The organism is Pelotomaculum terephthalicicum JT (genome assembly GCF_022410535.1).
GTDB lineage: Bacteria > Bacillota > Desulfotomaculia > Desulfotomaculales > Pelotomaculaceae > Pelotomaculum_D > Pelotomaculum_D terephthalicicum.
The window spans coordinates 1-55,933 of the sequence record NZ_JAKNBL010000019.1 but is presented as its reverse complement, the minus strand read 5'-3'; the positions used below and the strand labels follow the sequence as shown (position 1 = coordinate 55,933).

General features: G+C 46.6%; 65 protein-coding genes, 1 tRNA gene and 9 pseudogenes (1 of these 75 cut by a window edge). 50 read left to right on the top strand and 25 right to left on the bottom strand.

Annotated elements, in window-relative coordinates; translation table 11 throughout:
- Nucleotides 1-361: the 5' portion of a hypothetical protein gene (locus L9W92_RS11770; protein WP_240083948.1), read on the bottom strand. 8 nt of this gene lie to the left of the window's left edge; 361 of the gene's 369 nt are visible here — the first part of the coding sequence; its start codon is at nt 359-361; the stop codon falls past the left edge of the window.
- Nucleotides 362-699: 338 nt separating this feature from the next.
- Between L9W92_RS11770 and murI the strand changes: the two genes are divergently transcribed.
- The 9 genes from murI to L9W92_RS11725 all read left to right on the top strand — a co-directional run bounded on the left by murI (nt 700) and on the right by L9W92_RS11725 (nt 6,934).
- On the top strand, nt 700-1,500 hold the full coding sequence (murI, locus tag L9W92_RS11765; RefSeq protein ID WP_240083947.1) for a glutamate racemase: 801 nt from the start codon (nt 700-702) through the stop codon (nt 1,498-1,500).
- A gap of 28 nt (nt 1,501-1,528) precedes the next feature.
- Entirely contained in the window at nt 1,529-2,506 is a 978-nt protein-coding gene (locus L9W92_RS11760) for a 2-hydroxyacyl-CoA dehydratase family protein (RefSeq protein WP_240083946.1), read from the top strand.
- Nucleotides 2,507-2,510: 4 nt separating this feature from the next.
- Nucleotides 2,511-3,287, top strand: coding sequence for an acyl-CoA dehydratase activase (locus tag L9W92_RS11755; RefSeq protein ID WP_240083945.1), 777 nt, complete (start codon nt 2,511-2,513; stop codon nt 3,285-3,287).
- Between the two features lie 20 nt (nt 3,288-3,307).
- On the top strand, nt 3,308-4,102 hold the full coding sequence (locus L9W92_RS11750) for an MBL fold metallo-hydrolase (RefSeq protein ID WP_312038093.1): 795 nt from the start codon (nt 3,308-3,310) through the stop codon (nt 4,100-4,102).
- Between the two features lie 2 nt (nt 4,103-4,104).
- Complete coding sequence (gene rph, locus L9W92_RS11745; RefSeq protein WP_240083944.1) at nt 4,105-4,872, top strand: ribonuclease PH; 768 nt, start codon at nt 4,105-4,107, stop codon at nt 4,870-4,872.
- On the top strand, nt 4,847-5,458 hold the full coding sequence (locus L9W92_RS11740; RefSeq protein ID WP_240083943.1) for an XTP/dITP diphosphatase: 612 nt from the start codon (nt 4,847-4,849) through the stop codon (nt 5,456-5,458). Before rph ends, L9W92_RS11740 begins: the two co-directional genes overlap by 26 nt.
- Nucleotides 5,459-5,470: 12 nt before the next feature.
- The gene (locus L9W92_RS11735; RefSeq protein ID WP_240083951.1) at nt 5,471-5,944 is read left to right on the top strand and encodes a metallophosphoesterase; all 474 of its coding nucleotides are present in this window, start codon (nt 5,471-5,473) and stop codon (nt 5,942-5,944) included.
- Nucleotides 5,945-6,048: 104 nt separating this feature from the next.
- A tRNA-Gly gene (locus L9W92_RS11730) sits at nt 6,049-6,122 on the top strand.
- A 425-nt stretch (nt 6,123-6,547) separates the two neighbouring features.
- On the top strand, nt 6,548-6,934 hold the full coding sequence (locus L9W92_RS11725) for a hypothetical protein (protein ID WP_240083942.1): 387 nt from the start codon (nt 6,548-6,550) through the stop codon (nt 6,932-6,934).
- A gap of 44 nt (nt 6,935-6,978) precedes the next feature.
- Here the strand turns inward: L9W92_RS11725 and L9W92_RS11720 are convergent, their stop codons facing one another.
- Nucleotides 6,979-7,416, bottom strand: a complete 438-nt coding sequence (locus L9W92_RS11720) for an acyl-CoA thioesterase (RefSeq protein ID WP_240083941.1) — start codon at nt 7,414-7,416, stop codon at nt 6,979-6,981.
- Nucleotides 7,417-7,557: 141 nt separating this feature from the next.
- Here L9W92_RS11720 and L9W92_RS11715 point away from each other — a divergent pair, with 141 nt between their 5' ends.
- Nucleotides 7,558-7,725 carry an S-layer homology domain-containing protein gene (locus tag L9W92_RS11715; RefSeq protein WP_240083940.1) on the top strand — a complete coding sequence of 56 codons (168 nt, stop codon included), beginning with the start codon at nt 7,558-7,560 and terminating at the stop codon, nt 7,723-7,725.
- On the opposite strand, the gene L9W92_RS19345 is transcribed toward L9W92_RS11715, so the two are convergent.
- Nucleotides 7,702-7,824, bottom strand: coding sequence for a CC/Se motif containing family (locus tag L9W92_RS19345; protein ID WP_376741806.1), 123 nt, complete (start codon nt 7,822-7,824; stop codon nt 7,702-7,704). The genes L9W92_RS11715 and L9W92_RS19345 overlap by 24 nt on opposite strands.
- Here L9W92_RS19345 and L9W92_RS11710 point away from each other — a divergent pair.
- Nucleotides 7,796-8,008, top strand: coding sequence for a hypothetical protein (locus L9W92_RS11710; protein WP_240083939.1), 213 nt, complete (start codon nt 7,796-7,798; stop codon nt 8,006-8,008). The genes L9W92_RS19345 and L9W92_RS11710 overlap by 29 nt on opposite strands.
- A 134-nt stretch (nt 8,009-8,142) precedes the next feature.
- Complete coding sequence (locus L9W92_RS11705) at nt 8,143-8,721, top strand: acetylglutamate kinase (RefSeq protein WP_240083938.1); 579 nt, start codon at nt 8,143-8,145, stop codon at nt 8,719-8,721.
- Here the strand turns inward: L9W92_RS11705 and L9W92_RS11700 are convergent.
- The 5 genes from L9W92_RS11700 to L9W92_RS11680 form a co-directional block, all read right to left on the bottom strand.
- Complete coding sequence (locus tag L9W92_RS11700) at nt 8,718-8,957, bottom strand: thioredoxin family protein (protein WP_240083937.1); 240 nt, start codon at nt 8,955-8,957, stop codon at nt 8,718-8,720. The two genes, L9W92_RS11705 and L9W92_RS11700, sit on opposite strands and share 4 nt — an antisense overlap.
- A 33-nt stretch (nt 8,958-8,990) precedes the next feature.
- Entirely contained in the window at nt 8,991-9,995 is a 1,005-nt protein-coding gene (locus L9W92_RS11695) for a permease (RefSeq protein WP_240083936.1), read from the bottom strand.
- Nucleotides 9,996-10,013: 18 nt separating this feature from the next.
- Complete coding sequence (locus tag L9W92_RS11690) at nt 10,014-10,478, bottom strand: ArsR/SmtB family transcription factor (RefSeq protein ID WP_240083935.1); 465 nt, start codon at nt 10,476-10,478, stop codon at nt 10,014-10,016.
- A gap of 92 nt (nt 10,479-10,570) precedes the next feature.
- On the bottom strand, nt 10,571-11,266 hold the full coding sequence (locus L9W92_RS11685; RefSeq protein WP_240083934.1) for a response regulator transcription factor: 696 nt from the start codon (nt 11,264-11,266) through the stop codon (nt 10,571-10,573).
- Between the two features lie 37 nt (nt 11,267-11,303).
- Nucleotides 11,304-12,770: a sensor histidine kinase gene (locus L9W92_RS11680; protein ID WP_240083933.1), complete on the bottom strand. Its 1,467-nt coding sequence runs from the start codon at nt 12,768-12,770 to the stop codon at nt 11,304-11,306.
- Nucleotides 12,771-13,016: 246 nt separating this feature from the next.
- Between L9W92_RS11680 and L9W92_RS11675 the strand changes: the two genes are divergently transcribed.
- The 10 genes and pseudogenes from L9W92_RS11675 to L9W92_RS11630 all read left to right on the top strand — a co-directional run bounded on the left by L9W92_RS11675 (nt 13,017) and on the right by L9W92_RS11630 (nt 24,893).
- Nucleotides 13,017-14,147 carry an efflux RND transporter periplasmic adaptor subunit gene (locus tag L9W92_RS11675; protein WP_240083932.1) on the top strand — a complete coding sequence of 377 codons (1,131 nt, stop codon included), beginning with the start codon at nt 13,017-13,019 and terminating at the stop codon, nt 14,145-14,147.
- A complete protein-coding gene (locus tag L9W92_RS11670; RefSeq protein WP_240083931.1) occupies nt 14,144-17,299 on the top strand; it encodes an efflux RND transporter permease subunit in 3,156 nt (1,051 codons plus the stop codon). The genes L9W92_RS11675 and L9W92_RS11670 overlap by 4 nt, the downstream gene beginning before the upstream one ends.
- A 53-nt stretch (nt 17,300-17,352) precedes the next feature.
- A complete protein-coding gene (locus tag L9W92_RS11665) occupies nt 17,353-18,714 on the top strand; it encodes an MATE family efflux transporter (protein WP_240083930.1) in 1,362 nt (453 codons plus the stop codon).
- A gap of 173 nt (nt 18,715-18,887) precedes the next feature.
- A complete protein-coding gene (locus L9W92_RS11660; protein WP_240083929.1) occupies nt 18,888-19,439 on the top strand; it encodes a Fis family transcriptional regulator in 552 nt (183 codons plus the stop codon).
- 906 nt (nt 19,440-20,345) lie between these two features.
- Nucleotides 20,346-20,516, top strand: coding sequence for a hypothetical protein (locus tag L9W92_RS11655; RefSeq protein WP_240083928.1), 171 nt, complete (start codon nt 20,346-20,348; stop codon nt 20,514-20,516).
- A gap of 160 nt (nt 20,517-20,676) precedes the next feature.
- On the top strand, nt 20,677-21,477 hold the full coding sequence (locus tag L9W92_RS11650) for an ABC transporter permease subunit (RefSeq protein ID WP_240083927.1): 801 nt from the start codon (nt 20,677-20,679) through the stop codon (nt 21,475-21,477).
- 14 nt (nt 21,478-21,491) lie between these two features.
- Nucleotides 21,492-22,289, top strand: a complete 798-nt coding sequence (locus L9W92_RS11645; RefSeq protein WP_240083926.1) for an ABC transporter permease subunit — start codon at nt 21,492-21,494, stop codon at nt 22,287-22,289.
- A gap of 459 nt (nt 22,290-22,748) precedes the next feature.
- Entirely contained in the window at nt 22,749-23,336 is a 588-nt protein-coding gene (locus L9W92_RS11640; RefSeq protein ID WP_240083925.1) for a TetR/AcrR family transcriptional regulator, read from the top strand.
- A gap of 24 nt (nt 23,337-23,360) precedes the next feature.
- Nucleotides 23,361-23,970 (top strand): annotated as a pseudogene (locus L9W92_RS11635) (PEP-utilizing enzyme); the annotation flags it as partial.
- On the top strand, nt 23,967-24,893 hold the full coding sequence (locus L9W92_RS11630) for an MFS transporter (protein WP_240083924.1): 927 nt from the start codon (nt 23,967-23,969) through the stop codon (nt 24,891-24,893). The pseudogene L9W92_RS11635 and the gene L9W92_RS11630, both read left to right, overlap by 4 nt.
- Here the strand turns inward: L9W92_RS11630 and L9W92_RS11625 are convergent.
- The 3 genes from L9W92_RS11625 to L9W92_RS11615 all read right to left on the bottom strand — a co-directional run bounded on the left by L9W92_RS11625 (nt 24,836) and on the right by L9W92_RS11615 (nt 29,628).
- The gene (locus tag L9W92_RS11625) at nt 24,836-27,964 is read right to left on the bottom strand and encodes an efflux RND transporter permease subunit (protein WP_240083923.1); all 3,129 of its coding nucleotides are present in this window, start codon (nt 27,962-27,964) and stop codon (nt 24,836-24,838) included. The genes L9W92_RS11630 and L9W92_RS11625 overlap by 58 nt on opposite strands.
- Nucleotides 27,961-29,097: an efflux RND transporter periplasmic adaptor subunit gene (locus L9W92_RS11620; protein WP_240083922.1), complete on the bottom strand. Its 1,137-nt coding sequence runs from the start codon at nt 29,095-29,097 to the stop codon at nt 27,961-27,963. Before L9W92_RS11620 ends, L9W92_RS11625 begins: the two co-directional genes overlap by 4 nt.
- A 90-nt stretch (nt 29,098-29,187) precedes the next feature.
- Nucleotides 29,188-29,628 carry a MarR family winged helix-turn-helix transcriptional regulator gene (locus L9W92_RS11615; protein WP_240083921.1) on the bottom strand — a complete coding sequence of 147 codons (441 nt, stop codon included), beginning with the start codon at nt 29,626-29,628 and terminating at the stop codon, nt 29,188-29,190.
- Between the two features lie 321 nt (nt 29,629-29,949).
- On the opposite strand from L9W92_RS11615, the gene L9W92_RS11610 reads away from it, so the two are divergent.
- From L9W92_RS11610 to L9W92_RS18900, 5 genes and pseudogenes are all read left to right on the top strand, one after another.
- Nucleotides 29,950-30,693, top strand: a complete 744-nt coding sequence (locus L9W92_RS11610; protein ID WP_240083920.1) for a class I SAM-dependent methyltransferase — start codon at nt 29,950-29,952, stop codon at nt 30,691-30,693.
- Between the two features lie 118 nt (nt 30,694-30,811).
- Entirely contained in the window at nt 30,812-31,144 is a 333-nt protein-coding gene (locus L9W92_RS11605; RefSeq protein WP_240083919.1) for a nucleotidyltransferase domain-containing protein, read from the top strand.
- Entirely contained in the window at nt 31,068-32,342 is a 1,275-nt protein-coding gene (locus L9W92_RS11600; protein ID WP_312038095.1) for a PEP/pyruvate-binding domain-containing protein, read from the top strand. Before L9W92_RS11605 ends, L9W92_RS11600 begins: the two co-directional genes overlap by 77 nt.
- A complete protein-coding gene (locus L9W92_RS11595; protein WP_240083918.1) occupies nt 32,288-33,235 on the top strand; it encodes a PEP-utilizing enzyme in 948 nt (315 codons plus the stop codon). The genes L9W92_RS11600 and L9W92_RS11595 overlap by 55 nt, the downstream gene beginning before the upstream one ends.
- Nucleotides 33,236-33,482: 247 nt before the next feature.
- Nucleotides 33,483-33,658, top strand: a pseudogene (locus L9W92_RS18900) (SPASM domain-containing protein); the annotation flags it as partial.
- Here the strand turns inward: L9W92_RS18900 and L9W92_RS11590 are convergent.
- Together L9W92_RS11590 and L9W92_RS11585 are read right to left on the bottom strand one after the other, a co-directional pair.
- The gene (locus L9W92_RS11590; protein WP_240083917.1) at nt 33,619-35,313 is read right to left on the bottom strand and encodes a M56 family metallopeptidase; all 1,695 of its coding nucleotides are present in this window, start codon (nt 35,311-35,313) and stop codon (nt 33,619-33,621) included. The pseudogene L9W92_RS18900 and the gene L9W92_RS11590 sit on opposite strands and share 40 nt — an antisense overlap.
- Before the next feature lie 4 nt (nt 35,314-35,317).
- Nucleotides 35,318-35,677, bottom strand: coding sequence for a BlaI/MecI/CopY family transcriptional regulator (locus tag L9W92_RS11585; protein ID WP_240083916.1), 360 nt, complete (start codon nt 35,675-35,677; stop codon nt 35,318-35,320).
- Between the two features lie 204 nt (nt 35,678-35,881).
- On the opposite strand from L9W92_RS11585, the gene L9W92_RS11580 reads away from it, so the two are divergent.
- The 4 genes from L9W92_RS11580 to L9W92_RS11565 all read left to right on the top strand — a co-directional run bounded on the left by L9W92_RS11580 (nt 35,882) and on the right by L9W92_RS11565 (nt 38,633).
- Entirely contained in the window at nt 35,882-36,436 is a 555-nt protein-coding gene (locus tag L9W92_RS11580) for a hypothetical protein (protein WP_240083915.1), read from the top strand.
- The gene (locus tag L9W92_RS11575) at nt 36,436-36,633 is read left to right on the top strand and encodes a helix-turn-helix transcriptional regulator (RefSeq protein ID WP_240083914.1); all 198 of its coding nucleotides are present in this window, start codon (nt 36,436-36,438) and stop codon (nt 36,631-36,633) included. The genes L9W92_RS11580 and L9W92_RS11575 overlap by 1 nt, the downstream gene beginning before the upstream one ends.
- Before the next feature lie 178 nt (nt 36,634-36,811).
- Complete coding sequence (locus L9W92_RS11570) at nt 36,812-37,171, top strand: BlaI/MecI/CopY family transcriptional regulator (RefSeq protein WP_240083913.1); 360 nt, start codon at nt 36,812-36,814, stop codon at nt 37,169-37,171.
- Between the two features lie 10 nt (nt 37,172-37,181).
- Nucleotides 37,182-38,633 carry a M56 family metallopeptidase gene (locus L9W92_RS11565; protein WP_240083912.1) on the top strand — a complete coding sequence of 484 codons (1,452 nt, stop codon included), beginning with the start codon at nt 37,182-37,184 and terminating at the stop codon, nt 38,631-38,633.
- A gap of 584 nt (nt 38,634-39,217) precedes the next feature.
- Here the strand turns inward: L9W92_RS11565 and L9W92_RS11560 are convergent.
- Nucleotides 39,218-39,646 carry a hypothetical protein gene (locus tag L9W92_RS11560; RefSeq protein WP_240083911.1) on the bottom strand — a complete coding sequence of 143 codons (429 nt, stop codon included), beginning with the start codon at nt 39,644-39,646 and terminating at the stop codon, nt 39,218-39,220.
- Between the two features lie 104 nt (nt 39,647-39,750).
- On the opposite strand from L9W92_RS11560, the pseudogene L9W92_RS11555 reads away from it, so the two are divergent.
- The 5 genes and pseudogenes from L9W92_RS11555 to L9W92_RS11540 all read left to right on the top strand — a co-directional run.
- Nucleotides 39,751-39,888, top strand: a pseudogene (locus L9W92_RS11555) (acetyltransferase); the annotation flags it as partial.
- A gap of 184 nt (nt 39,889-40,072) precedes the next feature.
- Nucleotides 40,073-40,198: a hypothetical protein gene (locus tag L9W92_RS18895; protein WP_282442342.1), complete on the top strand. Its 126-nt coding sequence runs from the start codon at nt 40,073-40,075 to the stop codon at nt 40,196-40,198.
- 22 nt (nt 40,199-40,220) lie between these two features.
- A complete protein-coding gene (locus tag L9W92_RS11550; protein WP_240083910.1) occupies nt 40,221-40,493 on the top strand; it encodes a helix-turn-helix domain-containing protein in 273 nt (90 codons plus the stop codon).
- Nucleotides 40,494-40,495: 2 nt separating this feature from the next.
- Nucleotides 40,496-40,768 carry a hypothetical protein gene (locus L9W92_RS11545; RefSeq protein ID WP_240083909.1) on the top strand — a complete coding sequence of 91 codons (273 nt, stop codon included), beginning with the start codon at nt 40,496-40,498 and terminating at the stop codon, nt 40,766-40,768.
- Entirely contained in the window at nt 40,752-41,567 is an 816-nt protein-coding gene (locus L9W92_RS11540; RefSeq protein ID WP_240083908.1) for a helix-turn-helix domain-containing protein, read from the top strand. Before L9W92_RS11545 ends, L9W92_RS11540 begins: the two co-directional genes overlap by 17 nt.
- Here L9W92_RS11540 and L9W92_RS19340 read toward each other — a convergent pair.
- The 3 genes from L9W92_RS19340 to L9W92_RS11530 form a co-directional block, all read right to left on the bottom strand.
- Nucleotides 41,493-41,750, bottom strand: a complete 258-nt coding sequence (locus L9W92_RS19340; protein WP_376741805.1) for an ATP-binding cassette domain-containing protein — start codon at nt 41,748-41,750, stop codon at nt 41,493-41,495. The two genes, L9W92_RS11540 and L9W92_RS19340, sit on opposite strands and share 75 nt — an antisense overlap.
- Before the next feature lie 19 nt (nt 41,751-41,769).
- Complete coding sequence (locus L9W92_RS11535) at nt 41,770-42,894, bottom strand: helix-turn-helix domain-containing protein (protein WP_240083907.1); 1,125 nt, start codon at nt 42,892-42,894, stop codon at nt 41,770-41,772.
- Nucleotides 42,895-43,462: 568 nt separating this feature from the next.
- The gene (locus tag L9W92_RS11530; RefSeq protein WP_240083906.1) at nt 43,463-44,356 is read right to left on the bottom strand and encodes a TetR/AcrR family transcriptional regulator; all 894 of its coding nucleotides are present in this window, start codon (nt 44,354-44,356) and stop codon (nt 43,463-43,465) included.
- Nucleotides 44,357-44,596: 240 nt separating this feature from the next.
- Between L9W92_RS11530 and L9W92_RS11525 the strand changes: the two are divergent.
- Both L9W92_RS11525 and L9W92_RS11520 read left to right on the top strand, forming a co-directional pair.
- A pseudogene (locus L9W92_RS11525) lies at nt 44,597-44,910 on the top strand (hypothetical protein); the annotation flags it as partial.
- A gap of 322 nt (nt 44,911-45,232) precedes the next feature.
- Nucleotides 45,233-46,480, top strand: coding sequence for an ATP-binding protein (locus L9W92_RS11520; RefSeq protein ID WP_240083905.1), 1,248 nt, complete (start codon nt 45,233-45,235; stop codon nt 46,478-46,480).
- 395 nt (nt 46,481-46,875) lie between these two features.
- On the opposite strand, the gene L9W92_RS11515 is transcribed toward L9W92_RS11520, so the two are convergent.
- The 7 genes and pseudogenes from L9W92_RS11515 to L9W92_RS11485 all read right to left on the bottom strand — a co-directional run bounded on the left by L9W92_RS11515 (nt 46,876) and on the right by L9W92_RS11485 (nt 50,893).
- Entirely contained in the window at nt 46,876-47,679 is an 804-nt protein-coding gene (locus L9W92_RS11515; RefSeq protein WP_240083904.1) for a Rossmann-like domain-containing protein, read from the bottom strand.
- Nucleotides 47,654-47,908, bottom strand: a pseudogene (locus L9W92_RS11510) (NifB/NifX family molybdenum-iron cluster-binding protein); the annotation flags it as partial. The gene L9W92_RS11515 and the pseudogene L9W92_RS11510, both read right to left, overlap by 26 nt.
- Nucleotides 47,896-48,009, bottom strand: a pseudogene (locus L9W92_RS11505) (P-loop NTPase); the annotation flags it as partial. The pseudogenes L9W92_RS11510 and L9W92_RS11505, both read right to left, overlap by 13 nt.
- A gap of 73 nt (nt 48,010-48,082) precedes the next feature.
- On the bottom strand, nt 48,083-49,264 hold the full coding sequence (metK, locus tag L9W92_RS11500; RefSeq protein WP_240083903.1) for a methionine adenosyltransferase: 1,182 nt from the start codon (nt 49,262-49,264) through the stop codon (nt 48,083-48,085).
- A gap of 64 nt (nt 49,265-49,328) precedes the next feature.
- Entirely contained in the window at nt 49,329-49,787 is a 459-nt protein-coding gene (locus L9W92_RS11495; RefSeq protein ID WP_240083902.1) for an MOSC domain-containing protein, read from the bottom strand.
- Between the two features lie 6 nt (nt 49,788-49,793).
- Nucleotides 49,794-50,102 (bottom strand): CGGC domain-containing protein, encoded by a 309-nt coding sequence (locus L9W92_RS11490; protein ID WP_286726268.1) that lies wholly within the window; start codon nt 50,100-50,102, stop codon nt 49,794-49,796.
- Nucleotides 50,103-50,122: 20 nt separating this feature from the next.
- Nucleotides 50,123-50,893 (bottom strand): DUF364 domain-containing protein, encoded by a 771-nt coding sequence (locus L9W92_RS11485; RefSeq protein WP_240083900.1) that lies wholly within the window; start codon nt 50,891-50,893, stop codon nt 50,123-50,125.
- Nucleotides 50,894-51,064: 171 nt separating this feature from the next.
- Here L9W92_RS11485 and L9W92_RS11480 point away from each other — a divergent pair, with 171 nt between their 5' ends.
- The 12 genes and pseudogenes from L9W92_RS11480 (at nt 51,065) to L9W92_RS11430 (ending at nt 55,431) form a co-directional block, all read left to right on the top strand.
- Complete coding sequence (locus tag L9W92_RS11480) at nt 51,065-51,481, top strand: metal ABC transporter substrate-binding protein (RefSeq protein ID WP_312038094.1); 417 nt, start codon at nt 51,065-51,067, stop codon at nt 51,479-51,481.
- Nucleotides 51,478-51,690, top strand: a complete 213-nt coding sequence (locus L9W92_RS11475) for a hypothetical protein (protein WP_282442341.1) — start codon at nt 51,478-51,480, stop codon at nt 51,688-51,690. Before L9W92_RS11480 ends, L9W92_RS11475 begins: the two co-directional genes overlap by 4 nt.
- Nucleotides 51,691-51,829: 139 nt before the next feature.
- Complete coding sequence (locus tag L9W92_RS11470) at nt 51,830-52,048, top strand: 4Fe-4S binding protein (RefSeq protein ID WP_240083899.1); 219 nt, start codon at nt 51,830-51,832, stop codon at nt 52,046-52,048.
- 241 nt (nt 52,049-52,289) lie between these two features.
- Entirely contained in the window at nt 52,290-52,700 is a 411-nt protein-coding gene (locus tag L9W92_RS11465; protein ID WP_240083898.1) for a metal-dependent transcriptional regulator, read from the top strand.
- A gap of 32 nt (nt 52,701-52,732) precedes the next feature.
- Nucleotides 52,733-52,861: pseudogene (locus tag L9W92_RS19335) on the top strand (DUF5320 domain-containing protein); the annotation flags it as partial.
- Nucleotides 52,860-53,000, top strand: coding sequence for a hypothetical protein (locus tag L9W92_RS11460; RefSeq protein WP_240083897.1), 141 nt, complete (start codon nt 52,860-52,862; stop codon nt 52,998-53,000). The pseudogene L9W92_RS19335 and the gene L9W92_RS11460, both read left to right, overlap by 2 nt.
- Nucleotides 53,001-53,015: 15 nt before the next feature.
- Nucleotides 53,016-53,339 carry a DUF5320 domain-containing protein gene (locus L9W92_RS11455; protein WP_240083896.1) on the top strand — a complete coding sequence of 108 codons (324 nt, stop codon included), beginning with the start codon at nt 53,016-53,018 and terminating at the stop codon, nt 53,337-53,339.
- An 80-nt stretch (nt 53,340-53,419) separates the two neighbouring features.
- A pseudogene (locus L9W92_RS11450) lies at nt 53,420-53,575 on the top strand (peptide deformylase); the annotation flags it as partial.
- 14 nt (nt 53,576-53,589) lie between these two features.
- Nucleotides 53,590-53,931, top strand: a complete 342-nt coding sequence (locus tag L9W92_RS11445) for a hypothetical protein (protein ID WP_240083895.1) — start codon at nt 53,590-53,592, stop codon at nt 53,929-53,931.
- Nucleotides 53,932-53,953: 22 nt separating this feature from the next.
- Nucleotides 53,954-54,385, top strand: a complete 432-nt coding sequence (locus tag L9W92_RS11440; RefSeq protein WP_240083894.1) for a Fur family transcriptional regulator — start codon at nt 53,954-53,956, stop codon at nt 54,383-54,385.
- Nucleotides 54,386-54,572: 187 nt separating this feature from the next.
- Nucleotides 54,573-54,880: pseudogene (locus tag L9W92_RS11435) on the top strand (CGGC domain-containing protein).
- A gap of 74 nt (nt 54,881-54,954) precedes the next feature.
- Nucleotides 54,955-55,431 (top strand): DUF134 domain-containing protein, encoded by a 477-nt coding sequence (locus L9W92_RS11430; protein ID WP_240083893.1) that lies wholly within the window; start codon nt 54,955-54,957, stop codon nt 55,429-55,431.
- Between the two features lie 254 nt (nt 55,432-55,685).
- Here the strand turns inward: L9W92_RS11430 and L9W92_RS11425 are convergent.
- A partial coding sequence (locus L9W92_RS11425) for a transposase (protein WP_240083892.1) occupies nt 55,686-55,933 on the bottom strand: 248 nt, incomplete at its 5' end.

Sequence of the window (55,933 nt, the reverse complement as noted above, 5' to 3'; positions counted from 1 at the left end):
TATTCATGTTGCTTGCTCTTTTGTGATCAATATCATTAAAAGTAAATATCAGCCGAACGGGTTTCGTCAGATTACCGGCCGTCTTGCCAGAACTGTTGACTATTTTTATGTCCACTGCTTTTGTCACAAAATATTCTTCTGTGGGAAGTATTTTTTTGCTATCTGTTGCTTCTACTTTAACTTCGTAAGTTTTATCACTGGCTTTAGGTGGCGCCTCGAAGCGAAAACCAAGTTCTTCATTTGATAAAGTTGCCGGTAACTGCCCTATAGTAGTAGTTGAGACAGCCCAGCATGTTCCGCCCGTAAATAAAAATGCTGATAATATTAAAACCAATAAAACCATCTTCATACGTTTCATCATTTTTCTCCCCCTCCTGGAATTTAACAAACTGGCTACTCGACAATAATGATTTACCAATGGATAATTATGCAAATAAAGTGATTAAATCCTTTAAAACATATGACACCCCCTTTAGTTTAAAAAGTATTACCTTCGAACCAGCCCGAGGCTTGTCTACGCAAACCAAGCAAAATCTCTTTTTGACATTGTAACTTATAAAGCATTCATTGCTATTTTTTTTGGATAAAAAAGAGGAACCCTCGCCAGCCTAGTGAATAGTAATAAGGAGTTGTCATATTTAAGGAAACTCCTCTTAAACTTAATAGAAGGGCCGTACTGTTAAGTGAGGAGGGAAAATATTGAATAATGGCGGAGCTATCGGTCTGTTTGATTCGGGAATCGGCGGCCTGACGGTCTTCAGGGAAGTTAACAGAATTCTCCCTAATGAATCAGTCGTTTACTATGGCGATACGGCGCACGTGCCGTATGGTTCACGCAGCTTTGAGGAATTAATATATTTTGCCGGCAGGATTGTGGCCTATTTAGTGGAACAAAAGATCAAGTATGTCATTTTTGCCTGCAATACCAGTTCGGCCTTGTCTTTGCCTGTTTTAAAAAAGATTTACTCTCTGCCGATGATGGGTCTGGTCCAACCCGGCGCCGCTGAAGCGCTGCGGCTTACCCGTAACCGGAAGGCCGGTGTCATTGCCACTGAGGTCACAATCAAGACCAGAGCTTATGAAAAAGCCCTAAAAGCGCTTGACGGTAATGTTGAGGTCGTCAGCCTGGCTGCGCCGCTTCTTGTCCCCCTGGTTGAGACAGGGGACCCTAATACGCAACCAGCCGCCGCTGTGGTGCGGGAGAGCTTGGCTCCATTGCGCGGCGCCGGCATCGACACCCTGATTCTCGGTTGTACGCACTACCCTTTTTTGAAGGGATTAATTGCCTCCGAGATGGGACCGGAGGTGCGGCTGGTAGACCCGGCCGGAGCGACTGTGCGGTCGGCGGCAAAGGAAATGGCCGGCTTGGGGCTGCTGGCCGCGGGCGGCGCCGTTCCGGCGCACCGTTTTGTTGTAAGCGGCGATCCGGAAGCCTTTCGCGAGAAGGCGCGGCTTTTTATGGGAAGTGACATCGGGCCGGTTGCCCGCGTAGCATTGTGAAAGCGTGAGAGGAGGATGATTATAAGCCGTGCCTAAAGTTGGCCTGACCACAACAGTGCCGGTGGAAGTAATCATTGCCGCCGGATGGGTGCCGGTGGACCTGAATAATCTTTTTATCACCGGAGAGAATCCCCAGGCGCTGGTGGAGGAAGCCGAACTGGCCGGGTACCCCCGGAATCTATGCGCCTGGATTAAGGGAATTTACAGCACGGTGTTGAAGCAGCGGGATATTCAGACAGTGATCGCGGTGACCCAGGGTGACTGCAGCAACACGCACGCCCTGATGGAAACGCTGGAGTTGGCCGGGGTGGAAATTGTGCCCTTTGCCTTCCCGTACGACCGTGACGCCGACCTCTTGCGGCTGCAGATTGAGAAGATGATGTTTTACTTCGACGTGTCCTGGCGGCAGGTGGAGGAAGCCAAAGAAAAACTGGACCGGGTGCGGGGCAGGGTATGGGAGCTGGACCGGCTGACCTGGCAGGAAAGCCGTATCAGCGGGTGGGAAAACCATCTTTACCAGGTCAGCTGCAGTGATTTTAACGGTGATCCGGATAAATTCGCTGCGGATGCGGACATGTTATTGGAAGAAGCCCGTTCCCGGCTCCCGGCGGAAAAGGTGCTGCGGCTGGGGTATATCGGGGTGCCGCCGATTGTCGGCGACTTGTACCAGTATCTTGAGGAGCGCGGGGCGCGGGTGGTTTTTAACGAAACCCAGCGGCAGTTTACCATGCCCTGCGCGGCAGACGGCCTGGTCGAGCAATACCGGCAGTACACTTACCCGTACGGTATCTTTTTCCGCCTGGCGGACATCCGGCGGGAAGCCGCCCGGCGCAAGCTGGACGGGATTATCCACTATGCCCAGAGCTTTTGTTTCCGGCAGATAGAGGACCTGATTATCAGGCAGAAGCTTGACCTGCCGCTGCTGACCCTGGAGGGCGACAAGCCCAACCGCCTGGACGCGCGCACCCGGATGCGCCTGGATGTTTTTTTAGATATGCTGAGGTGATTGCATGTATATCGGCCTGGACCTGGGCAGCCGCAACGTGAAGATAGCCTTGATGGAAAAAGGCCGGACTGTCCGCTTGCTGGAGTTTGACACGGTTAATTTTTACCGGGAATACGGGCGAAAAACCGGCGGCAGGCTCATGGTTGATTTTGCCGCGCTCGGACTTGACGCAGCCGGCGCGGTGATTACCGCGACAGGGTACGGCCGCCAGGCTGTAAATGTGCGTGACGCCCGGATCATCCCGGAAATAAAAGCGCATGTCCACGGCGCCGTTCACTTGACCGGGCTGACCGGCTTCACCCTGCTCGATCTGGGCGGACAGGACAGCAAAGTAGCCCTGGTGCGCCGGGGGCGGTTGGCGGACTTTTTGACCAATGACAAGTGCGCCGCCAGCACGGGGAGGTACCTGGAAAACATGGCCGCGGTTTTGAATATCGGCCTGGAAGAGCTCGGCCTTCATTACCGGGACCCGGTGGAATTGACCTCCACCTGCGCCATTTTTGGCGAAAGCGAGCTTATTGACAAAATCGTTGAGGGGCATCCCGTTTCCGCTCTGGCTGCCGGGGTAAATTACAGTATATTCAAGCGAATTCACCCCATGCTGGCCAAATTGGCCAGCGACATTGTCGTATTTACCGGCGGGGTGGCCCGCAGCGGCGCGCTGGCGGAGATTATCAGGCGGGAGACCGGAGCGCGGGTGGTTGTGCCGGAACAACCGGAATACGCCGGCGCCATCGGGTGCTGCGTATCCGCTGAAGAGCAGCGCGCTGTTCTTCAGTAAAAATTGCGGGGAGGAATGAAATGATGCGGATAACCGTTCTGGGCTGCTGGGGGCCGTATCCCCGGGCCGGCGGCGCCTGCTCGGGCTACCTGGTCAGCGGCGGCGGGGTAAACGTGATGCTGGAAGCGGGCAGCGGGACTTTAAGCAGGTTGATGGGTCACATTGATTTTCGCGCGCTGGACGCCGTTGTCGTGACGCACCTGCACCACGACCATTACCTGGACCTTTTTCAGCTGCGCCACGCGGTGGAAGGGGCCAGGCGGGCCGGCAGCCGCGACAAGCCGTTAAAGCTTTACATCCCGTCCAGGCCGGATGGTGAATTCAGCTTGCTTAACAGTTATAAGGAGGCTTTTGCGGTAAAAGCGATAGATTCGTTAGCCGAGGAAGAGATAACCGGCGGTTTTGCAGGGCGGAGGCTGGAGATCGGCGGCCTGGCAGTCCGCTTTATACCAGCGAGACACCTCCTGCCGGGCTATTCCGTATCATTTGAGAGGTCAGGCAAGTTTGTTTTTTCCAGCGACACCGCCCGCACCGACGGGCTAATCGCGCTGGCCGCCGGTGCGGACCTGTTCCTTTGCGAGGCGAGCGGCCTGGACAGCGACGCCGGCCATATGGAGGGAGCGCACCTGACCGCCCGCCAGGCTGGTGAAGTAGGGCGGGCGGCCGGCGTTAAGCGGCTGCTGCTCACCCATTTCTGGCCGGAGTACGACCTGGCGGAATTGAGCGCCCAGGCCGCGGCGGGGTTCGGGGGGCCGGTGACGGCGGTGCGGGAAGACGAGACATATACATGCATACCAATAGCAAACGAGGGATAAACATGGTCAGAGTTGACGGCAGGAAGCCCGGGCAATTAAGGCCGGTGCGGATAACGAAGAATTATATCAAGCACGCCGAGGGTTCGGTTTTGATCGAAGCAGGTGATACCAGGGTCATTTGCACGGCTACCGTAGAGGAGAGAGTGCCGCCTTTTTTAAAAGGAGTAGGGAAGGGCTGGGTTACGGCCGAATACGGCATGCTGCCGCGCGCCACCGGAATGAGGAATTCCAGGGAGGCGGCCAGGGGTAAAATCGGCGGCCGGACTCATGAAATCCAGCGTCTGATCGGCCGTTCCCTGCGCTCGGTGATTGATCTTTCTGCGCTTGGTGAGCGAACAGTGCTGCTGGACTGCGACGTCATCCAGGCGGACGGCGGCACGCGAACAGCTTCAATCACCGGAGCTTTCGTGGCGCTGGCGGAAGCTTTGAGCAAATTGAAAGCGGAGGGGCTAATCCGTCGCGTACCCTTGACCGACTATATCGCCGCCATAAGTGTCGGCAGGCTGGGCGGCGAGATCTTGCTCGACCTTTGCTACGAGGAAGACTCTGCGGCGGAGGTGGACATGAACATTGTCATGACCGGCGCCGGACGTTTCGTGGAAGTGCAGGGCACCGGGGAGGAAGCCACCTTTACCAGGCAGGAGATGAACGATATGATTGAGTTGGCGGCGCAGGGGATTCAGCAGTTGGTCGCCTTTCAAAAAGAAGCGCTGGGTGCATATGGTAGCGGGGAGGAAGATGGGAATGAAACTGGTCCTGGCGACGAATAACAAGGGCAAGGTCAGGGAAATGTCCGAAATGCTGGCGTCTTGCGGCATCGAGGTGTTATCCCTGGCCGATTTTCCCCAGGTTGGGGATATTGAGGAGGACGGCGATACATTTCAAGCAAACGCTGTGAAAAAAGCCGCAATAACAGCCGAACTGACCGGGCTGACAGCCCTGGCCGACGATTCCGGCCTGGAGGTGGATTACCTTGGCGGAGCCCCGGGAGTCTATTCGGCCCGCTTCGCCGGGGAGGAGAAGAGCGACCGGGCCAACAATGAAAAGCTGCTGAGACTTTTAGCCGGGCTGCCGCCGGACAAGCGCGCCGCGCGGTTCCAATGTGTTATGGCCATTGCCCGGCCCGGCGGTTTCGTCCATACCGTGCAGGGGACCTGCGAGGGAGTGATCGCCGGTGAGCCGCGGGGCGATATGGGTTTCGGCTACGATCCATTGTTCTACCTGCCTGATTACGATAAAACTTTCGCCGAACTTGACCTGTCTGTTAAAAACAAAATCAGCCACCGCGGCAAGGCCCTGGCCCAGGTCCTGGAATACTTGTCCGAGTTGAGCAAGAAAGAGATTGACAGGGGGTGATGACTGTTGCGGGTGGCAGTATTCAGCGACAGCCACGGACGGCTGACATTTGCCTTCCAGGCTCTCCGGAGCGCCGGGCCGGTTGATTTAATATTGCACGCCGGCGATCACTGTAGCGACGGCTTGAAGTTAGGCGCTGAAACCGGTATAGCGGTAAAGGCGGTTAGAGGAAATTGCGACTATGGCCTTGACGGGTTGGCGGAGGAAATTGTCGAGTTGTCCGGCCGGCGAATCCTGCTCACGCACGGCCATCTCGCCGGGGTCAAGCAGCCGTCGTCGCGCGGGAACTTATTGGCGGCGGCCCGGGAAAACGGGGTGGAGGCAGTGGTCTTCGGACACACTCACGTTGCTGTTGCCGAGCACGAGGGGGGCGTGCTGCTTTTTAACCCCGGCAGCATTGCCAGGCCGCTGGATCAGGAGCGTCCCAGCTACGGGATTCTGGAAATCACCGGGGAAGGCATCATTCCTTATATCTGCCGTATTTAGCCTACACGCACCCGGTGATATTTTCAGCCCACCAAAATAATTTTGACTCCGGGTAAATTATTGGTTATAATATTAATTGCATTATCAAAATATGATTTCCACAAGCGGGTGTAGCTCAATGGTAGAGCATCGGCCTTCCAAGCCGAGTACGTGGGTTCGATTCCCATCACCCGCTCCATTCTTTTTGAGCAGGGCGTTTTGGGTGTATGTGACTGGAAGCATAAGTTTGCCATTTGGCAGACTTATGCTTCTTGATAATTTACGGGGTGGGTGCCAAACTTAAGTACGAAGGCTCGCGGCAAGCTTATGCTTCCTTTTTGGAATGATGATAAGAACTATAAGAGATTAAATTAATGGTTTTAATTTTTTATTACTCCCGTTATTAAAGGATTATTTCTTTGTTTGGCGTAGTTATATTTTGGGAGAGCGATTTCAATGATGAATATGACAAAGGGGTCCACTGTCAAGAGTTATCTAACAGGGTCTCTAAATCCGGCACTTGATGCCGATTTTATCCGCATGCGGCTCTTTGGAAATATGTCAAGTACTGCGATATCGGGGGATATCTAAAGAAAAACTTAACTATTAGAGAGGATAATAAACATGTGCCGGGAATACGAAGTTTCATCCTTACTAATATGTACCAAGATAAAGGACGATAGGGGGAGAACACTGAATCTGGCGAAACCATTTCCAAAACTAGTTGGATATGTATTAAAAGATTTGGATTTAAATGAAACTATAGCAATGGGAAAGCTAAAAACGGTGGAATTATTGGAGGAAGGGAAAATAAAAATTAAAAATGTCGGGATAGCATCCCTGCATATCATTGACAAAGGCAGCGGTAAGCAAATGAAGTTTTTGTCAGATAGGAGTGGCATACCAATTAAGAGCGATGCTCGGATTACGGTAAACGATAATGAAGGAAATATATTGGATGACTATAAGGATATAATAATGGAGGAAGTCAATGGTTATATTCGAGGTTAAAACAAACGTGCTAGTCCCGGGTTGCTACTGCTTTATCGCACTGTTTAAAGAGGTTCCGGGGGAACTATATTCCCGCTGCTGATCTTTTCCAGTTTTTTTCTGGGCTCATCAGTAATTGTTAGTTTAGTCTCTTTAACAAAATCATAGTAAACGAGAATATCTTGCGCCTCAGCGGCCATTTGATTGCGCTCATTGTAAATAGCGTGCTTGATAACAAAACTTGTATTTTTAATCTCCGATACCTTGGAATAGACATAAATTTTGCCCGGATAAAATAGTGGACGGTAATACTGACAGGTAATCGAAGCCAGCACCGGGCCTTCTTTTTCTTTTGCCTGAGATTGCATCAAACCGATTATATGTAAAAGTTCGACCCTTGCTTCCTGGATATAGTATATGAACGACACATTATTCACATGTCCACGAAAATCAACTTCAAACCAATCGATCCGACGCTCTAGTTTATGGGCATAGCCATTCACAAAAATACCTCCCGCATGGAACAATTGCATCCGTTTAACAAACACGTCCACTCATACCAATAATGACTTATAATCATATTATATATTTGCAGTGAACTAGTATCAAACAAAATCCTTAAAAAAACTAACAAATCATTGTTAATGGGGCATCTCCGACTGGGCCAAGCGGCTGTCGCCACGGCAGTCAAGAACGGGATCATGAAGGGATACGACGACAACACCTTCCGGCCCCAGGGCAACACCACCATATTCGGTGATGATCTTTTTATCAATTTGGGCTGTTGTTTAGCTCAACTCATTAACCACTAGCTTTTTCCATATCCAAAAACCACTTAGGGAAATATTGATCCCTTCCGGTGCGGCAACAACTCCTTTAAAAATGAAAATCTTAATCCCGCCGGCGGTCACTTTGTTAAAACTCCGGGGTTCGGGCGGTGAGCCTGCGAGCACGGCAAGCTCACTGGAGCAGCTGGCTCAACTTCCTGTCGTTCTAATAATTATTGTGATCGTATCAGTCTTTTGGAGAATATATTTTCTGGCATCAGGAGTAATCTCGACCTTGATCATTTTTTCGCCCCCGGTCTTAATATAGTACTTGAATTTACAAGCGGCATAGTGGCTGGCTTAAGACGCCTATGGGTGTTGGCAATCCTCTAACCAACGGAACTATCCTGTCAGTCCATTCATATTATATACTTAAAAATGACTGATTTTAAGAGGTGATCAATGTTGTATTACAATCCGAACTTTTATCATATACCCATCATGTTTACTAAAGCACAAGTGGATGTAAGGAATTATATGCGTATGCTATGGGAACAGCATGATGTTTGGACATGGTCAACCATAACAAGCCTGGTATTTGGTTTGCCGAATGTAGACTCCGTTGTCGCTAGATTACTTCGTAATCCCGTGGATTTTGAGCATGCGCTGCAGCCTTATTACGGAGAAAGAATTGCTGCGAAATTTCGGGATTTGTTAAAGGAGCATCTTGTTATAGCTGCAGATCTTGTCAAAGCAGCAAAAGCCGGAGATAATAAGGCAGCAGCAGAAGCAGAAAGAAAATGGTATGCTAATGCTGATGCAATCGCTGTTTTCTTGGGGAATATCAATCCTTATTGGTCTCAGGAGCATTGGAGAAGGATGATGTACCGCCACCTGGAATTGGTTAAAGCAGAAGCAGTTTACATGCTTACCGGACAGTATGAGGCAAGCATCACAGCGTATGATGAAAATGAGATACACACTTTGGGAATGGCTGACGTAATGGCTGAGGGTATAATTAAGCAGTTCCATATATATTAAGCCTCATCCTGGATGAACTTTTTAATCTCATCCTTTCCGGGTACCCTGCCGGAAGCTTTAACCTTTTCGTTGATTACAATGGCAGGAGTTTTCATAATCCCATAACCCATGATCTTTCTAAGGTCCTCCACCTTTTCCACCGGCACCTGGAGGCCCATTTCCGCAACTGCTTCCTCGGCAAGTTGATGAAGCCTCCTGCAGTTTGCACAGCCTGTGCCTAAAATTTTGATATCCATTATTTTAGCCGTCCTTTCATATTTAACGAACTCTTACATCAAGAGATGGCCGAAGGCATTAAAGGTGTAGCCGATGATGATGATGCCCAGGGTAACAAGCCCGACGAATATTGCCAATAGCTTCACCTTTACCACTTGATTCAACAAAATCAAGGAAGGGACTGAAAGCGCGGTTACGGCCATCATCAGGGACAGCGCCGTACCGAGCCCCACCCCTTTTGCCACCAGGGCTTCGGCGATAGGCAGCGTACCGAAAATATCCGCGTACATCGGCACACCGACTAATGTCGCCAGCAGCACAGAATACCATTTGTCCTGACCGAGCAGCGCGCTGATGATTGACTCCGGAATCCAATTGTGGATGGCGGCGCCGATCCCGACGCCGATTAGAATAAACAGCCAGACCTTTCTGACAATGTCCCGCACCTGCTCCCTGGCAAAAACTATTCTGTCACGGGCAGTCAGTTCTTCCGGGGCGGCATCGATGAGTTTATTTTCATATACAAACGGCTCTACATACTTTTCAAGCTTTAAATTATTGATGATTGAGCCGCCGATAACAGCCAGAAAAATACCCACAAGCACATAGGCAATGGCAATTTTCCAGTTGAATATGCTGGCAATTAATATAACCGAAGCCAGGTCTACCAGGGGTGACGATATCAAAAAGGAAAAGGTAATGCCAATAGGCAGGCCGGCATTGGTAAAGCCGATAAATAAAGGAATGGAGGAGCAGGAACAGAACGGGGTTACCGTGCCGAACAGCGCCCCCATTGTATTCGCTTTAATGCCGGCGAAATTGCCCAGGGCTTTGCGGGTCCGCTCAGGTGAAAAAAAACTTTGGATATATGAAATAGTAAATATTAGTACGGAGAGCAGGATGAATATTTTGCTCACATCATAGATAAAAAAGTGGATGCTTCCGCCCACTTGCTTATTTACATCCAGGCCGAATACATCTCTTACAAGCAAAGTGACCAGATAGTGAAGCCATTCCATTCTGAGCAGCTGGTCGTTTAGCCAGGAAAATATGAACAAAAGAGTATACCTCTTTTCTTAAGCGCAGTCACTACCGGGACTGCCGCAGGCAGCCCGGTCACTGCCGCAACGGGTTGACCGCCGATGCCGCCCGGTACCGCCGCCGCAGCTTAAAGGGCCGTTTGCATATTTATTGCAGCCGGATTTCTTTACGGCCAGCCATTCGGCAAGATTTTTCATATCATCTGCGTATGGCTCATTTTGCCTGAGTTGATTAAAAATTATGCTGTCCAGAAATTTGCTCCCGTCACTGCGGCAAATGGTGTAATAAACCCACTGCGCACTCTTGCGGTCTGTAACCAGCCCGGCCCGGCGCAGCACCCCCAGATGTCGCGAGGCCTTTGTCTGGGTTATAGCCAGCGTTTCCATAATATCACAGACACATAGCTCCCCATCGTAAAGCAGATTGATGATCCGCAGGCGGGTCTCGTCAGCCAGCGCCTTCAACATTTCCACTATATTGATCATAGCCCTCTCTCTCAAATTATTTTTCCCGGCTGGCATTATTATATTTGCATAACCGAATATACGCATATATTATACGCCATGACTATAAAAAATGTAAATATTCGTTTTCAGGAGATATTAAAACGATATCCCGTACCCCATATAGTTTCAATATATTCTGGATTAGACGGGTCTTTTTCTATCTTTTCACGGACTCTGCGGATATGAACGGCTACTGTGGCAATCTCTCCCAAATTATCGAACCCCCAGATCTTTTCGAAAATCTGTTCCTTGCTAAGTACCCGGTCGGGATTCTCAGCCAAAAATACCAACAAATCAAATTCCTTAGTGGTGAATTGAATTTCCAGGCCGTCAAGGTAAACACGCCGGGAGCTTTTATTGATGGCCAGCCCTTTGATTTTTAGCTCCTCGGGACGATCAGCAACTGTTTGGTTAACCAGACGATTATAACGGGCCAGGTGGGATTTGACTCTGGCCACCAGTTCGGCGGGACTGAAGGGCTTGGTCATATAATCGTCTGCCCCTAGCCCCAGTCCTCTGATTTTATCGATATCTTCTTTCTTGGCTGAGACAATAATTATGGGTATATTGATCCTGTCGCGGATTGTCCGGCAGATTTCAAAACCGTCTACCTCGGGCAGCATGACATCGAGAATGATGATGGCGTAGTTTCCTTGCAGGGCGCGCTGCAGGCCTGAGCGGCCGTTAAGTTCAATGTCCGCTTCAAAGCCGTCTATTTCCAGGTAGTCTCTCTCCAGCTCCGCAATACTTAGTTCGTCTTCAATAATTAAAACCTTTTTCATACTTAAACTCCTCTTTTAAAAAAGACTGTGGCTTTCTTCATTTTTTAAAATAGGCAGCTTTTTTTAAGGTAAAGAATATACTTGTTCCCAAACCTTCAGCGCTTTCCGCCCAAATTCTCCCCTGGTGGGCCTCTATTATTTCCCTGGCGATGGATAGCCCGATCCCGCTGCCCCCGGTTGTCCGGTTTCTTGAACTATCTACCCGGTAGAACCGGTCAAAGATTAAAGGGAGTTTATCTGCCGGAATACCGGAACCGTTATCCCTTATTTCAATTAAAGCTAAGCTTTCTTCTTCTTTCAAAATTATTTTAATTTCCTTTTCTCGCTTGTTTAAATGCTTTTTGGCGTTTTCTATGATGTTGTGAATGACTCTGATTAGTCTCCGCCGGTCGGCCATTATTAAATCACTGCTTTTATAATGGGACTCAAATTTAAGAATAATATTATTTTCGGATAAGTCAAAATTCAATTCTTCTCTGGCATCTTCAAGGTATCTGTTAATTTCTATACATTCAAATGAAAAAGGGATTTGTTTTATGTCCAGCTTGGAAAAAAGGGTCAAATCGTTTGTTAACCGCTCCATTTCCCCGGCGTGGGCAATAATGGTCCGGAGATATTTTTCCACTTTCTCCGGGTTATTGGCCACGCCTTCAATAATGCCTTGGGCGTAGCCTTTAATCGCGGTAATCGGTGTTTTAAGGTCATGGGATATATTTGAGATTAATTCTTTTCGGCTTTTTTCGTATTGTTCATTGAGTTCTTGTGATTGCTTCAGTCTTAGCCGCATCTCTTCAAAGGCCTGATATAATTCTCCTATTTCGTTGTTAACCGGATAGCTGATGGGGTAGTCCAGGTTTCCGTGCTGAATTTCCCGGGCAGCTTTTTTTACCGAATTTAAAGGCTCGATTAAGCTTTTGTAAAACTGGTAGGTTAAAAAACTGTTTGTCAGAAATATGCAAATGATAAAGATTAAAAAAATCCACTTCACATAAGCGATATGGTCGGCAGGTGACGCTTCCCAAGGAGGTACTCTGTTGAGGAAGAGATAGATTTGGCCTGTTGTCCCGTCACTGAAAGAGAAAGCCCGGCATCTTACAATGTAATCTTTTATGATTGCTGAAGTCCATTTCTCTGTAACATCTTGCACATTAAGCTTTAATAAATTTGGTTTGAGTTTTTCAACGTTAAACGGTACGGAATTAGATATAAACTCTCCATTGCGCTGAATCAAAACCCCCATATTAACAGAAGAAATCTTTTCGTTGAGCTGCGCCAGGTAAAACGGATCTTTGAAATAATCCGGTTTATTGGCCAGGTCATGCTCTAATTCTCCCATAAAAGCTATTTTTTCTTGTAATGATTCCTCCTGGGCGGTTTCTATGATCTGAATTTGGTGATCCTCTTCATAATTGGTCAGGATTAGCTTGGCCGACAATACCGCCAGGAGAAGGGGGGCTGTGACCATTATTATGTAGGAAGCCCAAATCTTAAACTTTAAGGACATGTTTTACTCCCAGAACAGTGTTTACAAAATTCATTTCTCTATTTATTATAAAGCTTAATTATTAATTACTTTAAAACTGTTTCTTAAAATTTTTATAAAAATAAAATTCAAATTTTTATCTGGATTTTCAAGTTTTTTAAGGAAATTTTTCAATTTGGTTTAGGTCCAGTTTATTTACTTTTCTTATAATGTGTAAGGCTGAAAAAGTGCGTTTTTTTAGAGAGGTTGAAGGGAGAGGATATAAATTTGAAGCGATTAGCAATTTTAGTATTGGCATTGTTGTTATTGTCTTTTTTAAACGGATGTGGAAGCAAACAGCCTGCCGGCGATGAAATACCTGCCATCGCGGTTGAGGTGGTGAGTGCGGGCAGGACAGACATGAATAAGATTTACGATGCCTCCGGGCAGATTAAAGCGTCGGCGGAAGCAACCATCGCTCCTAAAGTTGCGGGCCGGGTCACCCAAGTCAACGTAAAATTGGGCGACCGGGTGGGAAAGGGGCAAACGCTTTTCCAAATTGACGCTAAGGAAGCACGCAGCCAACTGGCCCAGCTGCAAGCCGACCTGGGCATCTCCCAAGTAAGTTACGATACCGCGGTTCAGGCTTTGAAGGATGCCCAGTCCAATTACGACCGCACCAATATCCTTTATGAAAGCGGCGCAGTGTCAAAGACCGATTTAGAGCAGGCGACAACCAAACTGGTCAATGCCCAGCTCAGCCTGGAGCAGTCCCGGCAGCAGATTGACAAGCTGCAAGTGACCATAAGCACCGCGCAGGACAATTTAAACGATTATACGGTTGCGGCGCCGATTGACGGCTTCATCGGCGCGATAAAGGTAGAGACTGGAGAAATGGTCAGCAGTCAGACGGATGCCGCCGTCATCGTCAACATCGACACCGTCAAGGTGGAGGCTTCGGTGCCGGAAAGTGTGGTGAACGCTGTTCAAACGGGAAGCAATGTCCCGGTGACCATCGACTCCTTGAACAAGTCCGTGGCAGGAACGGTGACCGCGATAGCTCCAAAAGCGGACTCGACCACCATGGGTTATCCGGTGGAAATCACCATAGCCAATCCAACTGGCGAAATTAAGCCGGGGATGACGGTGAAAATCGACCTTTTTACAGGGACTTTGCCAAATGTTGTTGCTGTTCCGGTGGACGCGGTTATTGAAAAGGATGGGCAGCATATTGTATATGTGGTGGAAGATGACAAAGCCAGGGAAGTGTATGTGGAAATAGGAGTGTCCAATGACTCCCAGACTGAAATCACCGAAGGCCTGGAGGAAGGACAGATTGTCGTAGTCCAGGGAAACCGCCTTCTTTCTGACGGTCAGCAAGTAAAAGTAGTCACCGGGCAGGAAGGTGGTTCCCAGTGAAAATAGCAGATTTCTCCGTGGAACGGCCGGTTGCCATCTCGATGCTCATCCTCGCGGTGGTATTCATAGGCCTTTTCGCCCTGCCGAGCCTGAAGGTCGCGCTGATGCCGGATATGAATATACCGGTGGCGATTATCACCACCAGTTATCAAGGAGCAGACCCGGCCGAGGTGGAAAAAATAGTCACGAAACCGATTGAGTCCGCCGTAAGTTCGGTTAGCGGCGTCAAAGAAATCAGCTCCATCTCTTCCAGCGGAAACTCATTGGTGGCGGTGCAATTTGACTACGGGGTTAAGATTGATGACAAGGTAAACGATTTGCGGGACAAAGTGGACGCGGTGCGGAATTATTTGCCGGATGAAGCCGGCAGTCCCAGGATTATGAAAATCGACCTGAACTCCCAGTCCATCATGACCTATTCTCTTGCCGGAGCCAGTCTTACCAAGATGAAAGAAATCGCCGAAGATACCATCCAGCCCGTCCTGGAGCGGATTGAAGGGGTAAGTTCCGTTTCAGTCAGCGGCGGCAAGGAGCGGGAAATTCAGGTCAGGCTGGATCAAACCAAAATGGATGCCTACGGACTGACCGTACAGCAGGTGTCACAGGCGATCTCGGGTGATGATATCACCGGCACGGCGGGAACGCTGGTGAAAGGATCAAGGGAAATCAGCATCAGGGTCATGAACGAATTCAACAATTTGGATGCCGTCAAGAACGTGCAGATCAGCGTGCCCGGCTCATCGAAAAACCATGTCCTGCTGTCGGATATCGCAGACGTGCGGGACGACTTCAAGAAAGACAGCACCCTTACCTACGTGGACGGGAGTGCGTCACTCACTCTTGATGTTATGAAAACTTCGGATGGAAACACGGTGCAGGTGGCGAAGAAGGTGCGTGAGGAAGTCGCCGCTTTAAGTGAAAATCTTCCCGCCGGTGTGCAGATTAACCTGGTCAGCGACACCTCCACCACCATCAACGACACCATCAGAAGTGTTGAAAAACACGGCCTCCTGGGAGGAGTCCTGGCGGTAATCATTCTTTATCTGTTTCTGCGCAACGCCCGCAGCACGGCGGTGGTGGCAATCACCCTGCCGGTGGCTTTAATTGGCACTTTTTCTGTGATGTATTTTTCCGGCGTGACGATTAATATGCTGTCCTTAGGGGGATTGATGCTGGGCCTTGGCTCGCTCGTCGACTTTGCCATCGTGGTGCTGGAAAGCATCTACAGGAAGAGACAGGAAGGATTTGACGTGATTAGCGCGGCCAAACTGGGAACGGCCGAAGTGGGTACCGCCGTGATGGCTTCGGCGGCTTCGCAGATCGTGGTCTTTATGCCTGTCGTCTTCGTCAGCGGCATCGCCAGCATGATTTTCAAACCCCTGGCGCTTACAGTCAGCTTTTCCCACGCCTGCGCCCTTTTTTCCGCTATGACGCTGGTTCCCATGATGGCCTCCAGAATGCTGAAGAATGTCCCGGCGCCGGAGGATATCGGTTACGTGAAAGGAACCAAGAACCCGGTTGCTATTTTCGGTTTCGGACTGCAAAAGCTTACTTCATTTTATAAAACCAGTCTCAACTGGGCTTTGGGCAACCGTAAAAAAGTGGTGGCCGGCGCCTTGCTCCTGTTAGTAGCCAGTTTGGGATGCATCCCGCTGATTGGGATGGAGTTTATATCTGCGATGGACGAAAGAGGAGTGAACGTTCAAATTGAAATGCCCGCGGGAACAAGCTTGGAGGCAACCCGCAAAAAGGCCATGGAAGTCGACACGCTGGCTCAAAAGGCGCTGGAGGGCGGTGTGCAAAAGGGTTATATCACGGTCGGCGGCGGACAGATGTCATTCTTGGGTATTTCCGAAAACAATAACGCGAGTATCAGGTATAAGCTGAAATCCACGGATGAATATAAACCAACGGCAAGCGAGGCGGCGGAAAAAGTGCGCCGGTCCTTAAACGACACTGCCGGAGGCACCATCACGGTGACTGTTGAAAGCGGCGCCATGGGCATGTCCGGCAGCGCGGTCGATGTGATCATTCGGGGCGACGATCTGGATGTGCTGACAGAGCTGGGGAATGAAGCGGTGGATCTTGTCAAAGGGGTTTCAGGCACCAGAAACGTGTCAAATTCACTGTCCAGCAATGTTCAGGTGCAAGTGGTGGTTGATCGTGAAAAAGCGGCGCGTTACGGGCTTTCCGCGTCCCAGGTTCTTTCGGTGGTAAAAACCGCCTTCGGCGGGTCGACGGTAGGCAGTCTGCATACCGGGGACAACACGGTGGATATCACTCTGAAATACTCCGATAAATTTGTTCAAACGGAAAACAGTCTGGCGAGCCTGATGCTGGTGTCCTCTTCCGGGGCAAAGCTGTCGGTGGGCGATGTCGCCGATATTTCCATTAATAATGCGCCCAAAGAAATCAGCCGCTCCAATCAAAACCGGGAGGTAGAAATTACCGCCGATATTTCCGGCAGGCCTTCCGGCAGTGTGAATAGTGAGGTTCAGGAAAAGCTGGCGAAGATGTCGTTGCCTCAGGGCTATATCATCGACTTTAGCGGTGAGCAGGAAAATATGAATGAGTCCTTCAGCGCGCTGGGCCTGGCGCTCATACTGGCGATTATTCTTGTTTTCATGGTGATGGCGGCACAGTTTGAATCCTTGTTCCAGCCGTTTATTATCATGTTCTCCCTGCCTCCTACCTTTATCGGCGTGGTGATCGGGCTGGGGCTCACCGGGACCACTTTGAGCGTGATGAGCCTGATCGGGGCGATCATGCTGGTGGGGATCGTCCTCAACAATGCCATCGTGCTGGTTGACTATATCAATACCCTGCGCAAGCGGGGAATTGAACGTGACGAAGCAATCAAGCAGGCCGGACCGATCCGGCTGCGGCCTATCCTGATGACGGCGCTGTGCACCGTGCTGGCCCTGATGCCCATGGCTCTCGGCGGCGGCTCCGGCAATGAAATGATGAAGCCAATGGCCATAGTCATCGCCTTTGGGTTGTCTTTTTCAACTATTATTACCTTGATTCTGGTACCTGTGGTGTATGCTGTTTTTGACGACTTGATGAAAGGGATGAGTAAACGTTTTTCAAAGATTCTTGGAAAAATAAAAAAACATCCGGTTGAATCTGATTATCCCCCCTCAGGTATATAAAGCATCTTTATTATGTTATGCTTTGGGCGGAACGAAAGGAATGCTTGTAATAAATGCAAAATAGCCTGGAAATGCGCGATAAAAAAATAAGCGTTTTGTTATGGAAATTTTCCTTGCCGGCTATAGCGGGGATGCTCATCAACGCTCTTTACAATATAATCGACCGGATATTCGTGGGCCGTGGCGTCGGCTCACTTGCCATCGCGGCGACAACCGTGGCTTTTCCCATAATGCTGATTCTAATAGCTGTTTCAATCCTGATCGGAATTGGCGCCACGGCGTTAATATCAATACGGCTGGGGGAGCAGAGAAAAGAAGAAGCTGAGAAAATAGCCGGTAATGCCGCGGTGATGCTAATTGCCTTGCCTTTAATTATCGCGGTGATATATCTGCTCTTCCCCGAGCCGATATTAAAGGCTTTTGGGGCAAGTGAAGAAGTATTGCCTTACGCGCGTGACTTTGTGCATATTATTATCCTGGGCGCGGCTTTTGGTTCCATAAGCATGGGCATGAACAACTTTATCCGGGCGGAAGGCAATCCCCGGTTGGCCATGTTTACCCAAGTCGCCGGCGCCTTGATCAATGGCGTTTTAAACTATGTTTTCATTTTTAAATTGGGACTGGGGATAAAAGGCTCGGCTTTAGCTACTGTTTCCGGCCAATTCATTTCCTCTGTCTGGGTTTTGAGTTATTTCTGGTCAGGCCGGAGCCTGGTAAAAATCAGATTTAAAAACCTGAAACTGCAGTTGCCTATCATCACCAGTATTGTATCTATCGGCTTCGCCCCTTTTGCCATGCAGATAGCCAACAGTGTGCAGCAATCGATACTAAACAAAACCCTGCTGGCCTACGGTGGTGATTTAGCTCTTTCGGCCGTGGGAATCATGATGAGCATAGCCGCCTTATTGTTTATGCCCATAGTGGGTCTCAGCCAGGGAGCGCAGCCGCTGATTGGCTTCAATTACGGCGCCCGGCAATATGATCGGGTTAAAGAGACTGTGAAAATTGCGGTGATCGCCGGCGTCTGTATCGCTTCAGCCGGATTCGTGGCAATCAATATCTGGCCGACCCAAATTGTGGGGCTGTTCAGCGAAGGTGATACCGCCCTGACGGAAATGACTGCCCAGGCAATGCGGATGTTTTTCGCGCTGTTTCCGGTTGTAGGCTTTCAAATAATATGCGCGAACTACTTTCAGGCGGCAGGCAAGCCGGTGCAATCCGCCATACTCAGTTTATCCAGGCAGGTGTTGCTTTTTATCCCTTTGCTGCTAATCCTGCCGAAATTCTGGGGGATCAACGGAGTTTGGAGAACAGCGCCAATAGCTGACGGCATCTCAGTGTTGGTAACGGCTATTTTTATTTTCTTTGAAATGAAAAACCTTCCCAAGAAACAAACCACAAATTGTACAAGTTAACAACTATTAGGCAATTTGATAGAAAATAGGAAATATGATTAGTTGTTCACATAACCTTCACAGAAATAACACATAATGTTAAGATTATTTTCCGTGAAATAATGTTAATATAACACTAAGCGGTGCGCCGGATAATTAATGACGGATAATTAATAAAGAAAGAGGGTGATATTTTGAAGCCAAAAAATTGGCGTGTCGGAGCTGTTCTTTTAGCCGTGGTGATCGTTACCGTGGCTGTCGCCGGTATGTCTTTTGCTAGTTCCGGCCAGTCAAGCGACACATCCGCCGGTGGCAACTTATGCCAGAGCTTTGTATCAAAACTGGCGGTAAATCTTGGCATGACTGAAGACCAGGTGACAACGGCCTTGGATACTACGAAGAAGCAAATGCTTGACGAGGCCGTGCAGCAAGGAAAAATCACTCAGGAACAAGCCGACAAGATATATGCCAATGCGAACAAAGGTTTTTGTCGCGGTTTTGGTTTCTTGAACGATAAATCAAGCAGGCAAGGTGACTCTGCGGGTAAGGGCTTAAAGGGACAGGGTTTTGGAAAACACCGTAACTTTGATGATATGGCCAGTGTGTTAGGTATGACTGCCGATGAAATAAAAACTGAGATGCAGTCCGGCAAAACAATTGAGCAGATTGTCACTGAGCATGATATGACAATGGAGCAATTCCGCGAAAAGATGCTTGAGTTAAAGAAAGACAGGATTTCCCAGTAAATAAATATACTTCTCAGCTACTCCTCTTTTTTTTGCATAACGCCCCGGGCGCAGTCTCGCGGCGTTTTTCTATTAGATATTAGATATTGCCTTTACGGTGCAGTTATTATTATTTCCTCAAAGGTGCCGTTCTGTATTCAGCCGTTAACACATTAATAGAGTCATGCATATTATACATAAAAATGAAAGGAGTGATATAAATGGCATTTGGTACTACCGGTGCGGCTGCTGAAGGCTGCGGCACGGGTTTTGGCAGCCCGGCGTTTATTATCTTTTTGATTCTGATCCTGCTCGTCTGTGGTTGCGGTTTCTTTATTTAAACTCTCTAAACCCAGGATGCGTTTTATAGCCATCGGAATTATTAGTTCCGGTGGTTATGATTTTATCACCACCCGATCCTTCTTAAATAGATTTCTGCAATAGTATAAACAAGAAATGTCCACAGCAACTGTCCAAGGATAAATTCGTAATCAGTAAGAAGTTTATGCAAGTACCGGGTCTTTTCTTGCATAGCTTTTTGCGAACGGTAATCATTAATGTCAATAACCTTTGCAGCATTTATCATTTGAACACTTCGCTTTGATGTTTTTATTTTTATTCTATTTTTTGCCATTCCTATCGTCAACAGGACAAAAGTCCTATTTATGAGTCCATTGACCTATTTATCAACAGAATTCTTATATTGTGTATATTTTTGTGGATAGAAATTTCTTTGTACCATGCGCGCCGACATTTGCACGTTGGCGTTTTTTAAATGCATAAGATATTAGGGCCAACACCTCTGGGAGGTATTATCAATTTTAAATCAAACGTAGTCTAACATGATAGCAAATTAGTATTTATTAGTTTACTATCATGTTTTCTATACCAATTTTGCGTCTTTTTAGTTTTAATGGTGTATTCTTTTTGACGCTTACGTGCGTTTTTATTATCATTACCGACCGGCTGGCCGCCGTCGAGGATTTATGCCGTCGTGCTCTTGAGGAAATCAAGTATTTGCGCTCCTTCCAGCCCCAAAGGGACACCGGGGAAAAACCGGAGCAGCAGATAAAAAAACGGTACGAGCCGGAACGATAAGCGAGATAAACTTTTGTAAAGTGAAAGGCAGGGAGATTCCGAGATTCGCCCTGCCTTTCATACTAGCCCGTACAGTTACTTTTTGATGGGAAAATAAATTTCGGTTACATATTCACTTGGCGGAATGTTATCATCGCAGCCTTTGATATACATGATTCTGATGCGTCTGTTTCGGCATGAGATGAAGGCCCTGCAGGGGGACATCATTGTATGGAGCCTTGTCCTTGCGCTGCTCAGTGTCCTGTTCCTGTCGCTATTCCCCATTTTCCAAAACCACCCCATGGACATAAGGGAGCTTTTTTCACGGTTTCCACAGACCGTCAGGGACCTGGTGGGGATCAGCAACTTCAATCTGCGCGACCTCACCGGCTACTATCCGTTTTTTCTGAAGATCTGCCTTGAGCTGGCTGTCATTGCGGCTTTGGTCATGGGGGCGGAAGCCGTCAACCGCGAGACACAGAAACAGACCAACGATTTTCTTTTTTCCAAACCCGTAAACCGCACTGCCGTACTGCGCACCAAGTGCCTTTCCGTGTTGACTGCGACCGCAATCATCGGACTGGTGTTTATTGTTGCCTCATGGGTATCGGCGCAAATTTTTGCGCCGGGGCGGATCGGATTTGCACCGTTTTTCGCGGTGTCGGCGGTGGTTATTTTTCTGATGCTGCTCTATAACACCTGGGGGATATTCATCGGCGTATTCTTTCCGAGATTCCGCGGAGTCATTGCCGTCGCCATTGGCAGCCTGTTTGCCTTCCACAGCCTTTACGAACTGCTGCAGGTGGCTTTTGGAACTGACAACCCATACCACCGCTGGCTTATTCCCGTGTCCTATTTCGACCGGGAAACCATCATCCTGACCAGCGGGTATGAGTGGCCTTACCTGCTGCTATGGACGGCGCAGATAGCATTGCTTTTGTATGTCAGCTTTCGTCGCTACAACAAATGCGACTTTCGGTGAAAGGGGAAAGCAGAATGAACATCTATCTGAAAGAACTCAAATCCAACCGCAAGGCTCTGATTGCGTGGGCGGTGTGCATTGTGGCGCTCATAGCCATGAGCGTCATGAAATACCGCAGCATGTACGAGGGCAACGCGGAGATCGGACAGATCATGAGTGAACTGCCCCGGATTTTCGCGGTGCTGGTTGGCATAAGCAACAACGTGGATTTCTCCACCGCCAAGGGGTTTATCAGCCTATTGTTTACCTATCCGGCCTATATCCTCATTTTCCACGCCGGTTTTCTGGGAGCCCATGTTCTCTCCCGCGAGGAGGAGGAAAAGACGGCCGAGTTTCTCTACGCCAAGCCGGTAAGCAGAAACCGCGTGCTCCTGTTAAAGCTCACCGCGGCGTTTACCATGTGTATCGTGCTGAATATGGTAACGGCAGGCACCTTCCTCCTGCTGCTTGGCGCCGACAACGGTGGTGAACTGGTACCGTTTATACTCGCCAACTCCGGGACAAATCTGCTATTGCAGCTAATCTATCTGAGTGTCGGAGCGCTGAGCGCGTCGCTCTGCAAGCAGCCTGCAAGAGCGGGTACCATAAGCGGGCTGGTTATGTTCGGTACGCTGCTGCTGGCCAAAGGGCTGGCCATGGCGGACAATTATAATGTGCTGTGGATGCTTGCCCCGCCTGCGTATTTCGAGCCGCGGTATTACATGTTTGAAAAGGGCATTCCGACGCTGGCGTTTGTGCTCTCAGTCGCTATCATTTTGGCTGCCGGAATCCTGGTTTTTACCTGCTACCGGAAAAGGGACCTGAAAACATGACTACAGTAAAAATCGATCACATTCTTGACAATGCCATACAGCTTTAATCCTGTTTCAGGGATTATAGCAGAGAAATGTTATACCACTCAAAAGACAAGCTCCGTAATTTTGACAATTTAATTTCTTTTTGCATATAATTTATAGAAGCTTTTCCCTGTTTCAAATATGACGGTACATATGGCATTACCTCATGTGATTCTGTTGTTTATATTATAATCACATAAAATCAAACGACTTTCAGAAGTTTAATAACAATTTATCAAACGATGCAGAGCTGCTTTTACTGTTTACACCAATCTGACAAACTCATACATTGTGAAAACATTAGCGGCGAGGCAGTATCCGATGTATTCGAGGAACAGACGGCTTTCTTTTTTGTTCATATGACAATGTTGTCATATGACACCCTTGTCATATACGAGATCTTATGTTATTTTAGTGTCAATGGGAGATGATAACATGCCAAAGGATACTTTTAATAATTTAAGCGACGACAAGAAACAAAAAATTTTTGATGCAGCCGTGAAAGAGTTTTCCGCCAAGCGTTTCAGCGAGGCGTCGATTAACCAGATTGTCAAGACGGCGGAGATACCGCGGGGAAGTTTCTATCAATATTTTGAAAATAAAGAGGATATCTATCGCTATATGTTTGAGCGGATTGGTAAGGAAAAAAGAGAGATCGCCCTGCATTCGGAAAACATCGATACGGATGCGGACTTTTTTGAAATTTGCCTTGAGTCGACAAAAGCTACATTTGAATGGGCGCAGCATCACCCTGAGTACCTGAGGATAAGCATGTATATGGAAATCGATGACAGTGAATTCGTTACCAAACTGCGGGCGTCTTTCGCTGAAAGATTTGTGAAATTTATCGAACGGGATAAGGAACGCGGTCTGATCAAGCGGGAAACAGATTCCTATCTGGTTGCGGAAATGGTTTACGCACTCATCTGGAAACAGGGTTGCCTGTTCATATCAGATAAAGAGAAATTTATTAAAAGGCTGAGCGATGGGATTAAGATAATCAGGCAAGGTATCGGAAAATAACGGGAGGAAAAGCAGATGAATGCAGAATACAACAAGTATATCATGGTCTGGTATCTTTGGACGATTAAAGAGGCCCTGATGAAGGAAGCCGACAGGCTGGCGCAAAAGGGAATAAAAAAGACAGGGAGGATATCTATTCCCTGACCTTTGATGAGCTCAGGGAAGCCGTTAAATCCAAGCAGGCGGATTACCAGATCATCATGAAGAGAAAAGAAGAATATGCGATTTTTGCCAAGCTGACGCCGCCGCGGGTGATAACCTCGGACGGTGAGGTGATATCCGGCGAATATGACACAGGAGGCATCCCCCGGGGGGCTTTGGCCGGGGTGGCTGTTTCTTCCGGCGTTGTAGAGGGCAGGGCCCGGGTTATCTTGAAAATGGAGGATGCCAATATAGAAGAAGGTGATATTTTGGTTACATCATTCACCGACCCAGGCTGGACACCGGTGTTTGTATCCATTAAGGGTCTGGTTACGGAGGTTGGCGGGATGATGACCCATGGCGCCGTTTTGGCAAGGGAATACGGTTTGCCCGCGGTAGTCAGCGTGGAAAATGCCACCAGGCTGATCAAGGACGGACAGAGAATAAGGACCAACGGAACAGAGGCTATGTAGAAATTCTGCAGGTGCGATGATGAAAAAAGACCAAAAAAGGTTCAATACAAATCTTCTTCTGCTGCTCGCTATGCAGGTCATTGTATCCCTCTTGTACGGTTTTTTTGATCCGGCGACGAAAGGGATGCTGCCGCAGCTGGTATCCGGGGAAGAGCTGACCCGGGCCAACGCCATCTTAGCTTCGCTGCGGACCTTGTCCGGCGTGCTGAGCCCTGTAATCGGCGCCGCGCTGTACACGGGCCTGGGGATTGCGGCAGTGTTCCTGATCAACGGTATTTCATTCCTGATCTCAGGAAGCAGCTCTGTACTGATTCGGTATCAGCATACCCGGCGGGAGTTCAAGCTGCAGGAAAAGGGGTTTTGGACCGATTTGGCGGCGGGCGCCGGGTTTATTCTGGGCAGCCGGGCGATCCGCAGGTTCTGTATCTTTTTCCTGGTCATCTATGCGTTGATCCAACCTGTGTTTGCCGTCGTACTGCCCTTGTTTTTCCGAAGCAGCCTGCATTACACCGACACTTGGTATGGTTATCTGCAAATGGCAATTTTATTGGGGGCGCTGCTCGGAAGTGTTTTGGTCGGCGTGGTGTTTGGCAAAGAAAAGGAGGCAACCCCCTCTCTTTTTATCGGCTGCTTCCTGCAAATAGTCACGACGACAGCATTTGCAATTTTACTGTTTCCCCGCAGCCTGTCGCTGCTCGGAAACGATACGGTTTTATACTTTATGCTGCTGGCGGCGGTGCTTAGCTTTTTAGGCGCCGCGCTCATGTTTGTCAATGTACCGGTACAGACCTTCATCCAAAAAGCAACGCCCAACGAATACATGTCCAGGGTTTTTTCCATTGTCGGGATGATTTCCAAAGGCGGTATGCCCTTCGGCGCCTTAATTTATGGGTTTGCTCTTAATTCAGGAATCAGCGCTGATTTCTTTTTATGCCTCTTCTGACTCCAATCATCCAAAATGCTGTAAACAACCGGGACCAGGAACAGAGTAACAAAGGTTGCCGCCAGTAAGCCTCCGATAACTACGATAGCCAGCGGAGCGTTGGTCTCGCTGCCTTCTCCCAATCCTATGGCCAGGGGCGTCATGGCCAAAATGGTAGCCAATGCGGTCATTAATATCGGTCTGAGTCTGACCCGTCCGGTCTCCAGCAGGGCGGCAGTCCGCTCCATTCCCGAAGCAAGCAGTTGCTTCAAATAATCAACATAGACGATCGCGTTGGCTACGGCGATTCCTACCAGCATAATGAGCCCGATAAATGCGCTGACGCTAAAGCTTTTCCCCGTCACCAGCAGCGCCAAAACGACCCCGATGATCGCGCCGGGAAGAGAAAACAGGATGACGAATGGGTCCCGGAAGGATTCGTACTGCACCACCATGACCACATAGACGAGCATGATCGCCATTAGAAGCGCCAGAATCAAACTGGAAAAAGACTCGGTCATCTGTTCATTCTCTCCGCCATAGTCTATGGTGTATCCTGCCGGCAGCTTAATTGCACTTACTCCTGTCTGAATATCTTGCGTTACACTGCTCAAATCTCTATTTGACAGATCGCAGGAAATCGTCCCTTGGCGGGTCTGATTTTCCCGGTCTATTTGCACCGGTCCGGTTGACAGCTCAAAACTGGCAACTTCAGATAACGGAATGCTGTTCCCCTGGGCGGTGAGGATCGGCAGATATTTCAGGGTATCCATATCGCTGGTTTCTTTGTTGGTACTGGTAACTGTGATATCGATTTCGTCTCCCTCGAGACGATATCTGGATACAACCGTCCCGTCAATGGCAGTTTTGATTTCGCTGGAAACCTGCGCCGGCGTCAACCCGAAATCCATAGCCCGCTGCCGGTTGAGCCGAAGCTGTACTTCCGGATTTCCATCCCCCAGCGAGGAAGTCACGTTGCGCGTTCCCGGCACCTTTTCCACAATGCCTGCAATCTGTTTGGAAAGGCTGCGCAGCGTATCCAGATCATCACCCTGGATGTTGATTTGGACGACGCCTCCCGAGCTCGCTGATAATAACCCGCTGCTTACGCTTACTGTACTTTTGGCGCCGAAGATGTCCTTAAGTGATTGCCTGATTTCTTCGGCGACCTGTTCCACGCCTTGCCGTTCGCTTTTGGGGATGAGCTGCACCCTAAATGAGGCTTTATTGGACGCGGCGCCCATCATGGCCATTTCTCCTGAACTGCCGACGGTGGTATAGACAATGTCAACGGCCGGGTTTTGCAATAGTTTCGCCTCCACCGCCGCGGCCAGCTTATCCACATCCTCGAGTTTCGCTCCCTTATCCGCTTCAAGCGTTACCTCAATCTCACCCGAATCAGATTGGGGCATAAACTCAGCGCCAATCTGGGGGACCATACCCAGGGATAAAGCGATTAATACCACCACACTGAGTATAACCCTGCGTCTATGACCCAATGCCCAGTGCAGCCATATTTTATATTTTTCGCCCAGATTGTCCAGCCATTTTCCCAGGCGATGGAACAGGCTGCTTAGGAAAAACTTGCCGGCGCCTTTCTTTACCATGGCCTTGTCCGTCAGCATGCGGGAAGACATAAACGGAACCACCGCTAAGGATACCATCAAGGAACAACCGATAGCTACACAGATCGTAAGAGCCAGGGGCTTGAACAAGACCCCGGTTATCCCTCCAGCCAGACCAATCGGCAGGAATACCGCGATCAGGGTTAAGGTGCTTGCCAAAACGGCTCCGCCTACTTCAGCGGTTCCCTTTAAGGCAGCTTCCCGGGCGGACAACCCCTGGTCCCGGTGACGATAGATGTTTTCAAAAACCACAATGGAGTCATCGATCATGCGCCCCACCCCCAGGGCCAGACCTCCGAGCGTAAGGGTATTCAGGGTGCTGCCGTTGTAGAACAACACGATAAATGTGGCCAGCAGAGACAGGGGTATCGCTATCCCGACAATGGCCGTACTCCGCAAGTTGCGCATGAACAGGAATATAATCAGGACCGCTAAAACCGCGCCTTCCGCCAACGTTCTGGTGGTACTGTTAAGCGATTTATTGATAAAATCCGACTGATCCATAACAGTCTCTACATTAATTTTGCCACCAATTTCGCTCTGGATTTTTTCCATCTCTTCTTTAACCTTGGTGCAGGCTTCCACCGTATTGCCGTCGGTCGCCTTCTGGACCAGCAGACTTACCGCCGCTTTTTGGTTTACCCGGGTAAGCTGCTCCACTTCTTTATAGTCTTCACTGATTTCGGCAATCTCTTTAAGCTGAATTTTACTGCCGTTGACAGTTGTGAGCGCCACCTCGCCGACAGCGTCCACATTCTCAAATTCCTGCAGGCTGCGGACAAAATACTCTCGTTCTCCAAAAGAGATGTCACCGCTGGATATGTTGTAATTCTCTGCCGCCAGAAAACTGCCTATCTGGTTCAGGCTTAAACCATAATTTTGAGCCTTTACCGGATCAACCGCCACTTTCACTTCCCGTTCAAGTCCGCCAAGAACAGTCACCGAAGCTACCCCTGAAATACGCGATAACCGGGGTTCAATGTCATCTTCCGCAATGCTTTGCAATTGAGCCAGAGACAACTGGTCGGAACCAATCGCAATCGCGATGACCGGCATGATATTGGGGTTGATTTTCATCACCATAGGTTTATCCGCATCGCTTGGAAGATAACTTTCAGCCAGTGAGATCTTGTCTCTAATATCTGCCATAGCGCTGTCCATATTGGTTCCATAGTTGAATCCGATAATTACTATAGAGGAATCGGCGCTGGACTGAGACATTAAGGTATCGATATCACTGACGGTGGCAACCACATTCTCAATCGGTTTGCTAACCTGCTCTTCAATTTCTTCAGGGCCGGCTCCTGAATAGGTGGTCATAACAATTGCGTAAGGCAAATCCATTTCAGGCAGCAGATCAGTACGCATCTGGACTACGCTCATCACGCCGATAATGGAAAGCACTGCAATCAGGATGATCACCGTTGCCGGCCGGTTTATTGAAAATTGGGCAATTTTCCTAATCATTCCGCAGTTCCCCCATCAGTAAAATTTAGCACACTGGTTTCATCAATGAGGGTGTTGCCTTTGGTAACAACCTTTTGTCCCACCTGAAGACCTCCGGTTATCTCGATATAGGTTCCATCATTAAGCCCGGTTTGCACGACTACCGCTTGAGCGCGGTTTTCCTCGTTCACCACATACACGACACTTTCCCCGCTTTTAGGCAGGACTGCGTCCATAGGAACAGCAATAACACCTGCCCGGTGCTCTGTCCCCAGCATCACCTCGGCGAACATGCCGGATTTTACCTGGGCGGCTTGATTATTGGGCAGGGCAACCTTTACCGGATAAGTACGCGTAACCGGATCAGCGACGGATGCAACGCTCTTGACAGTACCGGTAAACGGTTCTTCGCCAATGGCTTTGATCCGCACTTTGACGGCTGTCCCGGCTTGAACCGACGATACGTCGGATTCACTCACCTTAACCTCTACTTCCAAATCCGCGGTTTTATTTATTACCGCAACGGGACTCTGCAGACTGGTCATATCTCCAACCGAAACATCGACACGTCCAACGATCCCATCCATTGGACTGGTAATCTCACAATCGGCCAAATTCTGCCGGGCCAGGTTAAGTGCGGCCTGCGCCTGCGCTACGCCTGCCTCTGCGGCACCGGTGTTCAGGGCGTCATACTGGGCCTTGGCTGTTTCCAGTGCCTGTTTGGAAACAGCCCCTGCGCTGTAAAGTTCTTGCGTCCGTTCATAATTGCTCAGAGCTGTCTGCCGCTGGACCTCATTTGCTGCCTGCGCTGCCAGGGCGGAAGCTAACGCCGCCTCGGCCTGTTGGACGGCTATATCCAGCTTACTCGGGTCTAAACGAACAATAACCTGCCCCTGCCGGACCGCCTGGCCTTCGGTCACATAAACCGCTGTAACCCGGCGTGATAGCGTGGGTATAACTTCTTCTTCAAGATTTCCTTTCACCTTGCTGGAATAGCTTGAATATCTGGTGATATCCATTGTTTTTACGACTGCTGTTTCAACGTTTATTACGTTTGGTGCCTCTTCCTGGGTTTCTTTACCGCAACCGCTTATACCCATGAGTAACGATATGATTGCCAGCACGACCATGACATTACGATACCTTTTTTTCAACCCCAGTCCTCCCCTTTAATCATTAATCATTTAATTACTAATTAGTAACTCTCACAACTTTCTCATCGCTGCAAGGGATTGCACATTCCGTCAGAAGCTTTTTCCCTTTTTCAGGACATCGTGGAGAACGGTCAGTCCCGCCAGCATAGACTCTATCTGGGCATCGGGAATTTCGTCCAACAGGTTGGTAAACTGCTCCTCCATGTAGCCTCTGATGTCCTTCAAAAGATCGAGCGCGGGGTCGGTAAGAAAAATTCGGGTCAGCCGCTGGTCGTTTTTATCCGGCCGTTTATCCACCATCCCCCTGAGACTCAGTTCTTCAATCGTGGTAGAAATATACGACTTGACAAGCCCGCTCTGCCTTGCCAGCCCGCTCACCGTTATTCCCGGCTCTTTCTCGATTTGAGCCAGGATAAACAGGTGCGTGAAGGGCAGGTTGTACCGCTTGAGCATCTCCTTGTTGTGCTCCATCAGCCGGATATGCACCACCTGAAACAGATCCATCAGCTGCAAACGTAACCGTTGGTCCATTGAATTTTTACCTCTGGTTTATTGAAATTTATATAAATGAGCCGCCCTATTTAGTTCGTTTGTGAACGTTCTGTTCAGAACCATATTAACCAAGATCTACATATTCGTCAATCCCTTTTGGAGTTAGATAAAGCTTTTTTCTGTATCCGGTTTTGACGGGCTTTGCTGCTGCTGTAATTCGTTGATTCGAGTAAAGAAGTATAATATGATTATGGGTGACTGGTGAGATAGAGATCGTTCCGGTATTTATATACCATGCAGTTAAACAGAATCTGTCGGCCTTATAGTGATAGAAACCCGATGTCTGAAGGAGGGATTGAGATGAAAGATATATATGAAAAATTTGCTTATGACTATGATGAGTTTGGCCCAATAGAAGAGTATTTAGGTGATGAAAAAACTTTCCTAAATAAAATCTTTTCTGAACATGGAGTCAAAACCGTTTTGGATTGTGCTTGTGGGACAGGGCAGCACCTTTATATGTTAGCACAGTTAGGTTACGATGTTTGGGGATCAGATTTTTCGGAATCTATGCTTGAGGTAGCCAACAGAAATCTGCAAGAGAGAAACCATAATATTCCATTGCGTCAGTGCGATTTTCGATTCCTGGAGCAAAAATTTGATATATCCTTTGACGCAATTGTATGTCTCACAACAGCATTACCCCATTTGCATACAGATGAAGATTTATTGCTGGCTCTACGTTCTATGAAGAACAGATTAAATAAACATGGTTTGCTGGTTTTGACGCAGGGCACAACACATTTCACACTATCTTTGCCATCAATAGAGGTGGTCGTAAACCGGGAAGACTTTTCACGGATTTTTATTAAAGAACATGATAATCAATTTCAAACGATTCATGTATTGGACCTGTTTCACAGTGTACATCGGTTGGAAACCAATCAATATGATATTGTTTATCGAATACTGCTTGATGAAGATTATAGGAGATTGCTTTCACAAGCGGGTTTTATCAACATTCAGGTTTATGGCGATTATGATATGAGTACATATAGCAAAAACAGTTGGCGTCTAATTGTTGTTGCTGAAACTGCTACATAGTTAATCAGTCTGCATCACGGAAACCCAAATCATAGAGTTTCCGGTTATGAGCATAATGAGAAGCGTACAAATTGCAGTTTGACAGCGGGATTATGAAACCAACCCAAAGGAGCAAAGAATGGATTTTAACATAAACACTTGGATGAAAGGATACTTGGACGAGTTGAAAGCTCTGTTCGGTTCTAGCCTGCTGTTTGTCGGGCTCCAGGGAAGTTATGGCCGGGGCGAGGCAACCGAAGGCAGCGACATTGATGCGGTTGTCATACTGGATCAGGTGACGCCGGAAGATCTAAAAGCATACGGCGCTATGCTGGACATGCTTCCAAACCGGGAGAAAGTCTGCGGGTTTATCTCCGGCCGGCAGGAGTTGCTAAATTGGGAACGCTCCGATCAAAAAATGCTGGGCATCTCTCTGGACAGCACGGGCAATTGCTTATCGGATCAAAAATAATATCGACCAAAACACCGTAGCCTTGGCGGTAGTCGTGCAAAAACTGGTCTTTGCCGATGCGGCCGGCATCATGTTTACGGCAAACCCCATCAATGGAAAACGCGGCGAGTTGCTTATCAATGCCGCCTGGGGCCTGGGGGAAGCTGTGGTTTCCAACATAGTGACTCCGGATACCATAACGGTAATGAAAGCTACAGGACGGATACTACATCGGGATATTGCGGAAAAAAACCTGATGACCGTTCGAACCGATGAAGGAACCAGTGAAGTTCCCGTGCCCGGCTCCCTAAAAAGGAAAGCTGTCCTGTCCAAAGCGCAGACGGAGGAATTAACCCGGCTGGGAGTGAAAATAGAGCAATTCTACCGGATGCCTATGGATGTTGAATGGGCATTGGAGAAGGGCAGATTTTTCATCGTGCAGGCTCGTCCGATCACCGTTCTGCCGCTGGAATGGTCAGTTCCTGAACAAAAGGCGCTTTATACCCGCGGCAGTCTGGCGGAACATCTTCCAGCCCCCGTTACGCCCTTATTTGCCACCTTGGGGCTTGAAATTGCTAATGCTGTAAGCTTCCGGATGTGGGAACAATTCATGGGAGTCAAGGGCGCTCGGAGAGTTGTACTTCCCGGAGGAGTATACCAGACCATTAACGGTTATGTTTATCTTGGCAATCGCATGGATCTCAAAAACGTATTAAGCTTCATCATACTATCTGCCACTCAACTGGGATATGTGCTGCGAGGCAGCGTTGAACGCTGGCAATCAGCCCGCAGGGAATTTGCCGCCGCCGTGGCGGAATGGGAAAATAAAACAGTGGAAAATCTCACTCCTTTCCAGCTGTTGGAAGGAACACGCACCGTTTTCGCCGCCGCCTGCAGATATTATACCGTAATTCAGACCACCCTGCCTGCTGCTGCAATGAGCGAATTGTTTTTTACTAAATTATACAACAGCTTGATTCGCCGCAAACAAGAACTCGAAGCGGCAAGATTTCTGCTTGGGTTTGATACGGCTGCGCTGCAAGCTGAGAAATCTTTATTCGACATCAGTGATTGGGTAGGAGGTAACCCATCTTTGGCAAATTATTTTTGGAAACGCCAACCGGGGAAATGGAGCATGATTTTGCAGGTGCAGTACCTCCCAAGATGCTCCATAAAGACTTATGGGACGAATGGCGCCTGCGTTTGCAGCGGCATCTAAACAAATTTGGCCGTACCACCTACGAATTTGACTTTGCGAACCCCACTCCACAAGAAACTCCCGGTCTGATGTTTGATGCGATCAAGGCTTTCCTCTCAGGAAAAATCGATAGTCCTTACCAGCGTCAGCAACAAGCCAGCCAAAAGCGGGAACAGGCTGTGCAAGCAGTGCTTAAACGGGTTGGTTGGCCGCGCCGGGGCTGGTTTTTAAAGCTATTGCGCTGGGCGCAAAATACCGGACAGATGCGTGAGGACAGTATTTTCGACATGGGCATGGGACATCCGCTGATGCGCCGTATGTTTGCCGAGCTCGGCCGTCGTTTTGTTGCCGGGAGAGCGATTGGAGACATAGAAGATATATATTGGCTCGAAAAGTCTGAAGTGGAAGAATTGGTCGATGCCCTCACATGCGATGTGCCGCTTCCTTATATGGCTGATCGTATCCCTGAGCGAAAAAAGCAATGGCAGGATTTTCTTAAAGCTGTTCCCCCGGTCATGCTACCTGAAAAAACCCGCTGGGCAAAACTGCTGCTTCATGGAGAGGAAGGCGAGAAAAAAGGCGGCACAATGGTTCTCAAAGGTGTTGGCACCAGCGGCGGTGTCGTAACTGCGCCGGCCTGTGTTTTATTTGGACCGGGAGATTTCGGCAAACTCAAACCTGGCGATGTACTGGTGTCCGTAACAACGACCCCGGCCTGGACTCCGTTGTTTGCGTCGGCTGCCGCAGTTGTTACCGATATCGGAGGACCTTTGAGCCACAGCAGCATTGTAGCTCGCGAGTACAATATCCCGGCAGTTATGGCCACCCGCTCAGCCACCCGCTCCGTCAAAACCGGACAAATGGTTACTGTAGACGGCAATAAAGGAACGGTAACAATAAATGAACACCCGTAACCCGATCCGGATTTTAAGCTTTAAGGTATTAGGTCCACTCAGTGCCGGATACCTCTATGAAATGAATATTGAATACCCTTATATCAGCGGAACAGGATTCTCAATTTTAGGTTTATTGGTTTGTATAACCACCCTTTTAAGATGAAAGCGGCCCTCAAATATTCCGATATATCCGCTTGACTGAGTTAATCCCGCCCATTTTGGGGAAATGGTGGACGCAAAGCAAATTGCCTTTAATCCTGCTGTACCTCTGTTTACGTTGGATTTCTGGAACGACGGCGAATATGCACAGGGCTGTATTGCGAGTGTAGGAGATATTTGCATATCAACGCGGGCGGCGACATAGAGCCTTACGCGTTTATACACTACGCAGACTCCAATATCTATAACAAGTCTCGTATGCTTCTTTCCGCAATGTCATCCGCCCAGCTCCAAACTTTATCCAGATATGTCAATGCGACATCCTCTGCCTCCAGCGATCCGACTTTGTGTCCGGCATCCGCCTCATTCTGCTGTTCCTTATAGTACTCCATTGCCGTCAGGTCGGTATCCGGCATCGCGAGATACAAATTATTGTTCTCATCATACATCCGTTCGACACACCATATGCCGCCTGCGCCCTGCCTAACCGGCTGAGAAAGAATGAGCTTAAACTTTGCCCCATTTGAAAGGGTAAACGCATATATGGCATGATTGCCGGGATAAGTATACTCAGGCTTATACACTGCCGCATTGTGGTCATACGCTGTCAAATGGTTGACTTCGATAAACGACGAGAGGATGGAATCTATGTGCTTGCAAAGCGCGCTGTACTCCTCATACACGCCTTTCGTCTCCGTATCTGCCTGCACATCTGTCGGCCTTTCGCAGGAATAATAGTAATTGTCGTCCTTGGCAAAGTGTTCTACGCCGCCGATCATATCCACCAACGGGAAATAGTCCTCGAACTCCGCAGGCGTATGGCGCACAATACGGAACATAAAGCCCGCCTCCGGGTACTTTTCCCGCGTCGCTGTTTGATAGACCTCAATAATTGTATTGTCATCAAGTTTATTTTGTTCCGTCAAAGCTACTTTTCCGTTATAGTCATCAGGCGGCAAAACAGTATAACCAAGATGTTCATAGGAATTTGAAATTGAATCAGTCCGAGGATTGGCTATCAGACAAACGGTCAATACAAGGCACACAACCACAGCCGCGGCAACAATCCAAAACGCAGGCTTCTTATAATTGAGCACATTCTTTATTCTGCTTTTCGTATCGCCTTCGCCAAAGGCCAGCGGTATTCCGGCGACGATTTTTCTGCCCGTGGCCAGGCTCAATAAAGACGCGGAGTATTCTTTGCGTATGTCCGTATCCATATGCTTCATCACGCTTTCGTCGCAGGACGTTTCCATATCCTTTACGCTCAGCATGAACGCGAGCCAAACCAGAGGATTAAACCAATGAACGATAAGTACAAGAAACGCAACAATTTTTACAATATGGTCAAGGCGACTGATATGCGTCTGTTCATGCAGAATGATATAGTCTTGCTCCCGTTCGGAAAGCGTGGACGGCAAATAGATTTTCGGGCGTATCACGCCCATCACGAAAGGGGATGTGATATAATCGGCAAGATAAATATTGTCGCGCCCTTTAACCGCGCCGACCAGCTTGGAACGCAGGCGGAGAAGGGATACCAGGCTGTAAATCAGCAATACGGCTATCCCCGCCAGCCAAATCATGCTGCCCGTAAAGGCCCATATCTGCATTGGGTTGACGCTTGCGCCCTGCATGGCCGTTTGAGTTGACAAAATCGGATTTGCCGCATGATCGACAAGGGCTATGCCGGTGTTGATTTGCGGAACCTCTGCATATATGATATCGCTTGGGATAGGATTTGGGTTTATAGCGAACAGACTGAACAGGCTCTCAAAAGAGAACGGACATGTCAGCCGGAACAGAACGACGCCCCACAATGCGTATGAAAATATTTTCGGAGCTTTTTTCAAAAGCAGCCTTGCAGCCAAAACAAAAAGAATGACATAGCTTGCCGTCAGGCTCATATTCAAGACCTGTAAAAATACCGCGTTCATTTCTTCACCTCCTATGCTGATTGATTAACCTTTGCAGCTCTTCAATCTCATTTTCACTCAATTTCTTGCGTGTCGCAAACGCTGCTAAGAAATGTGGGAGTGACCCGCCAAAAGTTTCTTTTACAAATTGCTCACTTTGCAATGCCTGAAACTCTTGCTTGGTTATGATAGAGGAAACCACACCGTTTTTATTTTGAAATATATTACGTTCGCACAACCGCCTAAGCATCGTATAGGTGGTCGATTTTTTCCAACTCAATTCTTTTTCACAAAGCTTCACCAGCTCGCCTGATGCAATAGGTTCGTTATCCCACATAAGTTCTGCAAACTTTGTTTCCATGGCTCCCAATTTATAATCTTCCAAAATGCTCGCTCCTTTGGTTTAATATCATTAGACCGCATGATTAGTTTAATATCATTAAACCAAGTTGTCAATAGTGTTCAAAGAAAAACCCTGACGAAGGCGTGCTTATGTAAAGCATGTGATACAAAAAGTAGAACATTATTTACATTTAGAGTAGTTTATTATACAATCTTAATTGTAAAGAACCAAAAGGAGGAAACTACTATGAAAAATAAGTTGGTTTGGTTTGTGGTATTCGCGGTAATGTTCCTGATTATAAGTGTGATACTTCAGTTCTTCAAGGATGGTATTGTCGATCCAGTTCGGCTTTTGGCAACAGCCGGTGGAATTGCGATAGCTTTTTTTATTAATATCGCACCCAAAAAACCAATTGTGCTATGGATTGGATTGGTTCTTACCGCACTTAGTATGCCCATTATTCTGGTAGGCGTGGTTTTAGCTATTCTTTCCACATTTTCTATTCATCCTCCCGGAGGGAGTATGCTTGGCATTTATGTCTTAGGAATTGTAATCATTTTCTATCTCGCCAAAAGGTTTGGAGTCAAGCATTTTTTTCCTGACCCGGTTGTGGACGAAAGAATTGTGCTGCATTATGCCTGGTCGGGCTCTTGGTCGTTTATATTCCTTAATTTCCTAATCATAGGGGCAATTATACAGCCCTGGATAGCCCTTGACCAATTAGGATTATGGATAGGTATTTTAAGCGCCGGACTGCTTTTTTGGTTTGCCAGCTTGGTTCTCTTGGAGATGAAAAAATAATGAAGAATAAGCTAAAAGTCTATCGCGCCATGCATGACCTGACCCAGGAGGAACTGGCAAATAAACTGGGCGTTACGCGGGCCACCATTAACGCCATTGAAAAAGGGAGGTACGACCCCTCCCTTAGACTGGCCTTCAAAATAGCACGTTTTTTTGAAGTTACTATTGAAACTATTTTTATTGAAGAAAATCTATAGGGTATTGCTAAACGGTTTGGGCGGATAACCTTTGCGATCTTGTTTTCTTTAGCTATCACATAAACGGACGCTTTAATATTTTCAAAGACTACTGAAATAGTCTTGACATGTGTAGACTATCGCGGTAGTATTGAATTGTGGGAAAACTATTGCAATAGTCCATAAAGGAGATGTACGCATGGGAATAAAACTTTTCGATTCCGAACTAAAGGTGATGGATGTCTTATGGAAGGGAGGGCCTTTAACCGCCAAGCGGCTTACCGAAATCCTCAAAGAACAGGTGGGATGGAACAAGAACACCACCTACACTGTGATTAAAAAATGTATCGCCAAGGGGGCCATAGAACGGCTGGAACCCAATTTCTTGTGCCGGGCTGTCATCTCAAAGGAACAGGTGCAGGAACAGGAAACCACGGAACTGATCAACAAGGTATTTGACGGCTCTGCCGATTTACTTTTCGCTTCTCTTCTGAACAGGAAACCCCTGTCTGTTGAAGAAATCGAAAGGCTGAAGCAGCTTGTCAATAATTTGAGATGAGGCGGCGAATATGGATATTTTAAAAATGAGTCTTTTGGGGGCTGTCCTCATTGGCGCCGTTGTTATCGTCCGCGCGCTTACCCTGCACAAACTGCCGAAAAAGACGTTTCTTGTTCTGTGGGGCGTAGCGATTTGCCGCTTGCTTATTCCCTTTTCCATTCCGTCGCGTTTCAGCTTTTACACGGGTATCGACATGCTGAAACGGGCAGTTGCGGAAACGACGGCTTTCACCGCTCCTGTAAAAACGACGGGCATCCCCAATATGGGCGCTGCTCCCGATCTAGAGCATACCATTGGGATTGGCGCGTCAGTCGCATCCGTTTCGCCCGTTACGGTCATTTGGCTGGCTGGCATGTGCGCCTGTGCCTTGTTTTTCATCGTGGCCTATATCAAATGCCGCCGGGAATTTCAAACCGCCCTGCCAGTCACGAATAACTTTGCAGCCCTTTGGCTGCGGGAACATCCGATGCGGCGGACTGTCCAAATAAAGCAATCCGATAAAATCAAAGCGCCGCTGACTTATGGGATCTTCAGACCCGTGGTGTTGCTGCCCAAAACAACAGACTGGACGGACGAAACAAGGCTGCGGCATATCCTTACCCATGAATTTGTGCATATCAGGCGGTTTGACGCGCTGACCAAGCTATTGCTGGCATCCGCTTTATGCATTCACTGGTTCAACCCTCTGGTGTGGGTAATGTATGTGCTGGCAAACCGTGACCTTGAGCTGTCCTGCGATGAAACCGTGGTGCAGACGTTCGGGGAAACCATGAAATCAGCTTACGCTATGACGCTCATCGGCCTGGAGGAAAGGAAGAACAGGCTAACCCCCTTGTGTAACAATTTCAGCCAAAACACTATTGAAGAAAGGATTGTGTCGATTATGAAAATGAAAAAAACTTCCCTGATCGGAATGATACTGGCCCTTGCTTTGGTTATTGGCGTGCCCGCTGTATTTGCTACCTCTGCCAATACGGCAGGACAAACGGATGACCAGGACCCTTCCGTTCGTCGGCTTGTGCTCCTTAGAGCTGCTAATATAGATTTCCAAACCGCCATGTGTGAGCAACCCGCAATGTCAATATTTGATCAAGCAACTGGGAAAGACAGGATCAGTTGGGACGGAGGAAAAACTTGGATGACCGTGGAATGGTATAGCTATGACGAATACAAAACATGGCTGGAACAGGAAAAGGAAAAACTGCAAGCGGTTGTAGATTACGAACAGTCCTTAACCGGCGAAAAGGGCCGGCCGGTCTCTGGCGACCGGTTTGTGTGGAACCAGGGATTAATGGATGAGGTCGTCCGTCAGGAAGAACGGGTTTTGCGGGATATTAAAAACGGAGCGCTGGTCACAAAGTCAATTGATGGGCGCGCTGTTGATGCGAGCATGCTGGACGATGACGATGATGTTATGATGACATTTGCAATCGAAAACAGCGGTTTCAAACGCACCTGGTGAGTTATAGCTGATTAGGCTATCTGTTTGGGTGGACGGCTTATTTCCTGAACATTTATATTGGAGGTTGATATTTTTATTCTTGCAGCACTACCATGATTTACTTTTTGAACAACAGGAGACCTTTTTTCGGCGGTAGATAATCGTACGCGTAGTAAGCTAGCTAATGCCAAACGGCGGTTTTGAAATCACAATCAAAGCCGCCGTTTCCTTAACTGTTGGATGTGAATTGTATATATCATTTCATCATATAATTTACCGCTTTATTTACTGTCACTCCAAAACGCTGACCTCCACTGAAACAATTTATACCTTCCATTTATTGTAGATTACTCATCCTTCTCTTTATAAGACAAGAAGATGAGGTTTTTGCAACAGGTTTTGCAAAAAAATCTTTAAATAATTGTCATCATTCCTTTACGTTCTTTTACGGCTTTTGTTCTCCTAAAATAAGTTGATAAAACGGTTTTCTGGTTTGCGCTAACATAATAGAAGCAATGATGGTTTCAAATATTCAAAGCAACTGTACATTAAAGTAAGTACATGGGACGAAATAATAACCATGTCTTAAGATGCTGATAGAACAGTCAGTTTTCAATGAAATTGGTTATAGTTTGTCTTGTCATTTGTCCGTCTGAGGCGGCTTCGCCTTCTCCCGTCCGGTAAGTGAAGATTTCAATATGGGCAGTGTCGCTTTCCATTGCGCTCATGACGACTTTAAAAGTATGGTTGGCGTAAGCTTCCCGCGGTGTATAGATAAACCTGTAACCGCCCAACGCGCCGGCTATCCAATCCATCGGCTCTCCCGTCGTCACATTGATGATGGCCCAGTTGACCTTGGGCATTTTGTCGGTGGTTTCCTTGATGTCTATGGCCAGGCTTTCACCGCTGCCAATCACAAAGCTGTCTCCCAGCTGTGCGCCCTGATAGCCGTCGATGTTTTTCGGTATGACCGTTTTTTGATTGAAGACATCAGTGATCTTATCCTTTTTATCAAGCTTGGTCAGTATTTTCATACCTACAAAATCTCCGTTTCGCCTGCTAAATTCAACGGGTTTGAAATTTTCCGGCGTGACCACCTCGTTGATGACATAGGCGCCGCGGCTGATCAGCTCGTTGATTTGATGATGATCTGATTGAGTATCTGCTGGTATTAAGATGGTGGGACTGGTCCGCGGAAAAAATTTTCAATCATCTTGAGATATTGTGCAGCGGAGATCTGACAAAAATTAAAGATATTAACAACTCTGCGAAATGAGCATAATGGGTTCATCCGGTGAGGCAACACCTGAAAATTGCAAATAAAAGCAGGAGCATGACGGCCACAAATGGCTATCATGCTTCCCTAACCTTTGGGCTGTTTTCAGCGCTTTTTTGCATGAGGCCGCAGCCAAGCATTAAGGACAACACAGGCCGGGGGACGGTAAGCTCCCGAATGTGCGATGCTGCAAGCGGAATATAACGTTTTGCCAAAGAGAAAGAAACAATACGATGTTATTAAGGTCAATGTAGACAAAATATTGGACGTGACAGAGCGGGTCCGGGATCCGGAAGAAGATAAAGTTTGACCTATCCGAATTTCAGGCGATTTTGCCGGAACGCGCCATACTCAAAAAACATCGTGAAAAACTTGGATTGACCCAGCAACAGGTAGCGGATATAGCCTCAATCAATATCCGTCAGTATCAGCGTTTTGAATCGGGGGAACGGCGAATAAGCGGGACATCTTTTCGTATCGGCGCGGCGATAGCTGATATTTTGGAACTGGACGTGCATGAGCTGGTTTACAATCATACAGTGGAAGCATACCTGAAAGAGAAAAAAGAAATGGAACGCCTGAAAAATCAGAGCGAGGAGGAATAACCGTGGGAGTATTAGTGGCATTTGGTTTTGAGTTGATTATCGGCGCGGCGCTTGCAATCATTCTTTCGATAATCGGCCTGTTCTTTGGACACATTATCTTGTTTGACAGCATTGCGCTGGCTATCGCGTCCGGCTTTGCGGCAAACGGCATTTTGCATATCCATCCTGCCCTTTCAATCGTCATCGGTATGGTGGTTTTAGTGGCGTTGTACTGGCTACAAAACACAAAGGTAGACCCAAAAAGAATTAGCGGAACAATTGGGGGTTACAGATAAAGCTGTGTCAAAATGGGAACGCGGATTAAGTTGCCCCGACATCTCGCTATTGTCAAAACTCTCTCATATATTAGGGGTAACAACAAGTGAATTGTTAAACGGTGAAAAAGCGGAGCCATCTGCTCCGGAGGTAGATGCTATGGTTGAAGCAACACTTCAATATGCTGATACCGCGACAAAAAGTGTAATCGCTAAAAACGCAGGATGGAAATATGTAGCCATAGTGTCTGTAGTCTTTCTATTGAGCGTTCTTATTTTAATTGCCTGCATTTCGGCTATTGATGGAGGCTTGGCATGGCATCTTCTACCTTTAAGGATAACAGTGTTTATTTGGCTGGCCGTGATGTTGGGAGTATTTGTTATGGGAAAAAATAAGATAGCTTCTTTATTGCTCTGTGTATTTTTTATTTATATAATAACATTTTATTATTCTTCTTTGAATCAAGCTACGACAAGAGATATCAGCGCCTATGGAGTATTTAATGGATTTCAGAATGCCTACCTTCCTCACTACACGATCATTTTAGTCGTGTTTATCGTTTCTATCGCAGTGGTGGTAATTTCATTCTGGATTCAAAACAGAAAAATTTCTGATGATAAGGTTTTTCTTCTTGTAGCAAATATAACCATTATGATATTATCTGAACTTACCTTGCAGTCAATGGTGGATTATGTTGATAGCAACGGTCTGGGCATAAATCCAAAATTTACAATTCTTTCAATACTAACGTTCTTGATGAATTGCGTTTCGCTGGCCATGTTGGCAAAACGTCACAAAAGGCAGATTGGCCTGATTTAAGTGGAGCAGTAGTTCCTGTAGCTCTGCAATACCATCGGGGTCAAGCCCGTTAACAGGTTCGTCTAAAATGAGAATATCCGGATTCTCCGGCAGTGCCATTTCCAGTTTTAATCTTTGCGTCGTGCCCTGTAAGAAATCTCTTACCAATTTGTTTCTGCAATCCTCTAATCCAACAGTTTTCAGGATTTATTTAATCCGGCTGTCATCGCGCATTCCCAGCAGGAAGGCTCGCGCCCAGCTTTTCCGCTATTCGCTGAAAACGCGGTTCACCTGTGAGTGCTGAAAACGCAGGATTATTTATTACCGCGTTGGCCATGCTTTGTTTGATGGTTTTTTCATCGCGCGGCGGCGCTGTACCTAAATCAAATTCAGCCAGCCAATCATCCAATAAGTTGAAAAAGTCATCCCCATGCAAACGAAGCGGATAGATGTTTCCCGTGACAAGCTCCCCATATTGCCCAAGCATATCCAGCGCCTTATCGTTATTTCCCTGTGCGGCATACCCTTGTGCGGCAGAGAGATAGAGGTTTGCGAGAACGCCGGGATGCAGCCGCTTCATGTCAAAGGCTTCCGCTATCGCGGATACCCGGCGGAACGCTTCTTCATAGCGTTCCGGCTCGTTCCCATAGAGCGCAAAATAAGAGGTGAAAAGCCCGAACAAAGAGACAATATGCTGATATACTCCGGCTTGCAGGGCGGCTTTCGCATTTTCAGTTTTGCCCGCCATTTGGTAGGCGGCGATCAGCAGCGTTTCCGTGTATAAGGACGGTGCATTTGTCCCTTCCAGCAGCTCCAGCGCCGCATTGGCATCTCCAAGAGCCATGCAGCAGCTTGCTTCCGTATATAGCGCCTGCTTGGCCAGTTCAACATCCTCGCTTTCCTTTGTAACGCGGGCAAAAAGCTCCTTTGCCTCCTTTATCAAGGATGCCGTCTTCTCCATATCCCCCGCAAGCGCACTATGGTTTAATATCAGCAAGCCCATTTGCAGAAGCAGAGGAAAGCAGGCAAAGTATTTCTTAATAATCTCATGGCAATGGTTCATCACTTCGTCAAACGGTTCGGATGCAAAGTCAGCCGATAATTTGTGGTAAAGTTTGCGAATATTCTCTTTCGTCATCTGCGGTTTGTAGTCCATCAGATCATCAATGCTGATATTGAAATATGCCGCAAGCTGTGGGAGCAAAGCAACGTCAGGATAGCTCTGCCCTGTTTCCCATTTTGAAACGGAAGCCTTGGAAACGCCGATATAATTGGCAAGCTCATCCTGTGTGATACCCTTTTCTTTTCGTTTGTTCACCAGCACATTTGCAATGTTTATCTCTTTCATTAAGATCACCTCTGCTTATATTGTACTTAGTAAATAAAAAAGCACACAATGGATTGGTAGTTGATTTTGGTTGAAAAAATCAACCAGCAGGAAACTTTAGGAGCATCCTACTGTATCAACAGCCAAAAGACAATTACGATGTAGATATTAAAAACTACATTAACTATCTTCACATATCGTTTAGCTTTTGTGAGGTGACTTGTAAAATGATATAGGGTGATATGATAATGCACAACAAGGATAAATACGATTTTTTGGCTTTCAGGCAAGCTGGCAAACCAAAAAAGCAGTCCGGCGCTTAAAATACCTATCCATAATCCTAATTGGTCAAGGGCTATCCAGGGCTCTATAATTGCCTCTATGATTAGGAAATTAAGGAATATAAACGACCAAGAGCCCGATCTACTTTTCAAAATAAGCGGCCACCATTTTAACAAAATCATCCCGCGAAATGTTATTACCTCAAATATTGAGCCTACATTGTTGTACAGAAATTCAGCATAATAGTGTTTGCCTTCTTCATAGATGATTATGTTGTTTGCTGTTATAAAAAATGTGCTTAAATGTATTAGAAATGAATGTTTAGTCCGTCCAGTCCATACAGAAACAGGCAAACCGCACGTTTCGCGGCATCGGCCATCTCATCATCCTGCGATGATATTTTGTCCGGCTGCCCGTCCATATTTTCAGGAAAAAGGATACGATGTACGATTGCCCACGATGCAAGCATACCCATAAAAGCTTGTGATACATTTTGTAATTCTTCAACTGGTCGCAGACCGATATTCTTCAAATGCTCAGAAAGTAGTAATGAACCTTGTTCCACTGCGTTTTTTTTAAAGAGTGCCGATACTTTTCCATTTCTCGTTCCTTCCGCCAGCGTGATCCTGATAAAGTTGAGTGCTATCTCGTCATCAAACATTTTCAAATAGCTGACGGCTATTTTGCCCAGATCGTCTTCCAGCCGGTTAAGGATTTCTTCCTTACTATTTCCATAAAAAGCGTCTGTTTTATTATTGAGCTGATTCAGAATGGTATCCAGAGTGAAAAAAACAGGTGATTTTTCTATAACCGCATCGAATAATTGTTCCTTGCTCGGAAAATAGCTGTATAGTGGCGCTTTTGACTTGCCAATCATATTGGCGACATCCTCCATTGTTGCGGCAGCATATCCTTTTTCACTGAAAACCTCTCTAGCCGCATTGATAATTTCCTGCTCCCTCACTCTTGCCTTGGGTGAAGGAAAGTCAAGGTCAGGCCGCTGTAAGGATTCAAACAACTCTTTTTTATTGGAAAAACAAAGGTAAACGGAAGCCGGGGAAATACCGGCTTCCCGCGCAATGTCGGAGATTGTTGCCCCTTTGAACCCCTTTTCCTCAAAGCAGCGAAGAGCCGCTTTTTGTATATTCTCCCGAGAAACATCCTTTTCACTTTTACTGGCTTGCATTTTATTTTTTTTCATTGCTTTCCTTCTACTTTACAATTAATTTTTTTCTAGTTGTCAGTATCAATAAAACCATGGTGATCACAACAAATATAAATAAATATCCTGTATTTGTCCGCGGAGGGCCTGCTGCGTATAAGTGATCGGCAGGAAGAATGCAATATCCTGAATTGCCTTTGAATACAGCTTCAGGCTTGCCAGGCTGCCACTGGCAAACCATGTAATGACACCGGTTACCATTGAGGTTGCTGCCGCAGACATGGCAGATTTTTTCGGCTCTATCTTTATACCGCCATTGCTCCCGTGCCTCTGGCCTCCTTTGCCGGAGAGCCGAGCCAGAGCATCGGCATAGCCTTCCTCAAAGGCTATCCGCCGTCTGCCTGGAGGGGGCAATCATCGTTCTGGCCTGCGTCATCTTTTCCGTCTTTGCGGCCGCCCCGCCGGTGGTGGATGCCAGCGCCAGTGCCGTGACGATGGTGTGGAGCTATATCGGGGAGCTGGTTTTCAACATGCTGATCCTGATCGGCGCGGTGAAGATGGCCGACCGGGTGGTGCGGGAGATGATATCTTGATAATCTAAGTGTAAAGGACGTTAGCACTGATGTTTAGCGGATTTTAACGCGAAGAACACGGGCTTTTATCGTCCTTTACACTTAGGTCTTTGCTTATCAGGTAGCAGTGCGGTTCGTAAAATTATCTTTTAGTACTTTTCGTTCACAAGTATTGTTCAAGATTCCGTTGAAGATGCTTATATTACAAACTCTATTATTAAAACCGATAAATGCCTCGCTCTCCCAGTGTCCAGTTGTGTCCAAATTTCAACCTTGACAATTGCCATAAATAGGGCTATAATTTCTTGTGCGGCCAAATATGTCCAAGAAAGGGGGTTAATATATGAAATCAGGCTTGATTGTCAAGCTGATCGAGGCGCACTGTGCAGGCAATGAAGATGCCTTCAAAAAAGCGCTAAAGGATTTGGCGAATGATGAGGAGCGAAAAGGAAATATTTCCTTATCATCCTCTCTTATGAATGCTTATGTATCTGAAAAAAAGACAAATACCTCAATTTCTTCCAGCCCATTATCAGAAATGTCTTTTTCTGTGCAAAGCGTTCTGCCAACTCCTAAAGATAAGGATAGTACACTTGAACTAATTGAGATTCTTCAACCAAAAGTAAGACTGGAAGATGTGGCTCTGCCGGAAAAAACCAAAGAGGCATTGCTTCAAATTATCGAAGAACAAAAGAAAGCGGCTGATTTGCTCTCAAAGGGAATTACGCCAACCAACCGTGTGTTGTTTTGTGGGCCTCCGGGGTGCGGAAAAACACTAACGGCTAACGCTATCGCCGGAGAAATTGATATTCCAGTCGCTTATGTTAGGCTTGATGGCTTAGTGTCTTCATATTTAGGTCAAACAGGAACAAACATTAGAAAAATCTTTGAGTTTGTAAAAAACAAACGGATTATGCTTTTCCTTGATGAATTTGACGCTATTGCAAAAAAACGGGATGATCCGCATGAGTTGGGCGAATTAAAAAGGGTTGTTACAACTTTACTCCAGAATATGGATTCCATGCCAGGGAACGTCTTCCTTGTGGCCGCTACCAACCATCATCATCTCCTTGATCCAGCCATCTGGAGAAGATTTAATACATCCATATTACTGGAATTGCCAAACGCCCAACAACGTGAAGTAATTATCAACCGGTTTTTGGCTGACACCTTAAACGAGTATAAAGTGGATGTAAAAACGCTTATTATTTTGACAGAAGGAATGAGTGGTGCACAAGTTTGCAATTTTTTACAGGCATTGGCGAAATATTGCGTTATGCAACATAAGAAAAAAAACGTTACAAAGGAGGACATCGCGAGTGTTTGGGTTAAACAATCTACCCTTTTTATTAATGAGGATAGTGATGCTTACACCCATGCCTTGTACAAGTTAAATAAAAGTGGAGTACCAATTCGAACACTCGAAGAAATAACCGGGATTTCAAAGTCTACCTTAAGCTATCGTTTTAGTAAGGAGGAGAAACCTGATGAACAAGGAGCAGAAAAGCCATATAATTTATCTCCTCTAGCTTCCTTCGGTTGTACGTTACTTGACAATATAGGTGTACGGTGCTACAAGCCATATGAATAATTATTTGGTGAGATCCTTGGGGTAGAATAAATAAAGAACTCCTTAATAACACCTCTATTCATAATTTCAAATTTTAATGGCTATATACTTGAACAGGCTGGGAAAGAAATAGGTATCTGAACTTTCATCAATCTCGCTAGCTCATCGTTTCAGACTTATCCTCTGCAAGCCATCTGCAGCAGGGATATACTTTCAGCTAAAAAGTCCCATCCGCTTGAACATAAACCGCACTCCTGGCACTCCTAGATAATTTGTTTCGTTGCCCCTTTTGTAAGTTATTTTCCATCCCTTTTTTCTCCACTAACGCGTTAGATTTTCAATTTAATAACATAAACAGCTACTTAGGTAGCCCGCCAAACGGGCAGGCCCCATCCCTTAAAAGAAACTTTATTTTCCTAAACAGACTGTGGGCAAAAACGATTTAACCCAACCAAACCGGCTGTACCGGAAATTGTCGTCCCAAAATAAATTACAGGCTTCTTAATTTGAAGAAAATCAGTAATTGATCCGTTACAGACTGTACTTCCTGTAACCAAAAACAAATCAGCCCAGTCTTCAACTTCTGCAATTGCACATATTCCATTTTCAATTACTGTTCCGAACTTTTGTTTACCGATATTGTCCTCATCCAAATCAAAAATCCGTAAAGGAAATTTCTTGGCCAGAACTTCTGCCATGGCAGGCTGCAATCCGAACAGGGCGATTTTGGGTTTTCCGTATTCTTTTTCAATCATTTCCGCAAGTTCCAAGCTGCATTTTTTAGGTCCATCATCTTTACAGTGAACCGTACGATCGGCCATATTTAATTCCCGAAGAACTGCATTCAATCCGGAAATAAAGACTGCACGCTCATAATTTGTTTTCAGCCGCATCGTCGTTAAATCCTTTAATTTACCGTTAAAACCATTTGCCATATCGGTAAATGCCTGTCCGTAAGAACTGCCGAGGCAAGCCTGCATCATTTTCTCTTTTCCCTTTTGAATAGGGAAATCTTTTCTTTCCGGGTCCCCGATAGCCTCCTGGGGTGTAAGCACCGAACATGTAATGACTATATTTTGTTCATTGAGATCATTCTTATCGACCAGTTCTTTAAAAGTTTCTTGAATCTTGAGCAAGTAAGCATTTTCTTCCATAACCGGCTCCTCACTTATTACAATTTTATTCATGCCTGCCTCATTCGTCATGATGCTGGTGTTCATGGCAAACAGACCCTGTCGATTTGAGGTTGCCCTGCAGATATTGCTCTACAGCGGTTTTGGCTTCCCCTCTGGCGCCCGTTATTACCTCAATGCCTTTTTCATTGAATATATCAATTGCTCCGCCCCCCATGCCGCCTGAAATGATCACTTTAACTCCCATATCGTTTAAAAAGTTCGGCAAAAATCCTGGCCTGTGTCCGGGGTTCGGTACGGTTTCACTCTTATGGATTGAAATACCGTTAGCGGTACATCCCCTGTACCGGGCGGCATATCGATAAACATGAAGTCAACATCGCCCCAGATAACTTCCGACCAAAACTGTTTAATTATCGTTCTATTGTTCGTTCAGAAGAGTATTGTGTTGTAAAAACTTTAATTTGCACTCACTAGACTCACTTCCCCTTTATTTGTACTGCTTTAATATTTCTACCATGTTGGTACGCTCCCAGGGCAAATTCAGTTCAGGCCGTCCGAAATGGCCGTAAGCAGCAGTCTGAGTATAAATCGGGCTGCGAAGGTCAAGATACGAGATTATTCTTGCCGGACGCAGATCAAAGCACTCGTTAACGATATCTGCCAGTCTTTGGTCGGAAAATTTACCGGTTCCCTGCGTATCGATATGGATCGAAACCGGATTGGCAACACCTATGGCGTAGGCTACCTCAATCTGACAGCGTTTGGCCAGCCCTGCAGCAACAATATTCTTCGCAATATGGCGCGCCATATAGGCTGCCGACCGGTCGACTTTTGTCGGGTCTTTTCCTGAAAACGCTCCTCCGCCGTGGCTGGCGTAACCGCCATAGGTATCTACGATTATCTTGCGTCCCGTAAGGCCCGAATCCCCTACAGGCCCGCCGATCACAAAACGTCCGGTCGGGTTGACATAAATATGGGTATCCTTGTCCAGATATTTTTTCGGGATAACAGGCTTAACCACTGTTTCAATGAGTGCTTCCCGCAGAGTGTCTGACGAAACATCCGGGTTATGCTGAGCTGATACCACGATCGCCGCACACCGCAAGATGTTACCGTTGTCGCCATATTCTACTGTTACCTGCGTCTTGCCGTCCGGCCGGAGCCAATGAAGCTCACCACTTTTGCGTACCGCGGCTAAACGCTGCGCCAACTTGTGGGCCAGAGAAATTGGTGCGGGCATGAGTTCCGGCGTTTCATCACAGGCGAAACCAAACATCATTCCTTGGTCGCCTGCGCCAATATAATCCGCCTCATCCGTCTTTGATTCCTTGGATTCATATGAACGGTTAACACCCATAGCAATATCCGGACTTTGCTCGTCGATCGAGGTAAGCACTGCACAAGCCTTGTAGTCAAAACCATATTCAGGATTGTCATAACCTATATTTTGCACAGTTTGGCGTACAATAGACGGAATATCAACATAGCATGAAGCCGTTATCTCGCCGGTAACAAGTACCATCCCTGTTGTGGTTACACACTCGCAAGCTACCCGGGCATTTTTGTCTTGTCCTAAAATATTGTCTAAAACGGCATCCGATATCTGATCGCATAATTTGTCCGGATGGCCTTCCGTCACCGATTCCGATGTAAATACTCTATTTTTCATTTTCTCTTTCCTCTCCATTTGCTGCGTTCCAACACACAAAGAATTGTAGGAATGCTGATTTTCACTATTCTAAGAAAAGCTGAACATTGTCTTTGGTCTTTACTCTTCCGCCGCTGATTACTCTGCCAAAACGTCCCTCTCTGCTGACAATATAATTCCTGCCGGTTTCTTTTAGCTCTTCTTTTCCTATGTAAATTATTTGTATTAGGGCTTCCCCAATTTTCAGTCTTTTATTAACCGCTAAATCTTCCAGGGGAATTCCGGAAATGACAATATTTTCAGAGAATCCGCCCTGCAAAACTTCATCCTTTTTATCTGCTGGAACTTTTTCCAAAGCTTCAATTGGGAAAATACTAACCTGTCTGTCCCAGTCACCACCGTGTGCGTCTCCCTCCAAACCCCATCCCTCAATGAGTTTTACACTGTCCACTTTGGTTTTTTCGATTCCTCTAACCTTACCAACATAAATAGACAATACCTTGCCCATCTTATCACTCCTGAATTTTAAAACGTCGACATTCATATTTTTCTAATTATATGCTTCCATAATACTTCTATCTTCTTGCAGCAAGTGCTCTATTTGCTGTTTATTCAGCTTCTTCCAAAAAGACAGCTTTTGGTGAGCATTGTAGTATTTTAAGGGAATCGGATGAGTGCCCAGTACAACGGGAATATTATAGTAACTCTCAATAAACTCCTTAAAATGACCGAATCTCGGACACGGAGGATATCCAACAATCATTCCCGTCGCTAAATGAATCACTTCGGCAGCGTTTTTTATCATTTCCTGCGGAACGTATTCAATATTGCCGCCAGGACATCCTCCGCAAAAGGATATGTATCAAGGCAAAATTTGCTTTACCGCTTTACTCTTACCGACATCTTTTCTCCATACTTGATAAGTTGCCGCATTCCTGCGCTTTGGCATATAGCCGTAAGAATACTTTCTCTGTTGGCCGGCAACCATCTTGTTCCCGACAGCATACTCACTCCGGTCCCGATAAAGGCCTCAGGGTATAAGGGCGTACTGGACCCAACCATAACCACATCACGAGCCTTGGTGCAATAAGCCAAAAGGGGCTCCAATGTTCCGTTTAACAGCGATGAACTGCTTATAAATACCACCTGGCAGTCCGGCAGGAGTTCGGGTTGGGAACTCTCCGGATAAACCTGCTCCGGAATATCCATGCCCCGCTCAAAGATATAAAGTTTTTCCATTTTGCCTTTCAATCTGGAAATAACAGGCCCAATGTGACCGATTATGCCAACGGTATCCGTAGGTTGAACTTCGATGGAAAATACCGCGTCCACACCGGAAGTATTGTTAAGCAGTTCCAATTTATCAAATTCAGCGACAGAATTTAAGACCGCCAAGCCCATGGAGGAAGCTATCACATTTTTACCTTTTAAAGCCCATCCGGCAATTTCCTCGGCAGGCTTGCCCACGAGACTTCCCGCCTGGGGAAGCGCGGAACAGGCATGTCCTATTTCCTTTCTCAATACATAAGTAACGCCGATTGAACTGTCATCAAGCTCAACAGCCATTAATTCGAGTCCGATCCTGACCTCTTTGATTTTTTTGCCGCTAACTCTGGGCAGAGCCAATTCATAAACACGCTCTAAAATCATGCCAACCCTCCTGCTCTTTTAAGATTTCTAAATCAGATAAATTTTTCTTACAACTTGTCAGTAAGAATTATCGAAAGGTTATGAGCTATTGCCCATATCTAGCAACGATAAAATAATAACACTGTTTTGGGCATATGTAAACAACCTGTCTACCTTTATTAACTTCAAGAAATTAAAAAACGGAACATTTCAATTTTTTCTAACAAAATAATTTTTGTCGAATATACGCTTTATAAGGACAGAACGTTTGCATCCGGTGGAAGAGACCCGCATATATGGCTTTCCCCCAAAAGAGTTAAGGTGATGATTGAAGCAATAGCCTGTGAGATGTGCAAGCTTGACGAAGCGAATAAGGACATATACACAAAAAACGCCGAGGCGTACATCAACCAGCTTGATGAGCTTGATAAACAAATATCATCGGTTCTTGATAACGTAAAAAGTAAAAAGTTTATTGTCTATCACCCGGCTTTCGGGTATTTTGCCGAGGAAATCGAAGGAAAGGCTGTACGGCTTTTACCCTTAGCCGCTGATTGCATAGGGAATCTTAAGAAAATGGCGGAAACAATGACGGAGGCAATGCAATGAGCAAAACAGCGGTCACCGTTATTGTTCATTGCGGAGGCTGTATGCTGAACCGGCGGGAAATGCAATACCGCGTTGAGAAAGCGCGTGAGCAGGACGTCTATATCACGAATTACGGCATGCTGATTGCATATGTAATGGGCATTCTGCCAAGGGCGCTTAAGTTCTTCCCCGCCGCAAACCTTGCCTTGGAGAAAAATGGTTTGGGGTAAAAAGTTTATTTAATCCGGGTAGATATCATTGAAAGAGAGCTTGTGGTGTTATAGCTCTCTTTCTTTGTATTAAATTATCTTAATTTTACATATAGTTATTGACATATGCTCATAACCGAGTTATCATGATTATGAGCATATGTCAATAACTATTTCAAAAACAAACTACATTGAAGAGGAGATAATTTTTATGTCAGCTTCAGTAAACCAGGAAAAATGTATTGGCTGCGGCCGATGCGAGGATGTGTGCCCTGTAGGGGCAATAAAACTTGAAGATGGTAAGGCAGTCATCAGTGACGAATGTGTTGAATGCGATGCATGTGTTGGAGAATGTCCAAACGAAGCAATAAGTTTATAGATTTTTAAAGGAGGTTTTATTATGCCTGGAAAAGATGGAACCGGCCCGTTTGGACAAGGGCCTGTGGCGGGAAGAGGAGCAGGACGGAGAGGACAGCGAGGAGCAATAGGTGCAGGTTCGACAGGATATTGCGTCTGTCCGAAATGCGGAGAAAAAACCATGCATGCGATCGGCGTTCCCTGCACTTCTGTGAAATGCCCTAAGTGCGGAACATCTATGATAAGAGGCACTTAAAAGAAAAATGATGAGAAGCAGCCATATTGGGAAAATGACTCCTTCTAAAGAGGATTATTTGAAAGTTATGCTGGAGCTATCTGATGATGCGGGCATACATTCAAGCGATATTGCGAATGCGCTTGGAATTTCACGTGCCAGCGTGAGCTGTATGATGAATGTTCTCAAGGACGAGGGATACGTCACAAAGGAGAAGTATGGCACCGTTACTCTGACGGAAAACGGGCGCAATGTAGCAGCTAATATAAAAAGAAGGTATGATTCGCTCAAAGCTTTTCTCAACAATGTTCTTGGCGTTGAAGCTGCGACGGCCGCCAGGGATGCCTGCCGCATAGAACATTTAATTAGTCCTGAAACCGCAGATAAGATTGATCAGCAGCTTGAAAAGATGTATGAATTGCAAAAAAGACATTTCTAATAACAGACATTTGCGAATAATATGGGATTTTAATGCTTTTGGAGGTGAAAAATGTGCCAAGAGGTAATGGAACCGGTCCTATAGGAATGGGGCCGTTGACGGGACGGGGCGCGGGCTTCTGCGCAGGTTTCAAAATTCCCGGATTTGTGAATCTGAACTTTGGCCGTGGTATGGGGCTTGGAAGGGGCCGAGGGTTCAGACGGATGTCTTGGCTTGCGAGACTGCTGCCCGGATGCGGATACCTTGCTTACCGGTGGGCAAACCGTAATAGGATACCTAAATGACAAAGACGTTAATTGAGAGGAGGTGAAAATTATGCCAAGAGGAGACGGAACAGGCCCGATGAGAATGGGACGGATGACTGGACGGGGCGCAGGTTTTTGCGCAGGCTTTGCAGCTCCCGGTTATGCAAATCCGGTCGGTTTTAGATGCGGATTCGGAGGAGGACGCGGCTTCCGCAGGATGTTCTATGCAACCGGTCTGCCGGGATGGGCACGCTTAGGCTATCCCGCATACGCTGGGACATATGAACCTGCTTTAGGTGAAAAGGAGCTTTTAAGCCGGCAGGCGGAGTTTTTAGAAAGCCAGCTCGAACAGGTTAAAAAGCGTCTTTCAGGTTTTAACGAAGACGCTGAATAGCCCCATATTCATGAGAAGAAGGCAGGTGAAATTTCCTGCCTTCTTCTCATAAATTATTTTTCAGGCAAAGGAAGATATATATGGCGTTGCGGAACATTATGAACTATCAGACCGATGATATATTGCGGAAAAAAGCAAGAACAGTTGAAAAAATTGACAATAGGATACTGACATTGCTTAAAGATATGGCTGAAACCATGTATAATGCAAACGGAGCCGGGTTGGCGGCTCCCAGAAAAAGGCTTATTTATTGATCCCTACCCGCCCACCGGCGGAAAACAGCATAAAAAGGTCTTCAAGAGACAGCCTTGTCAATGCCGCAGAAATTATTCGCAGCATATCCGGAGCGCATGTTGAATGCATAACCGGCGATGAAAAAGGGGAAGGATTCTTCTTTAGCGAGGATATTGTCAATGATCTTTTAAGTATTACATCTGTACACCCGGTTCGAGAGGATATTGTTGACGAAATGCTCAAAAAAAGGAATGTAGATAAAACAGTGATAGACGATCTGCTAAAACGGGATATGATTGTTGAGTCTTTGTTTGAAGGGAAAAAGTTTTACAGAAAAAATATAAAAAAGAAGTTTTGATTTTTTAGAGGAGTGAATCGATTTGCTTAACCAGGTCTATCATTTGCTTAAGGAATGCAATTTGAGGAGTACGCCTCAAAGAAAAGCTATCCTTGAGATTTTATACAATTACAAAGGCCATCATCTTAAAGCTGAAAATATTTATGGGCTTCTTAGAACAAAAGATAATAACAAAAGGCTAGGACTGGCGACGGTATATCGTACTATGGAATTATTTGAAAAGATTGGTATAGTATCAAGATTGTCGATGGAAAACTCATCAGCACGGTACGAATTGGTAATGTATGATGAATTAATGCACCATCATTTAATTTGTTTAAAATGCGGACAGTTGGAGGAATTAGATGATAGAATAACTGAAGAATTCAAAAAACGGATTTTAGAAGACAAAGGATTTGAAGTTGCTGATAAATCAATGAAAATATTTGGATACTGCAGCAGTTGTAAAAGGTAATTAGTCTATAGCTCTTTTATTATGGGCGTTTGCGTTTGCGGGTTATATTTGGTTGTTGATATATGCCCGTAATGCTTGTAAACTTGATCGTATATATTTATGTTTAAGATAGACTGTTGAATGAGCAAGATTATTTGAAAATCAGCATACAGGGGGAATTTGTTATGAAAGTCGGATTATCAGGTGTATGCGAACGGAGGATATGTGCCCAGGTAGCACAGATTTTAAAGTAATGAGAGAAAAGAAATGTGCGTTTGAGGGCGTTGAGGGAGAGATTGAAGTAATGGGTTTCTCTACATGCGGCGGTTGTCCAGGTAAAAAAGCCGTAACGAGAGCTGCCGAAATGGTAAAACGGGGTGCCGACACGATTGTGCTGGCATCGTGTATTACAAAAGGTAACCCGATAGGGTTTGCATGCCCTCATGTGCAAGCAATGAAGATGCTATTTCAAAAAAATTGGGAGACTCTGTGAGAATGATTGACTACACTCATTGACAATAGCAATATAATAAATGTGCTGGTTTATTGAACTATTATAAAATCTCAACCAGATAACGGAGGTGATATGATTGGCAAGACCCACCAAATGGAGAAAAATTGAGAATATTCCCACTATCCCCTACTTCATCCCATCAGATAAAGATGTTGCAGAGGTGCCTGAAAATATATTGAAGCTTGAAGAACTGGAAGCCATACGGTTAAAAGACCTGGAGGGGCTTGAGCAGGGCGAATGCGCCGAAAAGATGGAGGTATCCCGCCCCACCTTTCAGCGAATCCTTCTGTCTGCAAGAGAAAAAATTGCCGACAGTCTGGTGAACGGAAAGGTTATTCATATAGAGGGAGGCAATTTCACCCGGAATATCTGCCCGGTGAGATGTTTGGATTGCGGCAAGGAATGGATAGAAAGCTTTGAAAATCTTGAATCCATGAAAAACGGAAGATATTCATGCCCTACCTGCAGCTCAACTAAGGTTATCTGCGGACAAAACTGCAAAGGAAAGTTTGGTCGAAGAAACTGTTGGCGGCATGGCTGGAGGAATGAATAAAATCAAACAAGAATGTTGTCAAGGTCAAAGAGACATTATAGTCTTTTTGGCCTATTTTTTTATTTATCTTTGTTTTGAGTTGAGATATGTTTTAAACGCTGACGGAAAGAGCTGTCGAGAGGTTGGCATCCCCTGGTCGCTTGATGATTATAGCTTTATAAAAAGCAATATTAGTGTGTACAATTACTTGTGAGATTATTCCATTTACACGGAAGCCGTGACACTCCCTATTGAAAATAAAATAAGCTGCAACATTATATCGCTTTTAGTTCGTTTAATTTCACGATTCTTTTTACATTCACCACAAAGGCCGTGAAATAGGTTTGTAATCGCATAGCGACAAGGCCCACGGTATCTGCTCTATCAAGACCGTGGGCCACTTTCATTTCACCGTTCTTTTCTTCAATACGGTGCCGAATTTTCAGCCGTTCCCAGAAGGCTTCACTGGATTCAAATTCAAGTCTTAGGCGGTTTTTCTCGTTCGGCTGGGTGATGCTGTAAC

What these genes read in the sequence shown, in the direction of transcription:
- L9W92_RS11755 (WP_240083945.1), top strand. Translation starts at nt 2,511, where the DNA reads ATGTATATCGGCCTGGACCTGGGCAGCCGCAACGTGAAGATAGCCTTG.
- L9W92_RS11750 (WP_312038093.1), top strand. Translation starts at nt 3,308, where the DNA reads ATGATGCGGATAACCGTTCTGGGCTGCTGGGGGCCGTATCCCCGGGCC.
- rph (WP_240083944.1), top strand. Translation starts at nt 4,105, where the DNA reads ATGGTCAGAGTTGACGGCAGGAAGCCCGGGCAATTAAGGCCGGTGCGG.
- L9W92_RS11740 (WP_240083943.1), top strand. Translation starts at nt 4,847, where the DNA reads ATGAAACTGGTCCTGGCGACGAATAACAAGGGCAAGGTCAGGGAAATG.
- L9W92_RS11725 (WP_240083942.1), top strand. Translation starts at nt 6,548, where the DNA reads ATGTGCCGGGAATACGAAGTTTCATCCTTACTAATATGTACCAAGATA.
- L9W92_RS11715 (WP_240083940.1), top strand. Translation starts at nt 7,558, where the DNA reads ATGGGGCATCTCCGACTGGGCCAAGCGGCTGTCGCCACGGCAGTCAAG.
- L9W92_RS11710 (WP_240083939.1), top strand. Translation starts at nt 7,796, where the DNA reads ATGAAAATCTTAATCCCGCCGGCGGTCACTTTGTTAAAACTCCGGGGT.
- L9W92_RS11705 (WP_240083938.1), top strand. Translation starts at nt 8,143, where the DNA reads ATGTTGTATTACAATCCGAACTTTTATCATATACCCATCATGTTTACT.
- L9W92_RS11700 (WP_240083937.1), bottom strand. Translation starts at nt 8,957, where the DNA reads ATGGATATCAAAATTTTAGGCACAGGCTGTGCAAACTGCAGGAGGCTT.
- L9W92_RS11685 (WP_240083934.1), bottom strand. Translation starts at nt 11,266, where the DNA reads ATGAAAAAGGTTTTAATTATTGAAGACGAACTAAGTATTGCGGAGCTG.
- L9W92_RS11680 (WP_240083933.1), bottom strand. Translation starts at nt 12,770, where the DNA reads ATGTCCTTAAAGTTTAAGATTTGGGCTTCCTACATAATAATGGTCACA.
- L9W92_RS11665 (WP_240083930.1), top strand. Translation starts at nt 17,353, where the DNA reads ATGCAAAATAGCCTGGAAATGCGCGATAAAAAAATAAGCGTTTTGTTA.
- L9W92_RS11650 (WP_240083927.1), top strand. Translation starts at nt 20,677, where the DNA reads ATGCGTCTGTTTCGGCATGAGATGAAGGCCCTGCAGGGGGACATCATT.
- L9W92_RS11645 (WP_240083926.1), top strand. Translation starts at nt 21,492, where the DNA reads ATGAACATCTATCTGAAAGAACTCAAATCCAACCGCAAGGCTCTGATT.
- L9W92_RS11640 (WP_240083925.1), top strand. Translation starts at nt 22,749, where the DNA reads ATGCCAAAGGATACTTTTAATAATTTAAGCGACGACAAGAAACAAAAA.
- L9W92_RS11630 (WP_240083924.1), top strand. Translation starts at nt 23,967, where the DNA reads ATGATGAAAAAAGACCAAAAAAGGTTCAATACAAATCTTCTTCTGCTG.
- L9W92_RS11625 (WP_240083923.1), bottom strand. Translation starts at nt 27,964, where the DNA reads ATGATTAGGAAAATTGCCCAATTTTCAATAAACCGGCCGGCAACGGTG.
- L9W92_RS11615 (WP_240083921.1), bottom strand. Translation starts at nt 29,628, where the DNA reads ATGGACCAACGGTTACGTTTGCAGCTGATGGATCTGTTTCAGGTGGTG.
- L9W92_RS11610 (WP_240083920.1), top strand. Translation starts at nt 29,950, where the DNA reads ATGAAAGATATATATGAAAAATTTGCTTATGACTATGATGAGTTTGGC.
- L9W92_RS11605 (WP_240083919.1), top strand. Translation starts at nt 30,812, where the DNA reads ATGGATTTTAACATAAACACTTGGATGAAAGGATACTTGGACGAGTTG.
- L9W92_RS11595 (WP_240083918.1), top strand. Translation starts at nt 32,288, where the DNA reads ATGCTCCATAAAGACTTATGGGACGAATGGCGCCTGCGTTTGCAGCGG.
- L9W92_RS11590 (WP_240083917.1), bottom strand. Translation starts at nt 35,313, where the DNA reads ATGAACGCGGTATTTTTACAGGTCTTGAATATGAGCCTGACGGCAAGC.
- L9W92_RS11580 (WP_240083915.1), top strand. Translation starts at nt 35,882, where the DNA reads ATGAAAAATAAGTTGGTTTGGTTTGTGGTATTCGCGGTAATGTTCCTG.
- L9W92_RS11575 (WP_240083914.1), top strand. Translation starts at nt 36,436, where the DNA reads ATGAAGAATAAGCTAAAAGTCTATCGCGCCATGCATGACCTGACCCAG.
- L9W92_RS11570 (WP_240083913.1), top strand. Translation starts at nt 36,812, where the DNA reads ATGGGAATAAAACTTTTCGATTCCGAACTAAAGGTGATGGATGTCTTA.
- L9W92_RS11565 (WP_240083912.1), top strand. Translation starts at nt 37,182, where the DNA reads ATGGATATTTTAAAAATGAGTCTTTTGGGGGCTGTCCTCATTGGCGCC.
- L9W92_RS11560 (WP_240083911.1), bottom strand. Translation starts at nt 39,646, where the DNA reads ATGAAAATACTGACCAAGCTTGATAAAAAGGATAAGATCACTGATGTC.
- L9W92_RS18895 (WP_282442342.1), top strand. Translation starts at nt 40,073, where the DNA reads ATGCTGCAAGCGGAATATAACGTTTTGCCAAAGAGAAAGAAACAATAC.
- L9W92_RS11535 (WP_240083907.1), bottom strand. Translation starts at nt 42,894, where the DNA reads ATGAAAGAGATAAACATTGCAAATGTGCTGGTGAACAAACGAAAAGAA.
- L9W92_RS11530 (WP_240083906.1), bottom strand. Translation starts at nt 44,356, where the DNA reads ATGAAAAAAAATAAAATGCAAGCCAGTAAAAGTGAAAAGGATGTTTCT.
- L9W92_RS11520 (WP_240083905.1), top strand. Translation starts at nt 45,233, where the DNA reads ATGAAATCAGGCTTGATTGTCAAGCTGATCGAGGCGCACTGTGCAGGC.
- L9W92_RS11515 (WP_240083904.1), bottom strand. Translation starts at nt 47,679, where the DNA reads ATGAACACCAGCATCATGACGAATGAGGCAGGCATGAATAAAATTGTA.
- metK (WP_240083903.1), bottom strand. Translation starts at nt 49,264, where the DNA reads ATGAAAAATAGAGTATTTACATCGGAATCGGTGACGGAAGGCCATCCG.
- L9W92_RS11495 (WP_240083902.1), bottom strand. Translation starts at nt 49,787, where the DNA reads ATGAATGTCGACGTTTTAAAATTCAGGAGTGATAAGATGGGCAAGGTA.
- L9W92_RS11485 (WP_240083900.1), bottom strand. Translation starts at nt 50,893, where the DNA reads ATGATTTTAGAGCGTGTTTATGAATTGGCTCTGCCCAGAGTTAGCGGC.
- L9W92_RS11475 (WP_282442341.1), top strand. Translation starts at nt 51,478, where the DNA reads ATGAGCAAAACAGCGGTCACCGTTATTGTTCATTGCGGAGGCTGTATG.
- L9W92_RS11470 (WP_240083899.1), top strand. Translation starts at nt 51,830, where the DNA reads ATGTCAATAACTATTTCAAAAACAAACTACATTGAAGAGGAGATAATT.
- L9W92_RS11465 (WP_240083898.1), top strand. Translation starts at nt 52,290, where the DNA reads ATGATGAGAAGCAGCCATATTGGGAAAATGACTCCTTCTAAAGAGGAT.
- L9W92_RS11455 (WP_240083896.1), top strand. Translation starts at nt 53,016, where the DNA reads ATGCCAAGAGGAGACGGAACAGGCCCGATGAGAATGGGACGGATGACT.